Origin of the sequence: Actinomyces sp. S4-C9, from assembly GCF_000758775.1 — a bacterium.
Lineage (GTDB): Bacteria > Actinomycetota > Actinomycetes > Actinomycetales > Actinomycetaceae > Gleimia > Gleimia europaea.
On record NZ_JRMU01000001.1, the window covers coordinates 1 to 57671 of the forward strand.

Genomic DNA, 57671 nt, shown 5'->3' on the forward strand with positions numbered 1-57671 from the left:
AAACGTGCCCGAGAAGGGACTTGAACCCCCACGTCGCTAGGACACCAGAACCTAAATCTGGCGCGTCTACCAATTCCGCCACTCGGGCAACAGGAAAAAGCATACCAGGCGTGAGGCCAGACTCGTCAAATCAAGCCAACGTGATCTACACCCCGCAGCTTGCTCTTCCCACCGCGTCGTTCAAAGCGCGGCATTTCAGCCGCGCGAAGTCCGCGTTAACCCGCTGCCACAGCGGGTCTATCCAGGCGCTGCGTTCCATCAATAATCGACTGCGCAAGCACCCGATTACCGCGATAGAGCACCAGCGTCTGTCCCGGCGCAATACCGCGCACAGACTCCGCGAGCGTCACCCGCAACTCGTCTTCGAAACGCTCCAACCTCTGAACTGGAGCAGGCCTGCCATGCGCGCGCATCTGCGCGTAAAGACACTCGTCATTATCCGTACCGAGGGGCTGCGCTTGAGTTGTGCGCACGTCACCCTCATCGTCGCTAGCATCCCACGTCAAATCGGTAGTGATAACAACGTCTACACTTAGCAACTCAGACGGGCCCACCACTACCTGATTCACGTTCGGACGCGTTCCCAAAACGTAACGAGGACGTCCATCCACAGCCGGCCGATCAATACCAAGCCCCTTACGCTGGCCAACCGTGTACTCAAAGTAGCCACGGTGCTCACCGAGCACATTCCCGTCCGTATCCACAATCTCGCCCGTAGATTCACCAAGGCGACGGCGCAAAAATCCCTGCGTATCACCATCGGGAATGAAACAAATATCAAACGAGTCCGGCTTATTAGACACTCCCAGGCCGCGTGCCTGCGCTTCCGCCCTCACTGCCACCTTGGAAGGCATCTCCCCCAAGGGAAAGATGACGCGCGAGATCTCTTCTTCTCCCATCACTGCAAGAACGTAAGACTGATCCTTTGACACGTCCCGAGCCCGCAACAATTCATAGTGATCACCGCGCTTCTCCGCACGCGCATAGTGACCCGTCACAACCGCGTCGTAACCCCGCTCGCGGGCGCGGACCGTGAGCTCACGGAACTTCACAAACTCGTTGCAACGCACGCACGGGTTAGGTGTGCGGCCAATGCGGTATTGCTCTACGAAATCTGAAATCACGTTCTCTTCAAACTCGTCGGCCAGGTCCCAAACCTCGAACGGGATCCCCAGCAACTCGCACGTCCTTGCCGCATCCGCACGATCTTGCGGGTTAGCGCAACCACGCGAGCCAGCGCAGCTATCCCCCTCGGTTTTCAAAGCCATATGCACGCCGGTGACGTCATAGCCCGCTTCTACCGCACGCGCGGCAGCAACAGCCGAATCAACACCGCCAGAAAGCGCTGCAATAACCTTCATACGCGCCTACAAACCCTTCTGCCTCAGCGCAGCAAGCGCCTCGGGCACAACCTCATTAATGTCACCCACAACACCGAAATCGGCAATCTCGAAAATCGGAGCATCCGGATCATCACAGACCGCCACGATATGACGGGATGCCTGGATACCGCACGCGTGGTGCACCGCACCGGAAACACCAAGGCCGATGTACAAGTTAGGAGCAACGCTCACGCCTGTTTGACCAATCTGCGTGGAGCGATCGATCCACCCTTCATCCGCCGCCACGCGGGTGGAACCCACCGCCGCGTCAAGTGCATCCGCAAGCTCATTCACCAGCGAGAAATCACCGTCTGTGCCGCGACCGCCACAAACCACAATCGGGGCCTCTGTCAAAGACACGCGTCCCTGGCCGCCCTCTTCAATCGAATCCACGACCTTAACGCCAACAGCAGGCTGTGAGTACGCGACCTTGATAGGAACAATTTCAGGTTCAGTGGCAGTGCCAACTTCCTGGGCCTCCACCGCGGACGGGCGCAAACCGATAACAGGAGTGCCTCGCGTAACCTTGAACTTCGTAGACCACGTGCCGGCCAGGACGCTCTTTTGCGCCTCAATCTGACCATCCACAATGCCGCAAGATGTCACGTCTACAACCGCGCCCGATCCCAAGCGAACCGCTAGAGCTGCCGCTACTTCCCGGCCGCGATAATTCGAAACGTTGAGCACCGCAGCGTACTGGGCCTCCTGGCGCGCCACCTCAAACGCTGCATCCGTCACAACTGCTGCTACGCGCGGCGAAAAGCCCTCCAAATCAGGGGTAAAGACGCGCGCCACGCCATACTTACCAAGCTCGGACAGCTGCGGAGCAGGATTGAGCGCAATCGCGTCAATACGACCAGAAGTGAGCGAACCCGCCAACGTAAGCAACTGCTTAGACGGTTCCGTCAGTACAAAACCCTCATCGATGTTCCCCGTATGATCCGTGATCACCAGGATCGGAGCTGAAATCTTCTCCACTACTTCAACACCTTCTCAATGTACTCAGCCAGCTTTAGGCCGCCACCTACGCCAGACACAACCTCGCCGGCCGCGCGCTCTGACTGTTCACTAGCCTCCAGCACCATCGTGCCCGCACCCTGCTTGCCGATCACCATCGCATCCGGATCAGCTACATCCTCAATATCATCAAGCGACCACACGTCCAGCGGCTTCTTCCGCGCCGCGCGCATGTCCTTGAAATTCGGGAAACGCGGCTCATTTACCTGGTCCGTCACCGAAACCACAGCGGGCAAAGCACAGCGCAACGTGTCCGTGAAACCATCCGCGTGGCGAACAGCCTGCACGGCCCCTTCTTCAATCGAAAGCTCAGACGCAAGCGAAATATAGGGCCAACCTAAACCAGCAGCCACAGCCGCTGGAACCATCGACGTCATACCGTCCAAGCTAGCCATACCCGTAATAAAGAGGTCAATCGGTTCCTCCTGTGCGAGCTTGCGGGCTACAGCCGCAAGAACCTGCGCAGTACCAATCGCATCAGAACCAGCCAAACGGTCATCAGTTACAACAATCGCGCGATCCGCACCTTTTTGTAGTGCGAGCATCGCCGAATCCTCGGCATCCTCTGGTCCCATAGTCACAGCAATGACCTCGCCACCAAGCTCTTCTACAGCAGCTACGGCCGCCTCGATCGCATTTTCATCAAGCTCATTTAGAGTGTCATCCTCGCCACGAACCAGACGCCCATTTTCAATTCGGCGCTCAGACATGACATCGGGAACATGCTTAATACTGACCAAAACTCTCATACCCAATACAGTGCCACAATTTTCCCTACGTTGCCGTATCCAAAATGCACTTGTGACCAACCTTAAGGGCATGCAAACACTACAAAAGAGCAGGTTTATCCGCGAGCGGGTATCATCTTTGCGGTATATGAAATAGGTGGCAACTAAGCTAAGAGCCACTCACAAGGAGACGTTGGATCACAATGGCGCAGCAACAAACGCACGCAGCCCGAGAAAACTGTGGGCGCAGGGGCGACCTCACCCCCTCAACTCAGCACCCCACCAACCTCGGAGCCACGCCCGTGGCTGGCGGCGTCGATTTCGCCGTAGCCGCTCCCGATGCGAAGAACGTTGAGCTATGCATTTTTGCTGACGCCTCCCGCCACAGCAAAGAAACCCGCTACGACATGACGCCCCACGAAGGTGGCATCTGGTCCGCGCACCTACCGGGCGCCGGCGTTGGCACTGTGTACGGATACCGCGTTGACGGCAAGTGGGATCCGGAAAGCGGCTCTACTTTCAACCCCAACAAGCTTTTGTTGGACCCATACGGCAAAGGCATCGAAGGCGAGGTTGTGCGCAGCCCCGCCATCCATGCGCACGAGGTAGATGACAACATGCTTCCGTCCTCTACTCCCTTCAAGCAGTCGAAAACCGACTCGGCTGCCTACATGGCGCGCTCTATAGTGGTGCAAACCAACGAATTTGCGGTATCTGCAAAACCGCGCACACCGTGGAATGAATCCGTCATCTACGAGCTACACGTCAAAGGCTTCACGAAGCAAATGCAGGCCGTCCCCGCCGAACTTCGCGGCACCTACGCCGGCCTTGCCCACCCCGCTGCCATTGCGCACCTCAAAGCGCTCGGTGTCACCGCAGTTGAACTACTTCCCATCCATGCCTCCTGGAACGAGCCGTTCCTCCAAGGCAAGGGGCTTTCCAACTATTGGGGATACAACACTCTCTCCTATTTTTCCCCCGAACCTAGCTATGCCACCAAGCAAGCGCGCCAGCTTGGCGCCCAAGCCGTACTAGATGAAGTGCGCGGCATGGTCTCAATCCTGCATGAACACGGCATCGAAGTGCTCCTGGACGTGGTCTACAACCACACCTGCGAGGGCGGGCTTCCCGGCCAGATGATCTCCTGGCGCGGGTTCGGCCAACAACTGTACTACCGCCACACCAACCAACGCCCCGCGCAGATGATTGATGACACGGGCTGTGGCAACACCGTGAACTTCGACGAATCCATCGTCATCCAACACACCCTCGACTCCCTGCGCTACTGGTCCGAAGAAGTAGGAGTTGACGGGTTCCGCTTCGACCTTGCTCCAACGCTCGGCAGGCACGCACACGGATTTGCATCCAACCACCCGTTCTTCATGGCCCTTGCAGCTGACCCCGTCCTCAATAAGCAAAAGATTATTGCCGAACCGTGGGACATTGGCCCGGGAGGCTGGCAAACCGGCAACTTCCCCCTACCCTGGTCCGAATGGAACGACCGCTACCGCGACACCATCCGCTCATTCTGGCTAGCCGACTTTGCAAACCTCGAAGCCGGCCGCCAAAGCCAAGGCCCCAACGAGCTTGCAACCCGCATCTCCGGTTCGGCCGACCTGTTTGGCGAAACGCTCGGCAGGCTGCGCCCCGTTCGCTCCTCCGTAAACTTCATTACCGCGCACGACGGTTTCACCCTGGCTGACCTCACCGCATACAACCACAAGAACAACTTCGACAACCTCGAAGGCAACATGGACGGCACGTCCCAAAACCTCTCGTGGAACCACGGGGTTGAAGGCCACATGAACCGCATTCCGCGTCCCTCTGACGTGGAACAAGACACTCCCCTGGGCATGCTGGATTCCGTGTTCTACGCCCGCGAGCGCTCCATGCGTAACCTCATGGCTACGCTCCTTATTTCGGCCGGCACCCCCATGATCACGGCCGGAGACGAGATTGGGCGCACCCAGCAGGGCAACAACAACGCCTACTGCCAGGACAACGCCATCTCGTGGGTCAACTGGGACATGGATTCTTGGCAGCACGACCTCTTTGAATCAGTGCGTTACCTGATTGCCCTGCGCGCTAATCATCCGGTTATGCGACCAAACTCGTTTGCCTCCGGGGGCACGAGGTGCGGCGACGAAATCGCCGACCTGTCTTGGTACACGGCTAATGATCGCAAGTTCAAGCCGGAAGACTGGCATAAGGTTAAGCACCGCACTTTGCAAATGTTGCGCTCAGGCGCGCCCTGTAACGATTCTGACATGCTCGTGGTTTTCAATGCGACGCTGAACTCAAAAACGGTCATGCTTGCCAAGGGCCGGGGACACAACTACCGTCTTGTTTTTGATTCGTCTTGGACCAACCCGAGCGAGGGCGGGGTTATTACCGCTTCTGACCACAGTGGCTGCGATATTGCAAAGCCCGGGTCCATGGTGCACATAGAGCCGCAATCCCTGCAGATTTATCTGTCCGAGTAGTGCGATAGGATGAGGCGCGTGAGCAACAAAGCTGAAGAAACCTTAAGTAAGAGTACAGATTCCGCTTCTTTGGCCCGCGCTGTGGAGCGTTCCGCCGAACTCAACAAAGAGATCGACAAGGACCCAAGCCGATTCCGCATGCTAACCGGTGACCGTCCAACCGGCCACCTGCACCTCGGCCACTACTTTGGGACCATTAAGAACCGCATTGAGCAGCAGCAGCGCGGCATTGAAACCTGGCAGCTAATTGCTGACTACCAGGTGATTACCGACCGCGACGGCGTTGGCCCGCTACGCGAACGCGTGCTGTCGTTACTTACCGACTACATTGCAGCTGGAATGGACCCCGAGCGCGCAACTATCTTCACGCACTCCGCTGTACCTGCCCTGAACCAGCTGATGCTCCCATTCCTATCTTTAGTTACCGAGTCCGAACTACACCGCAACCCCACCGTCAAAGCTGAGCTTGACGCAACGGACGGGCGGGCAATGTCAGGGCTCCTCCTCACCTACCCGGTTCACCAGGCAGCTGACATTCTCTTCTGCCGCGCAAACATCGTTCCCGTTGGGCAAGACCAGTTGCCCCACCTCGAACAAGCGCGCGTCATTGCGAACCGCTTTGACCGCCGCTACGGCCGCGCAGACAAGAACAAGCCCGTCTTTAGGCGTCCCGAAGCTCTACTGTCCAATGCTTCGCACGTCCTCGGCCTCGACGGCGAAAAGATGTCCAAGTCTCGCGGCAACACCATTGAGCTACGAATGAGTGCCGACGAAACCGCAAAACGTCTCAAGAAGGCAAAAACGGACGCCGATCGTGTCATCACCTATGACCCGGAAAACCGGCCCGAAGTTTCCAACCTTCTGCTGATGGCATCCATGGCCTGCGGAGAAAGTCCCGAAGCCATTGCCGATCAGATCGGAGACGGCGGTGGTGGCGCCCTCAAGGCCCGCGTAACCGAAGACCTCAATACCATGCTCGCCCCCATCAGGGCGCGTCGCGCTGAGCTTTCTGAAAACGAGGACTACCTGCTTGAAGTCCTGCGAAAAGGCAACGAACGTGCAAACGAAGTTGCAAACGAGACACTAAGTGACGTCCTAACCGCTATGAATATGAAGTACTACTAAAACAATTCACAAAGCCTTCGACGAGTCTAAGGAGCCGGACCGATGTCAGTAGCCAAAGCGAAGAACACCACTTCGACCATGAAGACTCCAGTTCCCCCTCGAGCGCGGATAACGCGCATCCCTGCAACCGAGGTGTTCCCGGTAATCGAACAGGGACTTTGGCCGGCAAAAGCAACGGAAGGTGAATCCTTCCCCGTGCGCGCAACCGTGTTCCGTGAAGGACACGACGCGCTCGGTGTAGAAGCCGTTCTGATAGACCCGGAAGGCAACGAGCACATGCGTGCCTACATGCATGACATCGCTCCGGGCCTTGACCGCTATGAGGCGTGGCTCATGCCTGACCGCCCCGGCGCGTGGCAGTTCCGCATCGACACCTGGTCCGACCCATACACCTCCTGGGCACATGACGCCGCCATCAAAGTAGCGGCCGACACGGACGTTGAGCTCATGCTTGAAGAAGGCGCCCGCCTTATGGAACGCGCCGCCGACGGACGCCCCCGCCCCAAGGGCAGTCGCAAACAAAAAGGACCGGACAAGGCCGGCAAAGCAGTGCTACTAGAGGCAGCCGAGTTACTACGCGACGAAAGCGCCTCGCCCCAAACACGGCTATCCGCAGGCCTATCGTCGAGAGTGCGTAACGTGTTCCGCTACTTCCCACTGCGGGAGCTGTGGACGCGCACACGCACCTACCCGTTGAAGGTAGACCGCAAGGCCGCGCTGTTTTCCTCCTGGTATGAGATCTTCCCTCGCTCCTACGGCGCACACCGCGACGAGAATGGCGACTGGGTGTCCGGCACGCTAGCAGGAGCAGCCCAGCAGATTCCCCGCATTGCGAACATGGGCTTCAGCGTAATCTACCTGACCCCTATCCACCCCATCGGCACCACCTTTAGGAAGGGACGCAACAACACCCTCGAAGCCGGTCCGATGGACCCGGGATCGCCATACGGAATTGGTGCTCCAGAAGGCGGACATGATGCCATCCATCCCGACCTTGGCACGTTTGAAGACTTCGACAAATTTGTTGCCAAAGCGCGCGAACACGGTATGGAGGTAGCGCTTGACCTTGCTCTGCAATGCTCGCCTGACCACCCGTGGGTTAAGGAACACCCCGAATGGTTTAGCGAACGTGCAGATGGCTCTATTGCCTACGCGGAAAACCCGCCCAAGAAGTACCAGGACATTTACCCACTGAACTTCGACAACGATCCAGAAGGTATCTACCGGGCGGTTCGCGACGTTGTTCAAAAGTGGATCGACCACGGAGTAACCCTGTTCCGCGTAGACAACCCCCACACCAAGCCACTGAGCTTCTGGCAACGTTTCCTAGCCGAATTTAACGAAAAGCACCCCGAGGTGATCTTCCTTGCCGAAGCCTTCACGCGGCCTGCCATGATGCGCACGCTTGGAGCCCTCGGCTACCACCAGTCCTACACATACTTCACTTGGAGAACCACCAAGAAGGAGTTGCTGGAATACTTTGAAGAGGTTTCCAAGGACACCGCCCACGTGATGCGCCCGAACTTCTGGCCCACCACGCACGACATTCTCACCCCGCAGATGACCACCGGAGGCGCCGCAATCTTCGCCCTACGCGCAGTTCTTGCAGCCACAGCATCCCCCTCGTGGGGCATCTACTCCGGATACGAGTTCTTAGAGAACGTGCAGCGGCCCGGGTTTGAAGAGCAAATCGACAACGAGAAGTACGAATACCGCCCCCGCGACTGGGAAGATGCAAACAAGTACGGCATCGAAAACCTACTCACTTTGCTAAACACCGCACGAGGCCGCCACCCGGCCCTCCAGCAGTTGCACCGCATCCAGGTGCATGAGACCTCGGATGACCGGCTGCTGTGCTTCTCAAAGCACGTGCCCGCAAAGTTCAGCCCCAACGGTGAAGAAGACACCGTCATCGTTGTTGTAAACCTCGATCCGCACAACGCGGTTGAAGGTTCTGTCGACATCGACCTGTCAAAACTCGGTGCCACTATCAACTACGGGCCGAACGGCCCCGTGCTGAATGTTGTAGACGAGCTCGATGGCGTTGAATACCAGTGGGGCGAGCACAACTACGTTCGCCTTGAGCCATCAATCCGTACCGCACACGTCCTCGCAGTGCGCCCTGCGAGCAACTAAACACCGCGGGGGCGCGGCGTTCCGCGCCCCCGTCGCATAAAGACTTCTTAAGGACAACCATGACCCTATCGCCGCGAGACAGTGCCCCAACCGGTGCTATCCCCTTGATTCCTCGGGGTGGCGACGATGCCACCACGCGTGAAGTTCCCGAAGAACGCGTGGTAGCCACGTTGCCTACGCCAGCCGAAGATCCGCAGTGGTACCGCACCGCCGTGTTTTACGAAGTGCTCACCCACTCATTCTTTGACTCCAACAACGACGGAACGGGCGACTTCAAGGGTCTCACGGAAAAGCTCGATTATCTGGCGTGGCTGGGCATCGACGCGATCTGGATTCCCCCGTTCTACCCGTCCCCCATGGGCGACGGCGGATACGATATCTCGGATTACACCAACGTGGATCCTCGCTACGGCACGATGGATGACTTCCGCACGCTTATGGAGGAGGCTCACAAGCGCCGCATCCGCGTGGTAATCGACATGGTCATGAACCACACTTCCTCCGCCCATCCCTGGTTCCAAGCATCGCGGCAGGATCCAGCCGGTCCGTACGGAGACTTCTACGTATGGCGAGACCGCCCCGCCGAGTACCTGGACGCGCGCATCATCTTCATCGACACCGAAGATTCCAACTGGACTTACGACGAAGTTCGCGGCCAGTATTTCTGGCACCGCTTCTTCAGCCATCAGCCCGACCTCAACTTCGAGAACCCGGCCGTGCGCGAAGCTATCAAGAACATAATCCGCTTTTGGGCTGACACGGGCGTGGATGGATTCCGCCTAGACGCCATCCCCTACCTCTACGAGGAAGACGGCACCAACTGCGAGAACCTGCCGCGCACCCACGACTTCATTGCCGAACTACGCGACATGGTCGACGAGGAATACCCCGGCACCCTTCTGATTGCAGAAGCAAACCAGCCCCCACACGAAGTGGTTGCATACTTCGGATCCGATTCCAGGCCCGAATGCCACGTATGCTTCCACTTCCCAATCATGCCCAAGATCTTCGCAGCGCTACGCGAAGAAACCTCCAAGGGAGTGCGCGAAGCTTTTGCCGCAACCCCGCCCCTTCCCAAGGGCGGACAGTGGGGTACTTTCTTGCGTAATCATGACGAGCTCACCCTCGAAATGGTCACCGACGAGGAGCGCCAAGCCATGTACGGCTGGTACGCACCCGAACCGCGCATGCGGGCCAACGTGGGTATCCGACGCCGCCTCGCCCCACTATTGCGCGGCTCCAGACGCGAAGTTGAACTGGCGCATGCCATGCTCCTTTCATTCCCCGGCTCCCCGTTCCTCTACTACGGTGACGAGATCGGAATGGGAGACAACATTTGGCTCAAAGACCGCGATGGCGTGCGCACCCCCATGCAGTGGGATTCCACTCCTGGAGCAGGCTACTCTAAGGGCGACCCCGACACGTTCTACCTGCCCCTCATCGAAGACGGACCGTACGCACCGGCCGCTGTCAACGTGGCAGAACACCGATCCCGGCCCACCTCAATGCTCAACTGGCTACGCGGCATGTTGGAAGTACGCAAACGCTACCCCGTGTTCGGCATCGGATCGCTCACGCTACTGTCCACGTCAGACGACGCCGTCCTCGCCTATCTGCGTCGCGACGAACGTCAAACCGTGCTGTGCGTAAACAACCTGTCTACCACTTCTCGCTCAGCCACCATCCAACTACCCGGCATGGGCGGCTGGCACCTGTATGACACCGCCTCTGGCAATCGATTCCCTGACGTTCGCGAAGACGAAACTATCGACATCACGCTTGGACGCCACGGCTTCTACTGGCTCGAAGCCACATTCCTAAACGAAGAAGACGAAGAGGAGTAACCATGGGCGCTTCATGGCCAGCAGACGTAAACCTACTAGACCAAATCGACACCTGGCTGTACAAACAACGCTGGTTCCCCGGAAGCACCGGCGAATCGGTTCGCCTGGTTGCCAACGTTGACCTCTCAAGCTACTCAGCTGACCCAGCCTGCGGTGAAAGCGAGGACGCGCTCGAGCCGGTCTGGATCTCCATCATTCAAGTGGGCGAAACCTTCATTTCCATACCGCTTGCATACACCGAGACCAAACCCGACTTCGGCCTTATTACCGAACTTCAAGGCGCCTACCTGATCGACGGAGCGTACTCCCCCGCATTCCTTAGGGCATGGCTACGCAAAGCTCACGAAAACGGCACGCTCAGCCCCATCGAGCCGCAACGCGCCGACGAAGCGCTAGCAAGTCTGGTCGAAGAAGCCGCAAGAGCGTTTGTACTGACCGGAGAGCAATCCAACACCTCCGTGCGCTTTGGTGGCCCATTTGCCTGCGTGTTGAAACTGCTTCGCGTACTTCACCCAGGTCTCCATCCCGAAGTGGAAGTCACGCTAGAACTTGCGAAACTGGGCTGGACGCATGTGCCAAAGCCCATCGCCTACCTCGAAGAAGAGTTCCAGTTGGAGGGACTGCGCGGCAACGTTGTACTTGGTTTCGCCGGATCGCTGGTTAACAACGGCCGCGATGGCTTTGAACTCTTCGTTGAAATCGCAGGCAAGAACGAGGATCCCGCACCGCTTGCCCGCGACCTCGGGACTGTAACCGCGGGCCTACACGAACACATGGCAAAAGCCTTCGGCGAGTTTGCACCCGCACAAGCTGAGCAGCTCAAGGACCGCCTGCGCGTCAACCTGGCTGCGGCCGCAGCTGAAGTTCCAAGGCTCCGCGAAAGTGACCTCATTGAACCCCTCGAAGCCAAAATCGAAGGCATCGGGAATATCGAAGATTTGCCGCCCATGATTCGCATTCACGGCGATTACCACCTAGGCCAAACCCTCCTGGGTGAGGACGGGTGGGTAATCCTTGATTTCGAAGGCGAACCACTACGTCCACTGGAAGAACGCCGCGAACCTGACTTCGCACTGCGCGACGTTGCCGGCATGCTCAGGTCTTTTGACTACGCCGCTGCCAAGGGAGGCGCAAACCAGGCCTGGCTACATGCAGCGCGCGAAGCCTTCATCGACGGCTACACCGGTGGCGGAGGCCTTGGCAAAACTGAGAGCGAGCTCAGCGCCGTTCTCGAAATCGAAAAAGCGGCCTACGAAGCCGTCTACGAATACCGGATGCGGCCCGACTGGATCTGGATTCCTGAAAAGGCGCTTACTCGACTTGCAAAATAAGACACTCTCATAAGCGCAAAAACTGGGCTCATACATGGAAGAATTGCAACTATGAACGCGACACCATACCCCGTAGATTCAGCAACCCTTTCAGCTGTTGCTAACGCAACCCATCATTCACCTCACTCGGTGCTCGGTGGCCACATCCACGACGGTGCGGTAACCATCCGCACGGTCAGGCACCTGGCAGATTCCGTCACCATTGTCACCAAAACTGGTGAGTATAAAGCCACCCACGAGCAAGACGGCATCTGGACAGCAGTTCTGCCCTACGAAACCGTTCCCGACTACCGCCTGCGCGTCACCTACGGGGATCAAATCGTTGACTCCGACGACCCCTACCGCTTCTTACCCACTATCGGCGAAATGGACCTCTATCTCATCGGAGAAGGGCGCCACGAGAACCTCTGGGAAGCCCTGGGCGCACACGTTCGCACCTTCGATAGCGAACTGGGTGAAGTACACGGAGTGTCGTTCACCGTCTGGGCTCCCAACGCTCGCGCGGTCCGTGTAGTTGGTGACTTCAACTACTGGGACGGCACCGGTAGCGCCATGCGCACTCTGGGTGCCTCGGGTGTGTGGGAGCTGTTCGTTCCGGGCGTTGAGGTTGGTGCCCGCTACAAGTTCGAAATCTGCGGGCCGGACGGCAACTGGATGCAAAAAGCGGATCCCATGGCTCGCGCCACCGAGATTCCGCCCGCAACCGCCTCTGTTGTTACCGACAAGTTCCACGAGTGGTCCGACCACGAGTGGATGGAAACTAGGGCCGCCAAAGACCCGCACACCAGCCCCATGTCCGTCTACGAGGTACACATTGGATCATGGCGCCAAGGACTGGGATACCGTACCCTGGCCGACGAACTGGTCCCCTACCTCAAGCGCATGGGATACACGCACGTTGAGTTCATGCCCGTCGCAGAACACCCATTCGGTGGTTCATGGGGCTACCAGGTGACGTCCTACTACGCGCCGACCTCTCGGTTTGGCACGCCGGATGACTTCCGCTACCTGGTAGACAAGCTGCACCAGGCCGGCATCGGCGTCATCCTCGACTGGGTGCCCGCCCACTTCCCCAAGGACAGCTGGGCACTTGCCAGGTTTGACGGCACCGCCCTGTACGAGGACCCGGACCCAATGCGCGGCGAACATCCAGACTGGGGCACGCTTGTGTTTAACTTTGGACGCCGCGAGGTGCGCAACTTCCTGGTGGCCAACGCCTTGTACTGGCTCGAAGAGTTCCACATCGACGGCCTGCGCGTCGATGCCGTGGCGTCCATGCTCTACCTCGATTACTCGCGAAACGACGGCGAATGGCGTCCCAACCAGTACGGTGGCCGCGAGCACCTCGAAGCCATCGAGTTCATTCAAGAAGCCAACGCCACCGCCTACCGGCGCAACCCCGGCATTGTTATGATCGCCGAAGAATCCACGGCATGGCCCGGCGTTACCGCCCCCACCTCCGGTGGCGGCCTAGGCTTTGGCCTCAAATGGAACATGGGTTGGATGAACGACACCCTGCGCTACATGCAGGAAGACCCGGTAAACCGACGCTGGCACCACGGTGAGCTCACGTTCTCCCTCGTATACGCATTCTCTGAGAACTACGTCCTGCCGCTCTCACACGACGAAGTTGTGCACGGCAAAGGCTCCCTCATTTCGAAGATGCCCGGCGACAAGTGGCGCCGCCTCGCCGGCCTGCGCTCGCTACTGGCCTACCAGTGGTCACACCCGGGCAAGCAGCTACTGTTCATGGGCCAAGACTTCGGTCAAGAATCCGAATGGTCCGAAGCGTACTCGCTTGACTGGTGGCTTATGGATGACCCCGGCCACCGCGGCGTAAACCGCCTTGTTGCCAGCTTGAACAACATCTACAAGAACTCCCCTGCCCTGTGGGATGACAACTACACGGGATACGAGTGGATTGAAGCCGGCGACGCCGACCACAACGTCATCTCCTTCATCCGCAAGGGCAAGGACGAGGCAGGCGACACCGACATTTTGGTATGCATCTCCAACTTCGCTGGTAACCCTCACGAGGGCTACCGTGTAGGCCTGCCGTTCTTAGGCAAGTGGGAAGAAGTTCTCAATACCGACGCTGAAATCTTTGGCGGTTCCGGTGTTTGCAACATGGGCCCGATCATTGCCGAGGATGTTCCCTGGAACGGGCGCCCTGCCTCTGTTGAGCTACGCGTGCCGCCACTAGGCGCTGTTTGGCTCCGTCCAGTACGCGACTAAACGCAAAACAATAAAGTGGCGGTGGGATCGTTTTGAACCGATCCCACCGCCACTTTTGTTCTTAGCGGCCCTGCCGTTAGAACAGCAAGCTTGAAAGACGCGCGCGAGCCGCCTTCACCCGCGGGTCAACCCCCAAAACCGTGAACATCTCAAGCAAACGCTCACGAGCGGCCTCGAACGCCGCATCATCACTGCCCTTCGAGCGGGCAATGATATCGAGCAACGTATCAAATGCGGCCTCTACATTGCCCTCAACAAACGCCGCATCCACAAGTGAAAGCTCCGAGCCGTCAGAATCTTCACGCACGCGCTTCGCCAGTTGCAAACGCGCAATGGACTCCTTAGCCACCTGGTCTTTAGGCGCCTGGGCCAAAACCTTTGCCCATCGCTCGATAGCGCCTTCCAAGTCACCCGCATCCTCAGCGGCCAACACAGCCTCATGCAACGGATTCGTTTTTGGACCAGCCGGGACGTCAACCATGCGCCCCGTCAAACCAGCGTTGACAGCAACTTTGAGCAGCTCATTGAACACGGCAACTATCTGGTCCTTCGGCTGCGCTCCCTGGAACAGTGGCACCGGACGGCCACCAATCAAAGCAACAACCGTAGGGATGGACTGCACCCCGAACATTTGCGACAGCTGCTGGTTGGCCTCCGTATCGATCTTCGCAAGCACCACGCGACCATCGAGTTCGCGGATCACGTCCTCCAAAATCGGAGTTAGCTGTTTACACGGCTGACACCAATCGGCCCAAAAGTCGATCACAACAGGCAGAGTCTGTGACAGCTCAACAAGCTCTTGCAAACCCGCCTCGTCCACGTCACGAATAATCGGACCCGTAAGGCCTGTCTCAGAAGGAGCCTGCGTAGCCGCAGCCGATGCAGAATTTGCGCTCACGCCCTCCAATGAAACGGCACCAAAGGTATCAGCAGGCAAAGACTCGCCAGACATCACAAACCTCTTTCAATCGCCAAACTACTCAACGACGCGATACGAACCGAGAATGCGCTCCGCGCCAATCGCATGAATCAACTCGCTGGAACCCTTGGGAGGCACAATCAGCGCAACTGAAGCCAGGTACGTGACCTCCACGGGCTTGTCATGAACCTCGGGATCTTCCATCAGATCCGCAATGGCGCCGCCAAGCTTGATCTTCGCATTCTCTTTAGCGCGCTCATACGTGACCGTGAACGAAATATTCCCCGCCACAAGCGCCGAACCGTCAACCAAAGCAACCGCTGTTAGCGGCTTTTCTGCAGGAGTTGCAGCAATCGTTACCTTACCGTTCTCGCCCAATGAATCGTTCAGCTTCAGCTGATCCTTATACGCCTTGGTGAAATCATCATCAGCAAACAGGTCAGGCTGATTCGCCTTATCGTCAAGCCGCGCCGTCCACTCGGTCAGAGCCTCCTGTGGAGACAACACAAAACTATCCGCATCAGCAGCCACCACTGGGGACCCCTCGGAAACCGCAATAGTTTGTAGCGATTCACCCGGGAACATACGCACCCAACTGGTCAGCTTGTAATCATCACGGGCGTTTTCCTGCGTGATGAAGCCAATCTGTGGCAACTCACCTTCGGTCGTCTTTGTGGGCGCAATAATGGCGCGCGGCCAAGTATGCGACTGAGTCACCGTGGCTGCCGTCTCATCAAGATCAAGACTCGCAACCGCCTCTTCACGCGCCTTCGCAAGCCTATACATCGCTGCCCGCATAGCGAGAGCCGGATCCTTCACCCGCGGCCCAAGCAGGCTTTCATCCAGGGCCTCGTCCCCTGCGGCCAACGCGGACTCAACCTCGGAAATCAGCGTCGTAACCTGCACTTCGTCCAGGTTCGGTTGCTCTGATTCATTGGTATTCGCCTCTGTTGAAGGAAGCTGGGGAACCTCGCTTGAACACGCGGCCAGCCCCGTGGTGGACAACGCCAAAATCAGTAGCGCTGAAGGTATCGTTTTCCTCATTCGTCCTCCCCCTTCTTATCCGATTCTGCATCGTCTGACCGCGGAATAACCGGGATGAGGCCCGTAGCGAAGCTCTGGCCGCCCATTGATACTTCGGCCTCGCCGCGAGCGCGTGCCTCACGAATTGCGCGCCTGGACGGGAGCACGTGCGTCTTTCCGCCGATGGTGGTGGTGATCTCTGTGCGCTCCTCAGCTACAGGGCGTGCCTGACGCTCAAGCAGCGAAACTCGCCGCTGGTGGTCTTCCTCTGCCTTCACACTGTTTTGAGCAGACGGTTTGGAGTTCTCCTCGCTCTTCTCGCTATCACGCGCGGATTTCGACGCCGCGTCCTTGCTGAAGGAGGACTTCAAATCACTGAACTTATGCAAAGCGCGCTGTCTGCGCTCGCGAGCTTCTTCAGTGCGCGCATGCTCCTTGCGAGTGCGTTGAAGCGCCAGGAATGGCACGAGGCCAAGCAGTAGCAAGATTAAGCCGATAACCGTAAGAGCGATGATCCACGCGCTAGAAGCATCACGCTGCCAAGTCAAAGAAATCTTCGGCGCCGGATCCACTCCATTTGTGGCCGCTAAAATGACCAATCCGGAACCATCCATCGTAATATCCCACGACAGCGAATCCTTGCCGGTTTTCACATCCAGCCACATATCCGACTGCGCCAGAGCCTTATCAAACTCGTCAGCAGCGAACTCGTCTGCATTAACCTCGGGCATATCCCCATCGTGCTTGGTGCTATTAATGACCTGCCACGATGACAAGCCAGTGAGCTGCGTATTAGGAAGCTCGCCAATCCACGCCTGCGCATCAGCATCACGGCTGAGCGCCAACACGATCGGCTGGCCGGGCGCCTCCGCATGTACCGTTACCTTGGTGTCAACCAGCCCAAGCAGGCCAGAAACCGTGGTCTCATACGGCGTTTCTGGACGCTCCGCCTGTGCGGTGACCGTCGAATCAGGACGCAATACCGTCGCAAACAGCAGACCGGCAATCACCATAATTAGGCCGAGTGCCGAAAGCGCAATCGGGATACCCTGCCTCTTAGTAGGTGTGTTCACCACTAATCCTCCGCGAAAATGGATGTACTTACCATCCAGATTAGGGGCAATCGCGGCCACAGACCATTTAGATCGTAAAGTAGCGACCAAAACCACGAATTATAAGCTCTTTGCCCTACCCTGCCGTTCACACTGAGCGCCACGTTTGTTTTACACTAGTAACAGTGTGATTTTTTGGGGCACTTTTATTTCGAGGAGATTTCGTGAGCGAAGAGCAAACAGATTTTCCAGTTGTCATGCGAGGCTACGACCGCATCCAGGTTGATGAACAACTGCAGACTCTCATGACCGCGCTATCCGAGGCGCGCAGGCGAACAGAAGTTGCGGAGAACCGGGCCAAGAGCCTCGAAAGTGACCTGGAAGAATCACGTAGCCGGTTGGAGGAGCAAGAACGCGCCTCTTTCTCCGGCATTGGCGCACGTGTTGAACAGCTGCTGCGCTCCGCTGAAGAGCAAGCAATGGCTGTCACCACTAAGGCGCAAGCAGAATCCGACGCCCTCATGGAACGCACCCGCACAGAAACCCAGCGGCTTGCCTCGAGGGCAGAAGCAGAGGCCGAAGCCCTTCTATCCGAAGCACGCCGCGAAGCCGCCGAACGCGCCTCCCGCGCCCAAACCGAAGCGGAAACCCTCCTCACCAACGCACAACACCGTGCCGACGAAATGGTTGCGTCCGCACAGCGCGACTCGGCTGCGCTGCGCTCCGAAACTAACACCTACGTAAACGACGCACGCGCAAGCGTTGAACGCGAAGTTGAAGTATTGCGGGCCCGCGCACAAAAAGACACGGTTGAGATGCGCGTTGCCTCTGAACAAGAAGCCGCTCAAATGCGTGCCGACGCCGGTGCGGATGCCCAAGCAGTACGTGAAAATGCTAACGCGGAAGCCAAGCAGACCCTCGAATCTGCACGAACCGCTGCTGAATCCTCCCTTGCCGCTGCTCGCGACGAATCCGACAAGATCACGCGAGAGGCACGCGCCATCCTCGAAGACGCGAAAGCCAAAGCTAACGTTGCACGCCAAGAAGCCGAACAGGAAATCGCCGACCAGCGCGCCAGTGCACGCGAAGCCGATGCTGCCGCGCACGAGCAAGCACGCGAAGAAACCACCGCGATGGTTACCGCCGCACGCACCCAAGTCAGCGAGGCTGAAAAGCACCTGGCAGAAACTCTGCAGCGTGCGGAACGTCTGCTTACCGACACCGATGCCGTTGTTCGCAGGCGTCAAGAGGATGCTCGCCGTAGCGCCGAAGCGATCATTGCTGCTGCCGAAGCCGAAGCCGACCAGCTCCGCGAAACCGCGCGTCAAGAAGCTCTTAGCGAGCGAGCGGCCGCCCAGCGTACAGTTGAAAAGCTAACTCGCCAGCGTGAATCCGTTGCCGCATACCTTGACGAAATGCGCGGCCTTCTTAGTTCCTCCGCCGCGCGCAGCATTGCCGGGCTGGCTGAATCAGAAGAAGGCACGGACACTGCCTCCCCCGCCCTCTTCGACGATCCGGAGAAGAAGTAGACAAACCGGCGGCAAGCCGATAACAATAACGCACTACATTGGGTTGGTGCCCGGCACTTCCGCGCCGGGCACCAACCCAATTTTGACTCTAGTAAAAGTTTGATACCCCACTATCCCAGCAGTGTGGATGCCAATGACGGCGCGCATCAACCCCGACTTCAAGGCCGAACGCGCCCTCCTCACGCCACGCAACCACGTGGGGCGACCCAACAGTGATAGCCCGATGGCAGCCGGGGCACGTGTATTCCTTCGATGCTCGAGACAGGCGCTGGACACTAAAAGTGCCCGAACTGCGCTCCACCTGGCGTGGCATTGACGCCAGCCTATCCATATTTAACGGACGATGCGGTTGATTGTACGGACGTTTACCGCTGCGACGAGCCATAGAACCTCCCCCAAAAGTAAAGCGCCCCGGCAAGAGCCAGGGCGCCACTACCCACGCATTAAACTGCCACACCGCGACGATACACGGTGACCGGCTCCAGGCTATCACTGACAACCACAACATCAGCCTTCATGCCCTCACGCAAACAACCGATTGTCTGATCGCCAATGATCTTCGCGCCTTGAACCGACGCCATGTAAACCGCATCCACCAGTGGCACGTAATCACCCTGGACGAGCAGGCGAACCTGGTCGAGCAGGTGCGATGTGCCTCCCGCGATCGCGTCACCGCCGGTAAGACGAGCAATACCATCCTTCACGGTCACAGCCTGCGGGCCCAACTGGTAAGAACCGTCGGGCATACCGGCGGCAGCCATCGCATCCGTTACCAGTACCAGGCACTCACGGCCAAGCGTCTCATACACCGTGCGAACTATATCCGCAGACAGGTGTACACCATCACCAATCAACTCCAAAATTGCGCCGTCGCGCGCCGCATCAGAAATAAACTCCGGCACCGGACCCGGATCACGATGGTGAATTGGCCTCATTCCGTTGAACAAATGCGTAGCGGTGGCCTTCGGTGAACGCGGAGCAACCTGGGCCAGCTTTTCCCGCGAGTACTCCAATGCCTTACGAACTGCCTCCGGACCAGCATCCGTATGCCCCCAGGACGGAAGCGCGCCGCCCTCGATCAACGCTTCGGCAACCGACCCCTCGCCGAATGCACCCTTCTTCTCCGGAGCCAGCGTCATCGTCACGCAATACCCCTTAGAAAGCTCAATCAGTTCTTTGGTGAGCTCCACGTCCGGCTCAATGATGTAAGTAGGATCCTGCGCGCCCTTGCGCTCAACCGAAACGAATGGGCCCTCAAAATGAATGCCGGCCAGCTCATCCTTCTCACACAAGTTAGCCAGCGTAACCGCACGCGAGCGGAGCACATCCGCAGCCGCCGTCACCCCTGAAGCCACCAGTGAAGTTGTGCCATGCCTGCGATGTTCCATCACCGCAACCATCGCCTGCTCTTCGGTATGCGCATTTGGGAAAGACTCGCCCCCACCACCGTGGCAGTGCACATCCACCAAACCGGGCAGAATATAGCCGTCAATCCGTTCCGCGCGAGCGGCCTCCCCCTCGGTCAAAATCTTCGATGCCACGCCGCATTTTCGGATAACTTCGTCAAAAACCACCGCGCCGTCGGAGATCACTTCCGATTCCATTACCACTCGCCCGCGCAAAATCCGAGGCTCGCTCATTCTCAAGCGCTCCTTTGCATATGTTCAAACCAGAAAACTAACCACTTCCAGTTTAATAACACATCACTTGTCTGACGAGCTAATGATTAAAAGAGTCTCGAATCAGCGTCATCCATTCCGCGCATCGCATCATAGTCGAGGATCACGCACCTAATCCCCCGGTCCTCAGCAAGCGTGCGAGCCTGGCGGGTGATCTCCTGCGCGGCAAAAATACCTGTAATCCCCTTCAACAGCGGATCACGTGAAAGTAGCTCGAGGTAGCGGGTGAGCTGCTCCACGCCATCAATACCGCCGCGGCGCTTGATCTCAACCGCAACCGGATCGCCCTCATCTGTGCGCACCAAAATATCTACCGGACCGATTGCAGTTGGATACTCGCGGCGAACGGTCCACCACCCCTTGCCCAGTAGCTCCGGCTGATCGGCCAGTAGCTCCTGCAAGTGTGCCTCCACACCATCCTTCGTGAGGCCTGGATCAACACCAAGATTCTCCTCGTGATCCAAAAACACCTCGCCCACACGGATCACCAGCGTGTCATCCGTCTTCTTAGCTTCCACCACCCACACTTCGCTCACGCCAGCCTGGGCCTCAGTTTCGGTTGGTTCCTGCACGCGGACATTACAAGGCGCCGTCATCCAATTGAGCGGCTTATACGAGCCGCCATCCGAATGGACCAATACAGAGCCATCGCCTTTGAACATGAGCACGCGCTTAGCCATAGGCAAATGCGCATCCAGGCGGCCAGAATAATCAACAGCACACTCAGCAATAACAATTCGCACCCACCCACCCTAACAGCGCTACCGGGTGCAGGCACAAAAAAGCGCACCCTACGGTGCGCTACATCAGTACGCTAGTACTCTTCCCGAGGCCGAGGCGGGCCCGACTCAATCCAAGAAACAAGGCCGTTATACCACTCTTCACGCATGGCCAGATGTCGAACACTGTCACCGTAGGTGAGCACAACCTCAACCACGCCCTCCTGACGGTGAATAGGGGCAGATACACTCATTCCCTTGCGCGGCATTCGCAACTGCGGCCCAACGAGAAAACCAACCAGCCGAAACCACTGCAAATCTCGCTGGCCAAAACGAGCCATTCCCGAAATCCAACCCGCGGACGCATCCGGCCGGTACCAGCACTCAAAAGTGCCCACAATCCGCCCAATTCGACGCACGCGAATCAACAGCACCAACAGCGCGATTAGAGCGACCGCTAGAAGAACAACAAGGAGGGCAACCAAGATGCCACCTAGAACATTCATGATTGCCCTCCTTCTGTTTTCAAATCCTACTGCGCGAAGTTGCCCTCTTCGACAACAATCGTCACAAAGTCGGAGTCAACCGAGGCGAAGCCGCCCGATACTTCCACAATCTTACGTCCTTCGGACTCAGTTTCAATTGCAACCGAACCGGGACGAAGCACTGCGAGAAGCGGAGCGCGGCCAACCAACACGCCCAGGTCACCTTCAACAGATGGCACCACCACGGAAGAAGCCAGGCCGTGCCATAGCCTTTCCGTGCGGCTCACCACCTCGACTTGGAGCATCTTAGACTTCGCCATCTACTTACGCCTTCTGCAGCTTCGCCCAAGCGCGCTCAAGATCATCGATACCACCGATGTTGAAGAACGCCTGCTCGGGGATGTGGTCGTACTTACCCTCAACGATGCGCTTGAATGCCTCAATCGTTTCATCAAGCGGAACCGTGGAGCCCTCAACACCCGTGAACTTCTCAGCCATGTAAGTGTTTTGGGACAGGAACTGCTCAATGCGGCGTGCACGGGCAACCGTCACCTTGTCTTGCTCCGAAAGCTCATCCACGCCAAGGATTGCAATGATGTCCTGCAGTTCCTTGTTCTTCTGCAGAATCTGCTGCACCTGCGTGGCCACGTCATAGTGCTCCTGACCAACGTAGGCCGGGTCAAGAATACGAGAGGTGGAAGCTAGCGGATCCACAGCCGGGTACAGACCGCGCGAAGCGATGTCACGCGAAAGCTCAGTGGTTGCATCCAAGTGCGCGAACGTGGTTGCAGGAGCCGGGTCCGTGTAGTCATCCGCGGGAACGTAAATGGCCTGCAACGAGGTAATCGAGTTACCACCAGCAGAGGTAATACGCTCCTGGAGCTGACCCATCTCATCGGCCAGGTTCGGCTGATAGCCCACTGCCGAAGGCATACGGCCAAGAAGTGTGGAAACCTCCGAGCCTGCCTGCGTAAAGCGGAAGATGTTATCAATGAACAGCAGCACGTCCTGGTTCTGCACGTCGCGGAAGTACTCCGCCATCGTCAGACCGGTGAGCGCAATGCGCAGACGCGTGCCCGGCGGCTCATCCATCTGGCCGAAGACAAGTGCGGTCTTGTCAAACACACCCGCCTCATCCATCTCATGAATGAGGTCGTTACCTTCACGGGTACGCTCACCCACACCGGCAAACACCGACACACCGCCGTGGTCTTGCGCCACACGCTGAATCATTTCCTGAATCAGAACGGTCTTGCCAACACCAGCACCACCAAACAGGCCGATCTTGCCACCCTGTACGTACGGGGTAAGAAGGTCAATAACCTTAATGCCCGTCTCGAACATCTTGGTCTTTGGCTCGAGCTGGTCAAATGCCGGAGGCTGGCGGTGAATCGGCCAGCGCTCCTTCACCTCAACCTGATCGGCCGGGTAGTTCAAACATTCGCCGACGACGTTGAACACCTTGCCGCGAGTCACGTCGCCAACCGGAACAGAGATCGGGCCGCCCGTGTCGCGAACTTTCGCTCCACGAACCAGGCCATCGGTGGGCTTCAAAGCGATAGCGCGAATGAGGTTGTCGCCAATAAACTGAGCAACCTCAAGCGTCATCGTGAACTTCTGACCGCCCTCACCAGTCGAGGACAGGTCAACATCCACCTCTAGTGCGTTGTACATTGCGGGCATCTGATCCGGTGGGAACTCAACGTCCACAACCGGGCCAATCACGCGGGCAATGCGCCCAACACTCGTAGTGTTAATAGATTCTGCAGTCATGTTTATTCCTTGTCCCTGCCTCAGCCATTCGATAGAGCGTCGGCACCGGAAACTATCTCGCTGATTTCTTGCGTGATCTCCGCCTGGCGGGCCGAATTCGCCAAGCGAGTGTAGTCTGTGATGAGGTCTTGTGCATTGTCCGTAGCGGTATGCATCGCGCGCTGGCGAGATGCAAGCTCCGAAGCAGCAGCTTGAAGAAGCGCGTTCCGAATACGGTTCTCAACGTAGAGAGGCAGAAGCGCATTCAGCACCGCTTCCTCACTCGGCTCAAACTCGTACTCGGGGAAAGCCAACTCAGGATGATCCTCAAACCCGAGTTCCCTCTCCCTCTCCACGTCGTTTTGTGGAGTATCAACAACCGTTAGAGGAAGCATCTGGCGCACCTCGGGAACCTGCGTCACCATGTTCTTAAACCTGGTGAACACGAGGTATACCTCAGAAACACCCTCCTTCGGATCCTCTTCCAGGAAGGCCCTTAGAAGTTCCTTACCAATGGAGTGAATGATCTCCTCCGTCGGAGCATCAGACTCGCCCTCCCACGCCTTTGCCGCGTTAATACCGCGGAAGCGGAAGTACGAGCCCGCACGCCTGCCAGCCGTGTAGAGCACCGGCTCCTTACCCTGCTCACGAAGCTCCTCAAAAAGCTTCTCAGTTTCGCGAAGAATCGTCGCGGAGTAAGCGCCCGCCATACCGCGGTCAGACGTCACCGCCAGAACCGCCACGCGATTCGTGTCCTCACGCTGGTGCGTGAGCGGATGGTCCATTCCTCCGTGAATCGCTACAGCGGCAACAGCCTGCGTCAAAGCCTTATCATAGGGCCCCGCCTGCGTTGCCTTAGCGCGCGCCGCGCCAATTCGAGAAGCAGCGATAAGCTCCATCGCGTGAAAAACCTTCTTCAGCTTTTCCGTTGAAGCTATGCGCTGTTTAATCTCTCTTAGACCTGCCATTGATCAGGCCTTCTTACCGCGAACGATCTGCTCTTGCGTGCGCTCGGCTTCTGCCTCGCCGTCTGCGGCTTCGGGTGCCAGACCCTCCGCGGAAACGAACGAGCTGTGGTAGGCCTCAACGCCTTCCTTCAACGCTGCCAGAGTGTCATCCTCCAGCAGGCCCGTCTCCTTGATGGTCTTCAAAACACCAGTACGCGAACGCAGGTAATCAAGCAGGCCCTTCTCGAAACGAGCAACGTCAGCAACCGGAATATCATCCAAGTAGCCGTTGGTGCCCATCCAGATCGAAGCAACCTGATCCTCAATCGGATACGGGTTAGCCTGCGACTGCTTCAGCAACTCCATGAGGCGTTCACCGCGGGTCAGCTGCGCCCTGGTGGTCGCATCAAGGTCCGACGCGAACATCGCGAAGGCGGCCATCGAGCGATACTGCGCAAGCGTGATCTTCAGCGTGCCCGAAACCTTCTTCATGGCCTTAATCTGCGCGTCGCCACCAACACGCGACACGGAAATACCAACATCCACTGCCGGACGCTGGTTGGCGTTAAAGAGGTCCGACTGCAGGAAGATCTGGCCGTCCGTAATCGAAATAACGTTCGTTGGAATGTAAGCGGAAACGTCGTTCGCCTTCGTCTCGATGATCGGCAGACCCGTCATGGAGCCACCACCGAGTTCATCGGAAAGCTTCGCGCAACGTTCAAGGAGGCGCGAGTGCAAGTAGAAGACGTCACCGGGGTAAGCTTCACGGCCCGGCGGACGACGGAGAAGGAGCGATACCGCGCGGTATGCTTCCGCCTGCTTCGAAAGATCGTCAAAAACAATGAGGACGTGCTTGCCGTCGTACATCCAGTGCTGGCCAATAGCCGAGCCCGTGTACGGAGCCAAATACTTAAAGCCTGCCGGGTCCGATGCTGGGGAAGCCACGATCGTCGTGTACTCCATCGCGCCGGCCTCTTCGAGGGCACCGCGAACAGCTGCGATCGTTGAGCCCTTCTGGCCAATAGCCACGTAAATGCAACGAACCTGCTTCTTCGGGTCACCCGACTCCCAGTTAGCGCGCTGATTCATGATCGCGTCAAGAGCAATCTGCGTCTTACCCGTCTGACGGTCACCAATGATCAACTGACGCTGACCACGGCCAATCGGAATCATCGAGTCAATAGCCTTAAGGCCAGTCTCAAGCGGTTCGTGCACTGACTTACGCATCATCACGCCAGGAGCCTGCAACTCCAGTGCGCGCATGCCCTCAAGATCCGTGATCTCACCAAGACCGTCAATCGGGTTACCCAGCGGATCAACCACGCGACCGAGGTAGCCATCACCTACCGGAACCGAGAGGACCTCGCCGGTGCGACGAACCTGCTGGCCCTCCTCAATGTTCGTGTAATCGCCGAGGACGATGACGCCGATTTCGCGAATATCGAGGTTCGATGCAAGTCCGAGAGTTCCATCTTCAAAGCGGAGGAGCTCATTGGCCATAACGCCAGGTAGGCCTTCGACGTGTGCAATACCGTCAGCAGCTAGGGTGACGTGGCCGATTTCCTCCACAGCGGATTCCGACGGCTCGTAGGATTCTACGAAGCTGTCCAGAGCCGCCCGGATTTGTTCGGGCCGGATAGAAAGTTCAGCCATTGAGCTTTTCCTTACCGTTTAGAAATGTTGAAAACATGGGGTTCAGCGCACCAACTCTCGTTTAGCTTTAGCCAAGTTGGATTTCACTGTTGCATTAATGCCGTCACCATCTACCTCGATGTGAAGACCGCCAAGGAGCGACGGATCCACTTCGGTATTAACTGCAACGGCGCTTTGATACCTAGCCTCGAGAATCTTTTGGAGACGCTCGACCTGGGTTTGAGATAGCGGGGATGCCGATGTGACCGTGGCGAACAAGCGACCGCGACGAGAAGCCGCCTGGTGCGTGATTTCGCGGATCAATGACAGCAACCTGCCATGAATTGAGAGGCGAACCTGACGTCGCAAAAGGCGCGACGAGAACGGAGTGAGCACATCTGCGAAGAAACGTGCAGCAAAATGAGCACGGTCATGAGCAGAACCAACACCCAGATCAGACAGATTAATGCGAAGCTCGCGATTATCCGCAAGGAAGTTATGCACCGCGAAAAGCTCTTCTTCAACCTGCTTCAGCTGACCGGCCTGCGCAGCAGCACTAAACACCGCTTCATTACCAAGCTGTTCAGCCGCAACCTCAAGGTCACGGGAGCTCGACCAGCGCTTGCTGGCCAGAGTCTGCATGATCTCGATAGTTTGGGGCTCAACTCCATTGGCCAGAAGATCATGCGCAAGCTGGCGCTTGTCCGCCTCGGTTCTGCCCGGATCGGTAAGCGCGTGAGCCACGCGCCCTGATTCACGCAACAGGTCCGAAATCCCATAAAGATTTTCGGCAACCGCCATTGCATCAGCGTCCGAGCGCAAGGCATCAGTTAGCACCTTGAGTCCAGCCTGGTAGCTGTTCTCACTCGCTGCACGCATTTAAGACTCCTGTACTGTAGTTTCAGATTCGAGATCGTCGAGGAACCTATCAACAATACGAGCCGTAAGCTCGCTGTCCTTCAGGTGTTCACCAACAATCTTCTCTGCAAGTTCGGTGGCAAGAATCCCAATCTCAGACTTGAGTGAGATTTCAGCCGCCTGGCGCTCCGCCTGAATCTGACGCTGTGCGTTCGACAAGATGCGCTCAGCCTCAGCTTCGGCCTCCTTGCGCGCTGCCGCCACAATCGACTTAGCGTCTTCACTAGCGTCGGAACGGATGCGACCTGCATCAGCATTCGCAACCTGGATCAGCTCTTCAGCCTCACGCTTTGCCAGCGCCTCGGCTTCCTTCGCCCGATCAGCTGCGTTCAGCCCTTCTTCAATCTTTTGTGCACGCTCATCTAGGATCGCGTTGAACTTAGGAAGTGCGTACTTGTAAAGAACAAGTCCGATGATGATCAACACAATCAGCTGCCATACGATGTCGTATAGCGGCGGCAACAAAATGTTGGGCTCTTCTGCCGCCTGAGCTGTTGCGGGTAGGATCGTCATGCTAGAAGATCAATCCCGGAACAAGACCGATGAGGCCCAGCGCCTCAATAAGAGCTAGACCAATGTACATGTTCGTCGAGAGCTTGGATGCGACCTCCGGCTGGCGGGCGGTAGCTTCCTGCGTCTTGCCAATCATGTAGCCCAGGCCAATACCCGGACCAAGCGTTGCGATGCCGTAGCCTACTGCTGCGATCGAACCAGTCATGTTTGCTTTCCTTCTCTATGTTGCCAAGGCGCTTTTGCGCCAAGGAGTCTGTTTTTGGCTTACTGCCTAGTGGGTCTCAATAGAAGTCTTGATGTAAACGGCCGTCAGGATCGAGAAAATGAATGCCTGCAAACCGGCCACGAAAATCTCAAACGCGGTAATACCAATCGCGCCTGCGAACGTTAGAACCGCAACGCCCTTCAGCGCGCCCGCGGCCTCGAAGAACAAGAAGTGAGTTCCAAAAAATGTCAGAGCGAGCATCAGGTGCCCCGCCAGCATGTTTGCCAACAAACGGATGGTCAGCGTTGCCGGACGAATAATGAACGTTGACAGGAACTCAATGGGCGTTAGCAAAATGTACAGAGGCCAGGGCACGCCCGGGGGAAATAGCTGATTCTTAAAGAACTGTCCAGCGCCCAGGTGCTTAATCCCCGCGCCCACGAACACCACGTAGGAAATCAGTGCGAAACCAAGCGGTACAGCCACCACGGACGAAGCCGCGATGTTCAAGCCCGGAATAACACCCGTAATGTTCATGAACAGCACGCCAAGGAAGATCACCGTGAGGATCGGCGCGTACTTACGCCCGTTCTTCTCTCCGAGAGTCTCAATCGCAACCTTGTCGCGAATGAACACAATCAAACCTTCGAGAATCGACTGTCCCTTAGTGGGGATCAGCTTCGCCCTCGATGCCCCAATCGAAAATACGAGCACCAGAAGCACCGTAGCGATAAGACGAACGAGAACCAAACGGTTCATTTCGAAGATCGTGCCCTCAAAGGCAAACGCTGGAGGGAAGAAGTCCCCAATTCCCGGCATCGCTGAAACTGGTCCTTGACTAGCCATTGTCAAAGCGGACAACACTGTTGCGGAGAACAGGATGCACCCCCTGGTAGAAGTGTTACGGCCCTACACCGTACATGAGGAATATACCCCATACTGTATACGGTCTGAGCTCGCCTAATGCCAAAACCTAGATAATGCTATCAGGATCACTTTCGCCCGAACGCACATTTTACTATTCTTTTTCATCCTTAGGCAGATCTATGGTTGGCACTTTAGAGCTTGCTAACGTCCACGTCTGCACGGCTGCCTGCGCAATCACCGAAAGGATGAGGGCGAGGCCCAGCGCCGTATGGTTGAGCCCCGTCAGATTCTTCACAATCAACACGGTTGCAATGACCACCACGACCTTGAATAGGTAGTCGCCCACCATAAGAGCAGCCTGCGAATCCAGATTCTTCATCGCCAGTGACATGGTGAACCAAGTAACCAGGGCGAGCAAAATACCGACCACTCCCCCAATAAGGCCAGAAACACCCGCCAAGGCGCCTCCGGAGAAATAAGCGACAGCGCCCGCCAGGACCGCGACAACCACGGAAACTTTCAAAACGTTCTTCACAGTTTTTGAAACCGCGGCGCGAAGCGCATCGGTGGGTACTAGCGGTGTAGACATTCGCGTCACTTCCTTTGCATCTTCTGCCGCAAGCCCGGCAAGAATCGAACCGTAAACACAATACTAATGATCACCGCAGGAATCGCCACGGTGGCTACCTGCTTGGGGCTGAACACGATAAGCGCGACCGCAGAGAACGTAATCACAGCGGTCCACAGATACATGATCATCACGACCCCCACCTGACTGTGCCCCAGGTTGAGTAGGCGGTGATGAAGGTGCATTCGATCCGCTTGGAACGGTGATTTACCGGCCCGTAAACGCCGGAAAACAGCCAGAGTCATGTCTACCAGCGGAATGACTATCACCAGCAGGGGCAAAACTATAGGGAGCAAACCGGTAATGACCTGCTCTGTGCCCAGCACACTCGGATCAATCTGGCCGGTAACGATAATGCCCGCGGCTGCAACGATCGTACCCAACGTAAGAGCGCCGGAATCTCCCATAAAGATTGAGGCCGGGTGAAAGTTGTGCGGCAAGAATCCAACGCAAATGCCAACCAGTACCGCAACAATCAGCGACGATGTCGTAGCGTAGGTCAGCGCCCCGGTAACGCGGGTAAGCATGTAGGAATACACGAAGAAAGAAAACGCGCCAATCCCTACAACACCTGCAGCCAGACCATCCAACCCATCTACGAAATTCACCGCATTCATGATGGCCACGAACATGAAGATAGTTACGAACAGTGACAGATTAGAAGAACCGATAGTAATACCGAATATCGGAAACGAAATCAGCTGTACGCCAAAGTAGGCCATGAACACAGCAACCAAAATCTGGCCTGCCAACTTGGCCAGCCAGTCTAGCTCCCAAATATCATCCACGAGGCCCAGCAATGCGATTGCGAGCACCCCAATCATCACTGCCCAGGGTGTGCCCGTTTGAAACACGGGATCGAAATAGTCGAGCCGAGACGCGAACAGCATGGCAACGATAAACCCTATTGCCATTCCTACACCGCCGAGACGAGGTGTTGGCACGGTGTGCACGTCCCTTTCTCGAACTGGCGTAAGCACGCGCCACTCCAGCGATAGGCGTCGCATTATCGCGGTCATCACAAACGTGATTCCCGCCGCTAGCACCATCACTAGAATGTAGAGCTTCACTTGTTAATAAGCACTTTCTGACCGCAGGCCGCCTCGATGTCTGCAACCGAAATCATGCCGGCTCGAAGCAGAACCGGAACGTCATCCGTAACGTCGATAATTGTCGAGGGTACAGGGCCTGGAGTTGGCCCCGAGTCGATGTAGCAATCAACGCCCTCGCCAAAATATTCTATTGCCTCTTCAACACTTGTTGCCGCAGGTTGTCCGGTCAGGTTCGCAGAAGTCACCGCTAGAGGACCAACCGCGCGCAAAACTCCCAGCGTTGTCTCGTGGTTAGGCATTCGGATCGCAACCGTATCTTTAATATCGCCCAGATCAAAGCGGATCCCCTCCGCTGCCTTCACGATCAGCGTGAGGGCGCCCGGCCAGAACGCACCTATCAGGCGATGCGCGACCTCATTCAGCTGCGAACTCACCCTGGCGGCATCCTCCGGATCCGCGATGAGCACCGGCGGGGGCATCTGCCGCCCCCTCCCCTTCGCAGCTAACACTGCATTTACCGCGCTAGTTGAATACGGGTCTGCCCCAATGCCATACACTGTGTCGGTAGGCAAAACCAACAATCCACCGGCCTCAACAATCTTCTTCACGGCCTGCGCATCAGACGGCGAAATTCCCTCGTGCGCATCCACTTTCATGCTTTCCATTATCTACATTCACCTAACGGTTTTTGAGCTACAACAAACCGGGGGCGCTCATTCAAATCCGCGATCGTGGAGACGTTCGCAAATCCGGCGTCTCTCGCAATCTCGCGAATGGCCTCCCACTGCGTGTCATCATGTTCCATGCCGAATCGTCCGCCCGGTTTCAAATACCGGTAGATCAGCGGAACTAGACCGCGCACAAAGTCCAGGCCATCATCTCCCCCACCCCACAGGGCCTGCGGCGGATCAAAATCGAGCTCCGGAGCCAGCGCTCTGGGCGGCACATAGGGAGGATTCGATACAACCAGATCAAACTTGGCCTCCCACTGCGGGTTGAATACCAGCGCGTCGCCTTGAATCACCGGCACCTTTAGGCCGAGGGACTCGGCATTAGCGCGAGCGGCCGCACAGGCCTCCTGCGACTTCTCCAATGCAACCACATCCGCGCCGCGCGTATTTGCCGCAACTGCTAACGCAAGTGCTCCCGAACCGGTGCACAGATCCAATACCGCGGCCGGCTGGCTCCCAATAGCGTCAATTGCCCATTTCGCCAGGACCTCTGTTTCGGGCCGCACACAAAACACGCCGGGACCAGCCCCAAGTTCGAGGCCATAAAACCACATTTTCCCGAGCACGTGCTGTAGCGGCTCGCGAGACGCCCGACGCGCAATCATCGCCTCTATTTCCCACACATCATCCGGCTCGATCTCGCGCGGCCACATATACATCGGTTCGCTGAGTGTGGCCTCAAAAATCGCACGTGTATCAGCCTCGGCGCTATCGACACCGGCACGGGCAAGGGCTTGCACCTGCTCGCGAAATAGGCTCAGCGGGTTCACTACTACTCTTTTGACTGACCCGCCGCGTCCATGCGTTCCTGCTCATCCATGACGATGGCAGAATCAATCACCGGACCCAGGTCGCCATCGAGCACGTTCGACAAGTTATACGCCTTGTACCCCGTGCGGTGGTCAGCAATGCGGTTTTCAGGGAAGTTGTAAGTGCGAATACGCTCCGAACGGTCCATCGAACGTACCTGCGACTGGCGTACCGCAGCTTCCTCCGCCTCGCGCTCCTCACGCTGCTTTTGAATCAAACGCGCCTTCAACACGCGCATAGCAGCCTCACGGTTTTGAATCTGCGACTTCTCGTTCTGCATCGACACCACGATGCCCGACGGAATATGCGTAATACGCACCGCCGAGTCCGTTGTGTTCACCGACTGCCCACCCGGACCCGACGAGCGATACACGTCGATGCGCAGATCATTTTGATCAATCTCGATCTCTTCATCGTCGTCCTCGACTTCAGGAACCACAATCACGCCCGCAGCGGAAGTGTGCACACGTCCCTGCGATTCCGTAACCGGCACTCGCTGCACGCGGTGCACGCCGCCTTCGAACTTCAAGTTCGCCCATACGCCGTCCTCCGGCGCCACATTACCTTTCGAAGCAATAGACAGCGAGATTTCCTTCAAACCACCCAGGCCCGTAGGCGTTGAAGACAACTCCTTTACCTTCCAGCCCTTCGTCTCCGCGTAACGCGTGTACATGCGAGCAAGATCAGCCGCAAACAGCGCCGACTCCTCGCCGCCCTCACCGGCCTTCACTTCCAAAATCACATCATCAGCATCAGAGGGATCACGCGGGACCAACGTGCGCACCAGTTTGTCGTGAGCCTGCTCCAGAGCTTGCTCCATACCGGGCAACTCCGCCGCGAACTCATCATCGAGCTCCGCCATCTCCTGCGCCGCCTCAAAATCTCCCAGCGCCTGCGTGAACCGATCGGCAACCGCCTTCACTGCGCCCAGCTCTGAAAAGCGCTTCGCAAGCTTGCGCGAACGCGCCCTATCGCCCAACACCTGCGTATCAGCAAGTTGAAGCTCAACCTCCCGATACTCCTGAAGCAAAGGCTCAACCGCCTGCAACTCGTGGCTGTAATCTTGACCCACTTGGTCCTCGCTTTTCATCAAACTGGCCGGCTTAGCGGCTCCCTACGTCCAAAATACAGTAGCGGCGCCACGCCCCAAACCTGGGCGCGGCGCCGCCAAAAAATAACTAGCGCTTACGCTTACCGTAGCGAGCCTCGAAGCGAGCCACGCGACCACCGGTATCAAGAATCTTCTGCTTGCCGGTGTAGAACGGGTGGCAGTTCGAGCAAACATCAACGCGGAGCTCATTTTCGCCCAAGGTCGATGCCGTATCAAACTCATTGCCGCAGGTGCACGTCACGTGCACTGCCTTGTAATCGGGGTGTACACCCTGCTTCATGGTTTTCTCCTTAAGGAATTCGAGGATGCCGGGTCCAGACGCTTAATTCGCTGGTGAACCGGAACCGCCGTTTAGTTTGCCAGGTTTGGCCACTAATTTCCAGGTGGCCGGCCGTACAATAGATCACTATTTACGGCCGGCCCCCTCATTACTCTTTTGGCGTTGTCTTCGCGATTGCCATGAGGAACTCCGCGTTGTTTTGCGTGTCCTTCAACTTGTCAAGCATAAGCTCAAGCGCCTGCTGTTGATCGAGCTGGCCAAGCACACGACGCAGACGCCACATGATGGCAAGCTCTTCCTTCTTAAACAGCATCTCTTCACGCCTCGTACCCGACGCGTTGACATCAACCGCCGGGTAGATGCGACGCTCAGACAGCTGGCGCGACAAGCGCAGCTCCATGTTGCCCGTGCCCTTGAACTCTTCGAAGATAACCTCATCCATCTTCGAACCAGTCTCCACAAGAGCCGAAGCGATAATCGTAAGCGAACCGCCCTCTTCGACATTACGCGCAGCACCAAAGAACTTCTTTGGCGGGTACAGTGCCGAAGCATCCACACCACCGGACAGGATGCGGCCAGACGCCGGCGCTGCCAAGTTGTATGCGCGGCCGAGGCGCGTGATCGAATCGAGTAGAACAACCACGTCGTGACCCAGTTCAACCAGACGCTTAGCGCGCTCAATTGCGAGCTCTGCAACAATCGTGTGGTCCGAAGCGGGACGGTCAAACGTCGAGGCAATGACCTCACCCTTAACCGTGCGACGCATATCGGTGACCTCTTCAGGACGCTCATCCACGAGGACAACCATCAGATGCACATCCGGGTTGTTCTGCGAAATCGCGTTAGCCATCTGCTGCATGATGATCGTCTTACCGGCCTTAGGAGGCGAAACGATCAAGCCACGCTGCCCCTTACCAATCGGAGCCACGAGATCAATGATGCGCGGCGTAATTGCCTTCGGCGTGGTCTCAAGACGCAGGTGCTCATCCGGGTAAAGCGGGGTTAGCTTCGAAAATTCGGGGCGTTCGCCAGCCTGCTCGACCGAAATGCCATTGATCGAATCAACCGCAACAAGGGCGTTGTACTTCTGACGCTGCCGCTCGTTCTGACGCGGCTCACGGATAGAACCAACAATCGCGTCACCCGGACGCAGGTTCCAACGACGCACGTTGCCAAGGGTTACGTAAACGTCATTCGGGCCAGGTAAGTACCCGGAAGTACGAACAAACGCGTGGTTATTCTGTACGTCCAAAATGCCGGCAACCGGAATCAACACGTCATCTTCTTGCAACTGCGGCTCTTCATCATCGCGACGACGCTTCGTGCGATCCCGACCACGGCGCCTACGACCACGGTCATCGCGGTCCCTGCCATCGCGGTTGTTATCGCGGTTGTTGCGCTTGTTTCGCCTGCGGTTTGAGCCGTGGTCGCTATCCGCTCCATCATCGGAATGCGAATCCTCTGCCGAAGGTAGCTTGATCTCATCAAGCAGGTTCGTAGTGCCAGCTCCGTCGTGCGAATCTTGCGGCTCACCCAGCTCCGCCTTCACATCCAACTGGATGGCTGCCGGGGTTCCCCCATTGCTCTCCGCACGGCGGCGCCTACGACGAGGCTCAGCGGAGTCCTCTTTGCCGGTTGACTCACTCTTGGAGGCAGGAGTCGAATCCTCACGCTTCTTCTCTGTGCGCTTCTGCCCAGATTTAGCCTGCGAGTTTTCTTCCGACTGCGGTTTCGATCCCTGCGCGCCTCGAATCGCTGCCAGAAGTTCAGCTTTACGCATCTTCGCCGTGTCCTGAAGTCCCATTTCAGTGGCAACTTCACGCAGTTCAGCAAGACGCATCTGCGACAGTGGGCGCTTTTTAGTAGTTGGGTTTTCGCTCAACGAATTTCCTTACTTTTACCGGCCATAGGCCATGAAAGACTGCTATTAAAGCAGGAGCGTTTCCATCATTGATACAGGAAGAAAGAGACACAAAAGATGAGAATGCATTCTTCCCGGCGCTAAACGCAAGATGGAAGATTTAGATAGCTAACAGTAGTTAGCAGTGGCTCAACGAGCCGCTCCCAATGCTATCAGCAAAACACTCGTTTTGAAAATATACACAAGCCGCGAGGACCTACAGGCCCGCAATTGGGCTCTCCCCACCCTCACGAGAAGCCTCCATAGACGCGCCAGCCGCCGTAATACCAGGATTCTTCACCGTCCAGCCGGCAGCCTTCGCCTCGTCCACAAGTTGCGGATCAAGCGTTCCAAACACAAGCACCGACGGGCCCGCGCCGGAAACTACAGCGGGTAGGCCCTCGCCTCGTAAATACTGCACCAGATCGTAAGTTGATGGCATCGCCTTAGCGCGCTGTGCCTGGTGAAGGCGATCCTCAGTCGCATCCATCAGATGTTCGAGCGGCGCCTGACCCGAAAGAATCAAAGCGAGAAGCGACGCCCTCGAGAGATTAAACGTGGCATCTTCGAGCGGAACCTGCTTTGGGAGCGCTGCCCGGGCCTGCTTGGTTGAAACCTCGAACTTTGGCGTTAAAACCCAAGCGTCAAGGTCTTCGCGCGGCGGCCGCACAACCGTTTTCGCTTGCTTCCCCATCCAAGAGAACGTTACTCCGCCAAAAATAGCTGGGGCAGCATTATCCGGGTGGCCCTCAATCTGCGTAGCCAGCTGGAACACCTCGCCCAACGACATCGATTCTTCGCCCACCAGGCCGCGTGCCAACATCAAACCAGCCACTGCGGCAGCCGCTGACGAGCCCATACCCGCGCCATGCGGAATCCGATTACGCGCCACCATCCGCAACCCGACCTGCGGCATATCCAAGTATTCGAGCCCCTTGCGCACCGAACGGACAATCAGGTTGTCTTCACCCTCGGGAACCTTCCCCGCGCCGTGACCCATCACCTGCACGAACGTCTCGCCCACAACCGCGCGTAGCTCGACCTCGTCAAAAATACCGAGCGCCAAACCCGCGTGGTCAAAACCTGGCCCCAAGTTTGCCGACGTTGCCGGCACCTTCACCCGAACAAAATCATTTGTGAGGCGCATTATGCCTCACCCTCAATTCGAAACACCGATGCGACCTCAACCACTACGGGCAAATCGCGTAGCTTAGCGAGAACATCATCCATGCTCTTCCCGGACGTGGCGCTAGTAGACAGGGTTACCCGCGTGGCCTCCCCCGGCTTCGTCATCTCTTGCGAGACAGTGATCAGCGAAATGCCGCTTTGCCCAAACACGCCCGCAACTTCGGCAAGCACGCCCGGCCTATCTGCAACCAGCAGAGAAACCTGGAAGCGAGAAGATGCCGTGCCCGGACTCAAAATCGGTAGTTTCGCGTACCGCGATTCGCGCGGCGCATGGCCCCCCAAAACACGATGTGAAGCGCCCGCCACCAGGTCAGACAGTACCGCCGAGGCCGTGGGCGCGCCTCCCGCACCCTGACCATAGAACATAAGGCGGCCAGCAGACTCGTTGTCCAATAAGATCGCGTTAAATGCACCAGAAACCGTGGCCAGAGGGTGCGAAACCGGGATCAAAGCGGGATAGACCGCCGCAGTAATGCCTTCTTCACCAGTCGCGCTAGAATGCTCCGCCACCGCGATCAGCTTAATTACCATGTCCGACTTCGCAGCCTGCGCGATGTCCTCCGCAGTAATGCTACTAATTCCCTGCGCCTTAACATCTGCCATCGAAACGCGCGTATGGAATGCGAGCGAAGCCATGATCGAACACTTCGCAGCCGCATCAAGCCCCTCAACGTCGGCCGTGGGGTCCGCCTCGGCAAAACCGAGTTCCTGTGCCCTTGCCAGCGCATCCTCGTACGTTGCACCCGTTGTGGTCATCTGGTCAAGGATAAAGTTAGTAGTACCATTCACGATTCCAACCAGGCGATTCACCCGGTCACCCGCGATCGACTCACGTAAGCCATACACAATCGGAATTGCGCCGGCCACGGCAGCCTCGTAATAAAGATCCGTGTCGTTTTGTTCCGCAAGCTCGTAAAGCTCCGCTCCGTGCTGGGCCAGTAGAGCCTTATTGCCAGTAATCACCGTTGAACCATTACCGAGGGCGCGCTTCACGTACGTGAACGCAGGCTCAATACTGCCGATCAGTTCGATCACAATGTCGGCCCCGTCGATCGCCTCATTCGCATCCGTAGTGAGCAGAGCAGGATCAACCTCAAAATCACGCTTCGCGTTCACATCGCGCACCAGCACCGACTGAACCTGCAAGCGCGCTCCAGCCCGTGCGGCCAAATCCGCCTGGTGCTCTTCAATCAGACGAATAACCTGCGAACCAACCGTACCCGCACCTAGAACGGCAATCTTTTGAACACTACTCACTTTTCCTCCACAAGTTCAGCGGTGTTTAACGCGGCGTCACGCGCAAACAAATCCTCGAGCTTTTCTGGATAAATCAACCAATGCGGCTCTCCCATGCCCACGCCGAGCGTGCCCGGACGAGTCAGCATGTTGTAATTCGACGACATCGAATGCCCGTACGCGCCCGTTGCGGGCACAGCAAGCACATCACCCTCGTGAATATCACCAGGCAATGCCACATCAGAAACCACCACGTCGCCGGACTCGCAGTGCTTACCCACCACGCGGGCCAAACACAGCGGCGCATCCGAAACTCTGTTAGCCAGCAGCGCCGTGTACTTCGCTTCATAAAGAGCGGGACGGATGTTATCCGACATACCCCCATCGACAGAGACGTATAGGCGTGAGCCTCCCTCAATCGGCACATCTTTAACCGTGCCCATCCGGTACAGCGTCACCACAGCCGGGCCAATCACCGACCGCCCCGGCTCCACCGACACATGCGGCACTTTAAGATCAAACTTCTCGCACGCCTCGCGCACAGCGCCCGCGAGCGTGCGAGCAATATCCTTTGGCGCGAGGGGCTGAGGGTCCGCACCCGTGTACGTGATCGCGTAGCCGCCACCCAAATCAAGTTCGTGGCAAACCACGCCCTCATCAGCCAACTGCTTTGCCAACGACAACAGGCGCGAGGCGGACTCGGCAAACGCCTCGAGGTCACGAATCTGGGAGCCAATATGGGCATGCAATCCCATGAACTCAAGCGAATCATGTGCCGCAATTTTGCGGGCAGCCTCCAGAGCCATACCCGACGCCAACGACAAACCAAACTTTTGGTCTTCATGCGCGGTTGCGATGAACTCATGACCGCCAGCATGCACGCCTGTAGTCACCCGTATCATCACGCGGGCGCGGCGGCCCAACTCACTGGCAATGCGAGCAACCCGTTCCACCTCGCCTATTGAATCAACCACAATTCGCGCAATGCCACGGGTTCCAGCGCTGACCGCCAAACGTAGTTCTTCATCCGACTTGTTGTTGCCGTGCAACCCCACCAGATCGGGATCCGCGCCCGCACGAAGCGCGAGTGTGAGTTCACCCAAGCTCGCCGTATCCACGCCCATGCCGGCGCTGGTGACCAGTTCAATCACGCGCCCGCTCATCAGCGCCTTAGCCGCGTAGTACGCCGAGCCCCCGCCCATGCCATAGCCGTCCCAGAATTCCTCGGCCATAACGGTTGCCCACACGTTCGCGCGGCCATGCAGGTCGGCTTCGTCCAGCACGTACAGCGGCGAACCGTACGACTGCACCAGTTGCGTAGCGCTGACTTTACCGAGCGAAAGCTCAGTTCCGTCATGCCTTGCACTCCACGGCCACAGATCGGGCCGCTCGCTTGGCCGCGGCGCCAAAAGATTATTGAGGTCGTGGCTCATCCCGATAGTCCCTACATACGCTCTGGGGCGGACACCCCAAGGAGGTCCAAACCGTTACGCAGAACCTGCGCCACCGCATCGTTCAACCAGCGGCGAGCCACGTGACCAGCATCAACCTCTTCGTCCGCACGCGGCGTCACGCGGCACTGCGCATACCAAGTGTGGTAAGCACCAGCAAGAGTTTCGAGGTAGCGTGCCACGCGATGCGGCTCCAAAAACTCCGCAGCCTGAGCAACCACCGTTGGGTACTGCGCGAGCACGCCCAATAGTTGCCCGTCTGCCGGGTGCGAAAGCGCCGCCGGATCAAACTCGCCGCTACGCGTAACGCCGTGTTCCTCCGCGTTGCGCGCCACATTAGCCGTACGGGCATGCGCGTACTGCACGTAGTAAACCGGGTTGTCATTCGTATTCTGCGACAGCAAGTCAAGATCGATGTCAAGGTTTTGATCCATCGACGCGCGAGTAAGCGAATAACGAGCCGCATCCACACCGACCGCATCCAGCAGATCATCCAGCGTCACGATCGTGCCCGCACGCTTCGACATGCGCACCGGCTTGCCGGAGCGGACCAGGTTAACCATCTGACCGATCAGAATCTCCAGGTTCTCATGCGGCACATCGCCAAACGCCGCGCACATCGCCATCATGCGGCCGATGTAACCGTGGTGATCCGCACCCAGCAGATACACGGCCTTATCAGCTCCGCGCGCCCTCTTATCCAAGTAGTACGCCAGATCGCCCGCAAAATAAGCCGCGTCGCCATCCGACTTCACCAGCACACGGTCCTTATCATCACCAAAGTCGGTGGTGCGAAGCCACAGTGCGCCATCCTTTTCGAAAATGTGGCCGCGCTCACGCAAAATCCGAATCGCCTCATCCACTGCGCCGGACTCATGTAAAGAATCCTCATGGAAGAACACGTCAAACTCAGATCTGAACTCCTTTAGCTTCACCTTAATCTCGGTGAACATGAGCTCCACGCCGCGAGCGCGGAACGCTTCCACGGCCTCGCTTTCGCTCAAGTCCAGCGGATTTGGCTCGCCAGCCGCAAGCGAGTCAGCGATCACCTGCTTAGCGATGTCCTCAATATACTGGCCGCCATAACCGTCCTCGGGCGCTGGCTGCCCCTTTGCACGCGCATACAGCGAACGGGCAAAACGATCAATTTGCGCACCGTGATCATTGAAGTAGTACTCGCGAGTAACGTCCGCGCCAGCTACCTTCAACAGACGTGCCATCGAATCGCCAACCGCCGCCCAACGCGCGCCGCCAAGATGAATAGGGCCGGTTGGATTAGCCGACACGTATTCCAGATTTACATGCTTGCCAGCCTGCGACTCGTTTCGGCCGTAATCCTCGCCCGCCTCCAAAATCGTGCGTGCGAGCTCGCCGGCCGACGCCGCATCCAAACGGACGTTAATAAAGCCCGGGCCCGCTACCTCAGCCTGCGCAATACCGGCCTGGGAAGCCAAACGATCCGCAATAATCTGAGCGAACTCGCGCGGATTCATCCCCGCCTTCTTCGCCAGACGCATCGCGATATTCGTCGCCCAGTCACCGTGCTCTCGGTTACGCGGACGCTCCACCGTTACATCCTGCTCGATGTCCTCGACGTCCAAATTAATCGCACCGTCGCTAACGGAGCCGGTCAGAACCTCATGAATAAGCTTTTCTAGATCTTTAGGAGTCACGCCCCCAATCTTAAAGGCAAACCTCCGCCCCGCGTAACCAGAGCCCACCGAGCGAACAAAGCCACCCGAAGTAGAGGCACGCAAAAGGGCAGGCTCGCAACCGAACCTGCCCTCAAGCTCACATAAATCAGTGCTTATTCTCGTACTCGCTCATCAAACCAATCCGGTAAGCGTGACGAGAATCGCCCGAAAACTCCGTTGCAAGGAACACGTTCACAAAGTGAGCAGCCTCTTCCATCGTGTGCTGACGGGCACCAATTGCAATAACATTCGCATCATTATGCTCGCGAGCCAACACCGCAGTGGCCTCATTCCACACCAGTGCGGCGCGAACACCCTTCACGAGGTTCGCGGCCATCTGTTCACCGTTGCCACTACCACCGATCACGATGCCAAGTGAACCCGGTTCAGCCGCCACGGCCTCACCACAGGGAATACACATCGTTGGGTATGCGTCGAGCGCATCGTACTGCGTTGCACCATGGTCAACGACGTCGTGGCCCGCCTCCTTCAACATTTCAATCAGGTAGTTCCGAAGCTCAAATCCAGCATGATCAGCTGCGATGTGTACGCGCATTGCGACCTCCAAAGAAAGATTGTTTACCTAATTATTACACGAAGCCGCGGAACATAGTTGAAAAGCAAAATATGGCCCATCAAAAGGGCCTTTACCCGCTCACGCCACAAAACGAAAAGCGCCCCGAACAGGACTCGAACCTGCGACCTTCTGCTCCGGAGGCAGACGCTCTATCCGCTGAGCTATCGGGGCCTGGCTATCTGAAAAGCCGTTGTAATCGTACCAGGGAGGCTAAGAAACCGTTAAATGAGACCGGTGATCACAAGGATTTGCGGGCGCGAATAATCTCACGGACCAAAACCGGATCGTCCGAGATGATCGCATCAACACCAGCATCTAGCGCTTGAACAATCTCTTCTGGCTCATTCAGCGTCCACACATGCACCCCAATCCCAAAGGAATGCGCAAAACTAACAAAACGTTTAGACACCAGCCGGATAGGACCGATCTTTAACGGAATTTGTGCGGCCACCACTCCGAAGCGCGGCCAATTCTGTCGTGTAACCAGACGCCTCGTGTTCGTCTGCGCGGCAAGAAACAGGCGCGCAACCTCCACTTGTCCCAAGGAAGTGCTAATCTCCGGCGCAACCTCGCGGATACGCTGCAGGCGGCCCGAATCAAATGAGGCTAAACACACTCTATCCATCGCACCGTGAGCGCGGATAACCTCAATCATTGGACGCCAAACGTCCTCTTCTTTCGCATCGATATTTAGCTCTAGATGAGGGAAAGCCTGCAAAACCTCAGCAAGCAGAACCGGGCCGCGCGCAGAACCGTTGATCGTCACATTTTGCAACTCTTCCAACGTGTGAGCCGAGACAAGACCAAAACCGTCCGAAACTCGATCCAGAATCGGGTCGTGTATCAACACCACGTGGCCATCAGCCGTCAAATGAGCGTCCGTTTCCACGAAGTGAAAACCGAGCCTATCGCAATTCTCGAATGCTTCCCACGAGTTTTCCGGAGCCAAATTAGCGCCGCCACGGTGCGCTACAACCAGCGGGGCTCCTCTACGAGGAACGTCATACATAAACTAGTCACAACCTTGGCCTGGCTGGCGAGCATTATTTTGTTGCAACCACACCATTGGATCCACCAGCTGATCGTCTTTATCATGCACCTCAAAGTGCAGGTGCGGGCCGGTAGAAGTTCCCGTATTACCCACCGAAGCGATCCGCTGTCCCGCGCTTACCTGATCCCCAGCCTTCACCAGGACATCCTCGGCGTACATGTGCGCGTAACCGGTGTAAAACACCTCTCCATCGGACTTAGTGTGCTTGATCAAAATCCAATAACCGTAGCCCTCCATGGGCTCCGATGCCTGCACCACGCCATCTGATGCAGCAAAAATAGGAGTTCCATTCGGGCTGGCCATATCCAGCCCCTCATGCAACTTGGAATACCCCAGAACCGGGTGGAACCTATATCCGAACGGGGACGCAATGTTAAACGTTCCCTCAAGTAGCGGCCAAACAATAGGCGCGGATTCTGACACCGAACGGTTACCGTTAGCGGGCATCACCTGTAGGCACTGCGAAATCTCAAGGGGGGTGCGAAGCTTTGCCCTGGAGGCCGCGCCTGCAACCTCACGCAATCCCTCTGCCTCTGCAACAACGACATCAGCGCTTTTAGCCCACGAGGATTGTGCGACCGGTGAAGCTACCACCTTTGAAGGTAGCGCAATTGAAGTATCTGGCCCAACGAAACCAGTTAGTGGAACCGCCACGGTGGCTGCCGCAACCACGGCTACAAGACCACCCTTCAAAAGACTCAACCAACTAGGTTTTTGGATCTTGCGCTTCGAAGACGCTTCTGCCTGCTCACGAAGCTGACGACGCGTAGGGAAAGGCGAGCCATTTGGAGAATCATTCACAGGCAAAATAACTCTTCCCTTCCCGAAAGCATGTAATAACAGGGTGACTCACACGAACTCACGCGGTGAATACATAACGAACTTATAACGCTGGGCCGCGCGGATCAACCCGTTTGAAAAAGCTGTGTACAGACTCACGCCCATCACTTCAAACCGGCACCAATGAGCTACAGACCCAAGTTCGACTCACGCATCCAAGTTGCGCTCGATGAAAACATCCTCACGCTGTAGCGAGTCTCTAACCTCGCCAACCAACTCTTCAATAACGTCCTCTAAGAAAAGCACGCCAACCGTCTGACCATCCTTTACAACCTCTGCCAGATGCGTACCCGAGCGTTGCATGATGCGCAACGCATCCTCGACCTCGTCACCTGCTTGAACAACCGGCATCTCCCTAAAACGCCACTCGTCCAATGGCAAGTCCCGTTGATCCGGGCCCGCAAACAAGATGTCCTTCAAGTGGATGTAGCACACCGGCATGCCCTCTTCATCCACCACCGGGTAGCGCGAAAAACCAGTTTTTGCTACCTCGCGCTCCAGGTGAGCAGGCGTCACGTCACGTGGCACACTCACCAACTCTTCTACCGGCACCATCACGTCACCAGCTCGCTCCTCCGAGAACTCAAGCGTTCCGCTCAGCAGACCGATCTCATCATGGATCGTCCCTTCCTGCTGAGATAGCTCGACGATCGAAGCAACCTCCTCGGCAGTGAACGACGCGGCCACCTCGTGGCGGGGTTCCAAACCGAACAAGCGCACGAACCAGTTCGCAATATGATCAAGACCCACAACAATAGGACGGAACACGTGCCCTATCGCAACCAGTGGCGGGGCCAAAACCAGTAGCGCCTTATCAGGAGCCGAAACCGACATGTTTTTCGGCACCATCTCCCCAAAAACCACGTGCAGGTACAGCACCAGCAGTAAGGCCAATATAAACGCAACCGCATGTGCAGATGCGGCTGGAAGCCCCACGGCTTGCAAAGGGCGCTCTACAAGCCGGGCAATGGCAGGCTCTGCAACCGCGCCCAACGAGGTTGAAGCGACCGTAATGCCCAGCTGGGAGATCGAGAGCATCAGCGAGACATTTTCAATGGCGTAAAGGGCCGTCTTGGCGCCTCGTTTTCCCTCCTCGGCGAGCGGCTCTATCTGCGCCCGACGCGAAGATGTGACAGCGAACTCGGCGGCCACAAAAAACGCATTCAGAAGTAACAAAAAAACTGTGATTAGAAGGCCGGCGGTGATACTCATTTGGTAGCCTCCTGGCCCTCATCCGCTTGTTCTGGCTCAGCTGCGCGCACCAGGATCTGATCGATGCGGCGCTCGTCCATGCGCAAGATCTCTAAAGTTGTGTTTTCAACCTGCACCTTGTCATGAAGTTCTCCGATACGACCGAGCTTGAACATCATGAACCCGCCCAGGGTTTCGTACGGACCATCCTCAGGAACGAAAATGCCGGTACGTTCTAGTAGCTCATCGGGGCGGAGAGTGCCGGGCACCTTCCACGAGCCGTCATTCTGGCGTCTAATACCGTGACGACGGCGGTCATGCTCATCGGCAACTTCACCAACGATTTCTTCCACCACATCTTCTAAAGTGACGATTCCGGAAGTGCCACCATACTCATCCACAACCACCGCGATTTGAAGACCTTCCGCGCGGAGCATGAGCAGCAACGGTGCAAGCGCAAGGGTTTCCGGCACACGGAGCACTTCAGAAGTGAGCGAAGAAGAGAGCACGGACACCTCGCCTCGCTTATCCCAAGGAACCGCGATTGCGCGGCGAAGTGACACGAAGGCCACAATATCGTCCGAGTCATCGCCCACGATCGGGAAGCGCGAGTGGCCCGTAGTACGCGCAAGTTCAACCACATCAGCCGCTGAGGCGGACTCACTCAAATAGACCATGCGACCGCGATCCGTCATTACGTCGATCGCAGTTAGCTCGCCGATACCGATCGACTTAGTTAGTAGCGTCGCAGTTGAGGTATCCAGCGTGCCTTCCTGCGCGGAGTGGCGCACCAATGCGGCAAGCTCTGACGCGGACCTGGCGGAAGAAATCTCTTCCATCGGCGTGATGCCCATAGCGTGCAACACCGCGTTGGCAGTATCGTTCAATACCTTAATCAGTGGGTGGAGCAGCTTTGTGAATACCGCTTGAACCGGCGTAACAAGGCTCGCGGTGTGGAAAGGATCGGCAAGAGCCATGTTTTTTGGAACCAGCTCGCCAAACAGCATCGAAAACGCGTTGATGAAGATGACGGACAGTGCCACCGCGATTGTGGTGGAAAGCGTGAGAGCGAGGCCGAAGCTTGTAAACATCTTCGTGAATAGGTTCAGCAAAGCCACCTGCGTGGTGTAACCCAACAAAATGGTTGTTAGCGTAATACCCACCTGCGCACCCGAAAGCTGGGTGGATAGGATACGCAGTGCTTTAACAACCTGCTTCGCTTTTTTATCGCCTTCATTTGCCCGTCGTTCCACCGACGCAACATCTAGAGCCACATATGAAAACTCTGCGGCAACAAAAACTGCCGTGCCCAGCGTGAGAACAACTCCAAGCAGGAGCATGAGGACGTCATATATCACCGGCTCATCACCGGCCTGGAACTTCGAGGAGGTTCATCTTTATGCATCTATCCCAGCTTAACCGCATTTGCACACTCTCGCTCAAATAGGTGTTTAGAGCCTCATTTGCCCGAGGTCAGATCACCCCGAGAAGACGCTTCTCGAGGCCGCTAATTCCTTTCAACTTTTAAGGTCCAAGCCATAGGCGATTATCAGTTGGGCAAATAACCGTAAAATCTCTCTATATCAAGAGAAAACGGGGATTATTCGTCTTAAACTGATTGAAGTTGCAACGCCCGATCACCATCGAAGCGATCAACTGGAATCGTTGACAATATCGCGAGCCCAAGGAAACAGGAGCGATGACAGAATACACACCCGGCCCGATTCAAGCAGCACCCCGACCTCCGGCCCCGCCTGCCCCTCATGATCCGTCGAGGATTTCCGCAGACTCCGCTCCCGTAGAAGCCTCTGCTCCAGTCGCCGCGTCCGCGTCGCGTTTCAATCCGAACGCTATAGACGAGACTCGCGCAGATCTCCCTCCCATTCCCAAGTCCAAGATCGCCGAGGCAACGTCGCCCTACACCCGCCTTGCAAAGGCTCGTGCCGCGTCCATACTCAACAGTGAAGCTCGTTCCGAGGATGAGACCGAAACTCTAAAGGGAGCGTTCCGCGCCGTTGCGAAGAACATGGAAAGCTCCCTCGAGGTGCCCACTGCAACCTCGGCCCGTCAGATTCCCGCCAAACTCTTGATTGAAAACCGTGCGGTTATTAACGGCCACCTCGCCCGCACTCGCGGCGGCAAAGTTTCTTTTACCCACCTCATCGGCTACGCGCTTGTTGAAGCCCTAGTAGAGATGCCGTCCATGAACGTGCGCTACACGTTTGACGAAAAGGGTAAGCCTGCCGTTGAGCACCTCGCGCACGTTGGCTTCGGCCTCGCAATCGATATTCCTTTGAAAGATAGGAACCGCATGCTCATGGTTCCCGTCATCAAAGAAGCCGACACGCTAACGTTTTCCGAGTTCGTTGCCGCCTACGAGGACATCGTTAAGCGGGCTCGCGAAGGCAAGTTGGGCGCCGGCGACTTCCAGGGTGGCACCGTTACACTTACCAACCCGGGAACAATCGGAACTACGCACTCCGTGCCCCGCCTTATGAAGGGCCAGGGATCGATCATTGGTGTAGGTGCAACGGACTACCCTGCCGAGTGGGCGGGAGCCTCACCGCAACGCCTTGCAAAAATGGGTGTTGGCAAGATCATGACGATGACGTCCACCTACGATCATCGCATCATCCAGGGCGCGGCTTCCGGAGAGCTTCTGCGAATGGTGTCGCGCAAGCTTGCCGGTCAAGACGGATTCTACGACCGCGTGTTTGACTCCATGCAGGTTCCCTACGTTCCCTACCGCTGGGAGCGTGACAAGGAATACAACGAGGAGCGCGAGAAGGGCAAGCCCGCACGCATTGTGGAGCTGATTCACGCTTACCGCGTTGCCGGTCACCTCGCCGCCAACACCGACCCACTGGATTACAAGGTTCGCCGTCACCCCGACCTCAATCTGTCGACGTACGGGTTAAACGTTTGGGACCTGGACCGCTCGTTCCCAACCGGCGGTTTTGGCGGCCGCGATCACATGACTCTACGCGAAATCCTCGAACAGCTTCGCGACACCTACACTCGCTCCACTGGCATCGAATACATGCACATGGTTGATCCGGCCCAGCGCGAGTGGATCCAGGAGCACGTTGAAAGGCCTTGGGAGAAGCCCACGCTTGAAACTCAGCGTCACATCATGACGATGCTGAATAAGGCCGAGGCCTTCGAGCACTTCTTGCAAACCAAGTACATCGGTCAAAAGAGATTCTCGCTGGAAGGCTCTGAGTCGCTGATTCCGCTTCTGGACCGCGTACTTTGGGTGGCCGCTCACGACGGGATCGCTGAGGTTGCCATCGGAATGGCACACCGCGGCCGTCTGAACGTGCTGGCCAACATTGCTGGCAAATCCTACGGCCAGATCTTCTCTGAGTTTGAAGGCAACCAGGATCCTCGCTCAGTCCTTGGATCCGGTGACGTTAAGTACCACCTTGGCACCGAAGGTATTTTCACTGCGGACGACGGCGCGGCAACGAAGGTTTACCTCGCCGCTAACCCGTCCCACCTCGAAGCTGCCGACGGCGTACTGCAGGGCGTTGCGCGCGCAAAGCATGACAAACTGAACGAGCCCGGCTGGCCAATTCTGCCAATTCTGATCCACGGTGACGCCGCATTCGCCGGTCAGGGTGTGGTTTACGAGACCCTGAATATGAGCAGGGTCCCCGCCTACCGCAACGGCGGCACGCTTCACGTGATCATCAACAACCAGATTGGCTTCACCACGCCGAACACGGTGGCGCGCTCCACTAAGTACGCAACCGACATGGCTAAGGGCCTGCAGATTCCAATCTTCCACGTAAATGGTGATGATCCGGAAATGGTTGTGCGTGTTGCAAAACTCGCCTTCGCGTTCCGCCAAAAGTTCAACAAGGACGTCATCATCGACCTGGTCACCTACCGCCGCCGCGGACACAACGAGGGCGACGACCCGTCGATGACCCAACCGGTCATGTACTCCCTGATTGACCGCACGCTCACCACGCGTGACCGCTACACCAAAGACCTCATCGGCCGCGGCGACATCACCGAGGAAGAGGCCGACAAGGCGCTGGCCGAATACAATGCGCTACTGGACGAGATCCTAGAGGAGACGAGGAGCACAGACAAGGCCGCGGTGTCAGGCGAAACCGTTGCAGGCCTGGAACGCCCCGAAGCGCAACGCGCGGGCGAGGGCATGATGATCGGTTGGGAATCGGCAGTAACTCGCGAAGTTATTGAACGCATCGGTGATGCACACCTGGCCATCCCAGAAGGGTTTACGCCACATCCTAAGCTTGCGAAGCTACTCGAAAAGCGTCACAAGATGTCGCGCGAGGGCAAGATTGATTGGGGCTTTGGTGAACTGATCGCGTTCGGCTCGTTGCTGATGGAAGGCACTCCGGTTCGCATGTCCGGCCAGGACGCGCGCCGCGCTACCTTCGTGCAGCGCCACGCGGTCCTCCATGATCACAACGATGGTCGAGAGTGGACGCCGCTGAACTTCCTGGTGGATGAGCAGCCTAAGCTCGACATTAACGATTCAACTCTTTCCGAGTACGCACCAATGGCTTTCGAGTACGGCTACTCGCTGGAGCGCCCCGAAGCACTAGTCCTTTGGGAAGCTCAGTTTGGCGACTTCGCTAACGGCGCGCAGACCGTCGTTGACGAGTTCATTTCATCCGCGGAACAGAAATGGGATCAGCGCTCTTCCGTGACGTTACTGCTCCCCCACGGATATGAAGGCCAGGGGCCGGACCACTCCTCGGCACGCATCGAGCGCTACCTGCAACTGGCTGCGGAAGAAAACATGTGGATTGCCCAGCCGTCCACTCCGGCAAACTACTTCCACCTGCTTCGAACGCAGGCGTACAAGCGTCCGCGCAAGCCGCTCATCGTGTTCACGCCCAAGCAGTTGCTCCGCCTTTCCGCAGCATCTTCCGCAGTTGAGGATTTCACCTCCGGCCACTTCCAGCCGGTAATCGGCGAAGCGAACGAGGCCATCACCGCAGGCGCGCAAGAAGTTGATCGAGTGATTATGTGCTCGGGCCGCGTCTACTACGACCTCGTGAAGGAACGCCAGCGTCGCGGTGACAGCAGGACAGCGATCGTGCGAGTGGAGCAGTACTACCCGCTTCCGCTCGACGAGCTGAAAGTAGCGATTGCGCCGTTTGGCGACGCCGAACTTGTCTGGGTACAAGACGAGCCGCAAAACCAGGGCGCTTGGCCGTTCGTAGCACTGAACCTGTTCACCAACATCGACCGCAAGGTTAATGTAGTGTCTCGCCCGGCGGCCGCATCTCCGGCAGCTGGCACCATGGCACTACACAAGTACCAGCACGAGATTTTGATGGACGGCGCGTTCGAACGCTAACACACCACGGGGCGGGGCTGGCGTTAGCCGGCCCCGCTTTGCGTGTATTGTGAAGGGCTGAAGGAGACGATTGTGAACGACATCAGGCTTTGCGTGATCGGTGACGAACTCGTAGCGGGAACGGGTGATCCCCGTGCCCTCGGGTGGATTGGAAGGGTGCTTGCACGCACCAACGTCCCAGAAACCATGAATGTGTTTCCCCTTGCCATGCCGGGAGAATCCACCACCGAAATGTCACAGCGCTGGGAAAACGAATGCATGCCGCGATTCAAAGACGGGGCCGACAACCGCCTCATCATCGCCGTCGGCAAACAAGATGTGGAGACCGGGCTCTCCACACCCCGAACCCGCCTCAATCTTGCCAACATGGTGGATGTTTCTACCCAACTTGGTATCAAGGTAATGATCGTAGGCCCTCCCCCACTTCAAACCTCCGATTCGCGTCAGCTGTCAGAGGTTGTACGTGCTTGCCGCGAGGTTGCTGAACGCAGATCCATCCCATTTGTGGACACGTTCTCGCCCCTCTTAACGCACGACCAGTGGCATGACGATATCGCGATGTCACAGACCGGCCTGCCAAACCAAGCTGGCTATGGGCTACTGGCATGGATCGTGCTACACAACAACTGGTTCGAGTGGATAGGCCTCCCTCCTCGTGCATAGAATCGGTTAGTCTAGTTTTCCGTATGAAGATATGTGAGTGATATGCAGTCAAATACGCAGTTAGGGGTTCTAACTGACAGGTTTGGTCGTGTTGCTAGCGATCTGCGAGTCTCTTTGACAGACCGATGCAACCTGCGCTGCGAATACTGCATGCCCGCCGAAGGGCTTGAGTGGCTTCCAACGGAAAACACTTTGAGCGATGAAGAAATCCTGCGTCTGATCCGCATCGGCATTGAACTTCTCGGCATCGAGCAGGTGCGCTTTACCGGAGGGGAGCCGCTACTGCGCCGCTCCCTTGAACAAATCGTTTCGCAGACCAAAGCCATGACTACCCATTTGGGCGCGCCGCCACAGATTTCGATTACTTCAAACGGACTCGGCCTCGATAAGCGCGCCGAAGCGCTTTTTAAAGCCGGCGTGTCACGGGCCAACATCTCGCTCGACTCGCTTGACCAGCAACGGTACGCAGCTATCGCTCGGCGGGACAGACTGGCTGACGCGTTGCGGGGCATCGAAGCGGCAGACCGGGCCGGAATGAGCCCAATTAAAATCAACGCCGTTGCGATGAAGGGCATCAATGAAGACGATATTGTCAAACTTCTAGCCTTCTGTCTTGACCACGGTTACCACCTGCGTTTCATTGAGCACATGCCGCTTGGCCCCGCTCATTCATGGAAACGCGACCAGCTACTAACACAGGCCGACATATTGGAGTGGATTTCAAAAAAGTTTGAACTAACTCCTTCCTCAAAGCCGCGCGGTTCAGCGCCGGCAGAGCTTTGGAACGTAGCCGCGAGCGCAGACCACCCCGCCGGGGATGTGGGTGTCATCGCATCTGTAACGAACCCGTTTTGCGACGACTGTGACCGCACGCGGATCACAGCTGATGGGCAGATTCGCACCTGCCTGTTTGCAACCACGGAAACAGACCTACGTGGCCCGCTAAGAGCCGGAGCCAGCGACGAAGAGCTGGCAAACATTTGGATGGGTGCCACCGAGCAGAAGCAAGCCGGGCACGGCATGGGCAGGCCCGATTTTCAACCCCCGAAACGCACGATGTCAAGGATTGGTGGATAGTGGCTACGATCCGTTTCTTTGCCGGCGCGGCCGAAGCCGCCGGCCGTTCAACCGTTAGCGTCGAATCTGCACCAACCGTTGCGAGGCTACTCCAACAGGTTAGTGAAGGAAACGACGTGCTCGAAAAAGTTATCTCCCGCTCGCTACTACTGGCTGAAGGCAAGAAGGTTCTTCCGACCGATTCCGCCGAATCGATCGATACGCTCGACGTGCTTCCTCCATTCGCCGGAGGATAATTGCAACCTCACTAGTAGGCGTTACTCGAAACTCGAGTAACGCCATTTTTCTTGAGACAAGCCTTTAGGCGAGTCAATCGACACCGTAGTTCGCTCATCTTAAGGACGAGTTTACTAACACGATCGTTTTTAATTTCAACATGGTTTTCTATTTGCGAAAACGTTGAATGCCACTTTCTGGCGGAAACATAGGGATCTGAGTCACACCATATTAGGCGGCCATAGTATTTAGGAAAAGTTGCAGATTTGAGGAGGAAATCGTGTCCTTGGCCGACGTCAAACCACGAGAGGGTACACAGGGCCCCTCCCGTCGTTCATTCTTAAAATGGAGCGCCGTCGCCGGAACCGCGACCGCGCTAGCCGCATCACCAGCCGTATTCTCAGGAAAACCCGGCGTGGGTGAAGCCAACCAAGCCTTCGCCGTTGAAGGCGCAGAGGGAGCGGATACCTTCTGGTCCGCATGTACCGTGAACTGTGGTTCGAGGTGCCCGCTGAAGCTACAGGTTAAAAACGGCCAAATCATCCGCGTTCTACCCGAAGATACCGGTGACGATGAGCTAGGCACGCAGCAGATTCGCGCGTGCGTGCGCGGACGCTCCATCCGCCACCGCATCTACAATCCGGACCGACTAAAAACCCCACTGAAACGCAAAGAAGGCACCAAGCGTGGTGATGGCGAGTGGGAAGAAATCTCTTGGGACCAGGCACTCGATGAGATTGCCGACAAGATGAAAGAACTGCTCGATGAGTACGGCAACGAGTCAATCTACCTCAATTACGGTACGGGCACGCTCGGTGGCACGGTTGCGCGCTCATGGCCACCAGCGCAGACGCCGGTTGCACGCCTCATGAACCTGCTCGGTGGCTACCTAAACCACTACGCTGATTACTCAACCGCCCAGATCACTGCCGCCTACCCGTTCCATTACGGTGGCTGGGTGGCTACAAACTCCCTGGACGATGTCAAGAACTCCAAGCTTCAGGTGATGTTTGGCAACAACCCACTCGAAACCCGCATGTCTGGCGGAGGTGAGCTGTTTGTCACCCAAAAGACACGCAAAGACCATGACGTGAGGACAATCGTCATTGACCCGCGCTATTCAGACACCGCGGTGGGCCTGGCTGATGAATGGGTTGCACTTCGCCCCGGTACCGATGCGGCACTAGTTGCCGGGATTGCACATGTCCTTATCTTCGAAAACCTGCATGATCAAGCGTTCTTGGACAAGTACACGGTTGGTTTCGATGAGGACCACATGCCGGAAGGGGCTCCAAAGAACGCCTCTTATCGCTCCTATATTGAAGGCAAGGGGGAAGACGGCATCGAGAAGACCCCCGAATGGGCTGCAAAGATCACCGGCGTACCGGCTGACGTGATAAAACGCCTCGCCCGAGAAATGGGCACTACGAAGCCTGTAGCCATCTCGCAAGGTTGGGGCCCGCAGCGCCACGCCAATGGTGAAAACCAAGCCCGCGCAGTATTCACGCTAGCCGCACTGCTTGGCCAAATTGGTATTCCCGGCGGAGGTACGGGCGGGCGCGAAGCCTCCTACAACCTTCCCATGGCCTACCCGTTCAACTCCACTGAAAACCCTGTAGAAACGTCAATTTCTGTCTACTCGTGGACCGATGCAGTTGAGCGCGGCGCAGAGATGACTGCAACCCGCGACGGCGTGCGAGGCAAGGATAAACTCGACGTCCCAATCAAAATGATCTGGCAGTACGCAGGTAATGCCCTCACAAACCAGCATGGCGATCTCAACCGCACGGCAGAACTGTTACGCGACGATTCGAAATGCGAACTGATTGTGGTCTCTGATATCCAGATGACCGTATCCGCTCGCTACGCCGACTACATCCTCCCAGACCTATCAACAGCGGAGCAGGAGGATGTAATACAAGAAGGTTCCTCCGGCGATCTGGGTTACACGATCCTCGCATCCAAAGCTATCGAACCGCTCTATGACTGCAGGTCGATCTACTGGGTGTGCTCCGAACTAGCCCGCCGTTTCGGAGTCGAACACAAATTCACGGAAGGTCGCACACAGGAAGAATGGTGCGAATACACGATCGATAGCAGCCGTGAAGAAATCCCTGAACTGCCTTCATATGCCGAGCTAAAGCAAATCGGCATCTGGAAAAAGAAAGGCACGTCAGTTATCCCACTCGCTGACTTCCGGGAGGATCCTGTGGCGAATCCGCTAGAGACGCCGTCGGGCAAGATAGAGATTTACTCGACTCAGCTGGCAGAAATGGCAAAGACGTGGGAATTCCCTGAAGGAATGGCCGGAGACAAACTCACGGCCCTACCCGAACATGTAGACACGTGGGAAGGCGCGATCGAAGCCCGCACCAATACGGATTATCCGCTGCAGTGTATTGGTCACCACTACAAGGGACGCACACATTCCTCTTACGGAAACGTCGATTGGCTCCGCGATGACGCTCACCCACAAATCGCGTGGATCAATACCCTCGACGCGACGGAACGCGGCATCAAGAACGATGATGTTGTCATCATTCGAAATGATCGAGGCCGCATCAGAATTAAAGCTCGCGTAACTAGTCGTATCGCTCCCGGCGTCGTCTCCGTTCCGCAAGGCGCGTGGTACAACCCTGATAAGTCTGGGCTTGACATTGGAGGTTCCGTAAACACGCTCACATCATGGCACCCCTCCCCATTGGCAAAGGGTAATGCTCAGCACACCATTCTGGTTCAGGTAGAGAAGGCTTAGGAGGTTTATTGTGGCTGCGAAGCTTGGTTTTTATTTTGATCAGACCGCTTGCAATGGATGCAAGGCCTGCCAGATCGCATGTAAGGATAAGCATGATACGCCCCTTGGCGTGAACTGGAGGCGCGTAGTTGAGTACACGGGAGGCTCTTGGCAACAAGACGGTGACACCTTCACCCCGAACGTGTTCTCTTACTACACTTCTATCTCTTGTAACCACTGCGAAAACCCGATCTGCGTGCAGGTGTGTCCCACCACCGCAATGAGCCAAGACGAAGACGGCGTGGTTACCGTCGATCCGGGCAAATGTGTTGGTTGCCGTTACTGCGAATGGGCGTGCCCTTACTCGGCCCCGCAGTTCAACGCGGATCTCGGTTACATGACCAAATGTGACCTCTGCTCTGACTACCGTGCTACGGGTCAAAACCCCGCTTGTGTAGATGCCTGCCCCTCCCGCGCACTGGACTGGGGGCCAATAGATGAGCTACGCGAAAAGTACGGCGACGTCCAAGCCGTAGCACCGCTACCAGATCCATCTATTACCAACCCGAACCTAGTAGTTACACCCCACCGCGACGCTCAACCGTGGAACAACCCCTCCGGTGAGATCGCTAACCGAGAAGAGGTCTAGAAAGTGAACGTTCATGAATGGCCATTAACGGCTTTCACCATTCTTGCGCAAATGGCGGTGGGAGCTTTTGTCACGCTAGGTCTAGTAAACCTATTCGCCCAGACCAAGTACTCATCCAAGACCGTAGACCGCTTGGCCAAGCCTGCCCTCTACGCAATCGGACCGGTCATGGTTCTAGCATTGCTTGCTTCCATGTTCCACCTTGGCAACCCCCTGAATGCGCCTAACGCGATCCGTCACATCGCCACTTCGTGGTTAGCGCGTGAAATTCTGTTTGGCGCTGGCTTTGCCGGACTCGGATTCATCTTCGCGGCCGCCACCTGGTTTGGCTGGTTCAACGCGAAAATCCGTAACGCGCTAGCTATCTTCACCGCCATCTGGGGCCTGGGTTTCATCTGGGTTATGGCCCACGTATACATGCTTCCAACCGTTCCTGCATGGAACCACTGGACTACCCCTGCAACCTTCTACATCAGCGCGGCCCTAACCGGTAGCCTTGCAATCGCTCTGGCCTTCAGTGCCTGGCCGATCGTCTCAACAAAATGGCCCAAACTGGACCACGTCCTAACCGGGGCTAACAAGAGCGCGAACGATCCGGCGCAGGCACGCGCAGATATTCAAACTGAACGCGAAACCATCAGCCTGACCAACCAGGCAACCAAATGGATCGCAATTACCACCATCGCGATGCTCGCACTCCAACTAGTGGTTGGCACCTACGCCGCTGCTAAACCGGCCGGGCCCAACCCCGCCGAAGTTGATCCATCGCCAACCTGGTACGCCATTCGCCTCGTCCTGCTTATCATCGGCGCTGGCATCATTGGCCTCTACCTGACCCTAACCACCCACAAAAACCTCGAGGGCGGCCAGCACAAGCCGCTGCTAGCCCTCACCCTCACCAGCTTTGCCCTCGTGACTATCAGCGAGATCATCGCCAGGTTCCTCTTCTACGGAGAGATGAACAGGATCGGAATATAAGCCGGTAAGGACACACACTTGAGGGCCACAAACACTTCGTTTGTGGCCCTCAAACTATTATCTGCATCAACTCTAGCTTTGGATGTCAGCTATACCCGTCCACTCGTGGTTACCATCTGGAAAATTCTGTTTCTTCCAAACCGGAACGCGAGCCTTAATCTCATCTACAAAATCACTGGTGGCACTGAACGCCATTGACCGGTGCGAGGCAGCAACGACAACAACCATCGCAGTCTCCCCCACTCGGACATGCCCAACGCGGTGAACCGCTGACACAGCATGTACCCCCTCGCGGCCAGCAATCTCCTCAGCAATCTCACGCAAAATCTTCTGTGCAATCTCGTGCGAGGAGTACTCGATCGACTCCACGTCCCTACCCTGGTCATGGTTACGAACCACACCGTTAAACGTGATAACTGCGCCAGCCTTGTCATCCGTGGTGGCAGCTACGATCTCGGCCTCATTAAAAGGTTCCGGGCTAATCTCAACGCGAACAACGCGGCCACCGCTCACTTAGATTCCTCCACAAAATTCTTCTCAATATCAGCAATCAAAGAAGCGATTTTAGCGCGTGCCGTTGTCACCGTGGCCTCATTGTCACCGCCAGCCGCTCCGGCCGCCAGACCAACCAAGAAAGCGGTAAGCGGAGTACCCGGACGCGAAGTGTTATGCGCAGTCATCTGCGCAAGCTTCAACAAATCGACTTCTAGATCCAGAACGACATCCTTATCCACCTCGATTATCTGCGCGGCGCGCGTAAGCCACTCACGCATTCGTTCCATTTTCTGCGGATCATCTTTGCGCTCCATGTGCCCTCCCAAATCTCAGTGAGCTTTATGCTCTTTCAACACTATAGCTAGGCAATTCTAAGCCGTACGGCGAACAAATCGCTCACCGAGTACGACAGGCACCGGCCATACACGGTTAGATAAACTAAGAGAAAGTAAACATTGCAACTAATGTGAGGAATGGCAGGCATGATCGTTTCAGCTGTGGAACAGGCCGAACGCATCTCGGCAGCTGGCAAAGTACTATCCCAGCTTTATCTAAGCGCTCCCGCAGAGCAGCTACGCGAAGCGATGTATTCCCCCCAAATGCTGAACGACTGGCCCCTCACTGACTCAAATTCTATTCAAGGAGTGCGCACCCTTCTTAGCTCGCGCCCCGAAAGCGAAGAAGAAATCAAACGCGACCACCTCTACCTGTTCGTTGGCGCCGGCCGAGCCCTCGCACAACCGTACGAATCCGTGCGTACCTCTGAAGAGGGTCTCGTTTTTGAAGAAGAAACGTTTGCCGTGCGCGCCGCCTACGCGAGGTTCGGGCTTCGCGCCCCCAACTTTAACCGCGAACCCGATGATCACATTGGCCTCGAAATTGCGTTCTTGAGCGACCTCGCGGAACGTGCCGCCGAGCGGTTAGAAGCTGGCGAGGACGTGGAGGAGATCCGCCTGGCAATGCGCGACTTCCTATTTGACCACCTCGATCGGTTTGCGGGAGGAGTTGTGGAGGACGTTCGTAAGCACGCAAAAACCGCCCTGTACAAGGCCGTTGCTGAGTTCACGCTAGGTTTCATTGCCAGCGTTCGCGCGTTCGTTGAAACAGAAGGCGCAAATGCAACCAAATAGTCTTGTTAACACAGCAATATCGCGAATAGAGCTCCACGCATGAACGCGAGTCTGCTTAGATGGATCAGCGATGAGGAGCCCGCCATAACCCTCATCTGCGGCTCCGCTATCCGAACGTACAACA

Annotated in this window: 52 protein-coding genes and 2 tRNA genes (1 of these 54 running past the window's edge); 16 read left to right on the forward strand and 38 right to left on the reverse strand. The window is 56.9% G+C overall.

Annotation, left to right across the window (positions count from 1 at the left end; all coding sequences use genetic code 11):
- Window positions 1-5: 5 nt before the first annotated feature.
- The 4 genes from HMPREF1628_RS00005 to HMPREF1628_RS00020 form a co-directional block, all read right to left on the reverse strand.
- Window positions 6-88 (reverse strand) — tRNA-Leu (locus tag HMPREF1628_RS00005).
- 127 nt (window positions 89-215) lie between these two features.
- The gene (mnmA, locus tag HMPREF1628_RS00010) at window positions 216-1361 is read right to left on the reverse strand and encodes a tRNA 2-thiouridine(34) synthase MnmA (protein WP_034506198.1); all 1146 of its coding nucleotides are present in this window, start codon (window positions 1359-1361) and stop codon (window positions 216-218) included.
- Window positions 1362-1367: 6 nt separating this feature from the next.
- A complete protein-coding gene (locus tag HMPREF1628_RS00015) occupies window positions 1368-2360 on the reverse strand; it encodes an electron transfer flavoprotein subunit alpha/FixB family protein (RefSeq protein WP_034506200.1) in 993 nt (330 codons plus the stop codon).
- Window positions 2360-3148: an electron transfer flavoprotein subunit beta/FixA family protein gene (locus HMPREF1628_RS00020; protein WP_034506202.1), complete on the reverse strand. Its 789-nt coding sequence runs from the start codon at window positions 3146-3148 to the stop codon at window positions 2360-2362. Before HMPREF1628_RS00020 ends, HMPREF1628_RS00015 begins: the two co-directional genes overlap by 1 nt.
- A gap of 182 nt (window positions 3149-3330) precedes the next feature.
- Between HMPREF1628_RS00020 and glgX the strand changes: the two genes are divergently transcribed.
- The 6 genes from glgX (at window position 3331) to glgB (ending at window position 14281) form a co-directional block, all read left to right on the forward strand.
- Window positions 3331-5610, forward strand: a complete 2280-nt coding sequence (gene glgX, locus HMPREF1628_RS00025) for a glycogen debranching protein GlgX (RefSeq protein WP_034506205.1) — start codon at window positions 3331-3333, stop codon at window positions 5608-5610.
- Between the two features lie 9 nt (window positions 5611-5619).
- Window positions 5620-6735 (forward strand): tryptophan--tRNA ligase, encoded by a 1116-nt coding sequence (gene trpS / locus HMPREF1628_RS00030; protein ID WP_034506208.1) that lies wholly within the window; start codon window positions 5620-5622, stop codon window positions 6733-6735.
- Window positions 6736-6813: 78 nt separating this feature from the next.
- Window positions 6814-8871 (forward strand): alpha-1,4-glucan--maltose-1-phosphate maltosyltransferase, encoded by a 2058-nt coding sequence (locus tag HMPREF1628_RS00035; protein ID WP_034506658.1) that lies wholly within the window; start codon window positions 6814-6816, stop codon window positions 8869-8871.
- A gap of 59 nt (window positions 8872-8930) precedes the next feature.
- Complete coding sequence (gene treS / locus HMPREF1628_RS00040; RefSeq protein WP_034506211.1) at window positions 8931-10715, forward strand: maltose alpha-D-glucosyltransferase; 1785 nt, start codon at window positions 8931-8933, stop codon at window positions 10713-10715.
- 2 nt (window positions 10716-10717) lie between these two features.
- Window positions 10718-12046, forward strand: coding sequence for a phosphotransferase (locus HMPREF1628_RS00045; protein ID WP_052038710.1), 1329 nt, complete (start codon window positions 10718-10720; stop codon window positions 12044-12046).
- Between the two features lie 51 nt (window positions 12047-12097).
- Entirely contained in the window at window positions 12098-14281 is a 2184-nt protein-coding gene (gene glgB / locus HMPREF1628_RS00050) for a 1,4-alpha-glucan branching protein GlgB (protein WP_034506214.1), read from the forward strand.
- A gap of 76 nt (window positions 14282-14357) precedes the next feature.
- Here glgB and HMPREF1628_RS00055 read toward each other — a convergent pair whose 3' ends face one another.
- The 3 genes from HMPREF1628_RS00055 to HMPREF1628_RS00065 form a co-directional block, all read right to left on the reverse strand.
- Window positions 14358-15179, reverse strand: a complete 822-nt coding sequence (locus tag HMPREF1628_RS00055; protein ID WP_198030369.1) for a tetratricopeptide repeat protein — start codon at window positions 15177-15179, stop codon at window positions 14358-14360.
- Between the two features lie 78 nt (window positions 15180-15257).
- Complete coding sequence (locus HMPREF1628_RS08545) at window positions 15258-16244, reverse strand: hypothetical protein (protein WP_052038711.1); 987 nt, start codon at window positions 16242-16244, stop codon at window positions 15258-15260.
- Window positions 16241-17296, reverse strand: a complete 1056-nt coding sequence (locus HMPREF1628_RS00065) for a hypothetical protein (protein ID WP_156956787.1) — start codon at window positions 17294-17296, stop codon at window positions 16241-16243. The genes HMPREF1628_RS08545 and HMPREF1628_RS00065 overlap by 4 nt, the downstream gene beginning before the upstream one ends.
- Window positions 17297-17499: 203 nt before the next feature.
- Here HMPREF1628_RS00065 and HMPREF1628_RS00070 point away from each other — a divergent pair, with 203 nt between their 5' ends.
- The gene (locus HMPREF1628_RS00070) at window positions 17500-18804 is read left to right on the forward strand and encodes a cellulose-binding protein (RefSeq protein ID WP_034506223.1); all 1305 of its coding nucleotides are present in this window, start codon (window positions 17500-17502) and stop codon (window positions 18802-18804) included.
- Window positions 18805-18892: 88 nt separating this feature from the next.
- On the opposite strand, the gene HMPREF1628_RS08785 is transcribed toward HMPREF1628_RS00070, so the two are convergent.
- From HMPREF1628_RS08785 to HMPREF1628_RS00210, 29 genes are all read right to left on the reverse strand, one after another.
- On the reverse strand, window positions 18893-19189 hold the full coding sequence (locus HMPREF1628_RS08785) for an ATP/GTP-binding protein (protein ID WP_083309464.1): 297 nt from the start codon (window positions 19187-19189) through the stop codon (window positions 18893-18895).
- A 58-nt stretch (window positions 19190-19247) separates the two neighbouring features.
- The gene (locus HMPREF1628_RS00075) at window positions 19248-20444 is read right to left on the reverse strand and encodes an N-acetylglucosamine-6-phosphate deacetylase (protein ID WP_034506227.1); all 1197 of its coding nucleotides are present in this window, start codon (window positions 20442-20444) and stop codon (window positions 19248-19250) included.
- 86 nt (window positions 20445-20530) lie between these two features.
- On the reverse strand, window positions 20531-21226 hold the full coding sequence (gene nucS / locus HMPREF1628_RS00080) for an endonuclease NucS (protein WP_034506233.1): 696 nt from the start codon (window positions 21224-21226) through the stop codon (window positions 20531-20533).
- Between the two features lie 71 nt (window positions 21227-21297).
- Window positions 21298-21708 (reverse strand): DUF2550 family protein, encoded by a 411-nt coding sequence (locus HMPREF1628_RS00085; protein WP_034506235.1) that lies wholly within the window; start codon window positions 21706-21708, stop codon window positions 21298-21300.
- A gap of 26 nt (window positions 21709-21734) precedes the next feature.
- On the reverse strand, window positions 21735-22007 hold the full coding sequence (locus HMPREF1628_RS00090) for a F0F1 ATP synthase subunit epsilon (protein WP_034506238.1): 273 nt from the start codon (window positions 22005-22007) through the stop codon (window positions 21735-21737).
- 4 nt (window positions 22008-22011) lie between these two features.
- A complete protein-coding gene (gene atpD / locus HMPREF1628_RS00095) occupies window positions 22012-23460 on the reverse strand; it encodes a F0F1 ATP synthase subunit beta (protein ID WP_034506253.1) in 1449 nt (482 codons plus the stop codon).
- A gap of 20 nt (window positions 23461-23480) precedes the next feature.
- Window positions 23481-24407: a F0F1 ATP synthase subunit gamma gene (locus HMPREF1628_RS00100; RefSeq protein ID WP_034506255.1), complete on the reverse strand. Its 927-nt coding sequence runs from the start codon at window positions 24405-24407 to the stop codon at window positions 23481-23483.
- A gap of 3 nt (window positions 24408-24410) precedes the next feature.
- A complete protein-coding gene (atpA, locus tag HMPREF1628_RS00105; protein ID WP_034506257.1) occupies window positions 24411-26039 on the reverse strand; it encodes a F0F1 ATP synthase subunit alpha in 1629 nt (542 codons plus the stop codon).
- 42 nt (window positions 26040-26081) lie between these two features.
- Window positions 26082-26897 (reverse strand): F0F1 ATP synthase subunit delta, encoded by an 816-nt coding sequence (locus HMPREF1628_RS00110; RefSeq protein WP_034506263.1) that lies wholly within the window; start codon window positions 26895-26897, stop codon window positions 26082-26084.
- Window positions 26898-27449, reverse strand: coding sequence for a F0F1 ATP synthase subunit B (locus HMPREF1628_RS00115; RefSeq protein ID WP_034506265.1), 552 nt, complete (start codon window positions 27447-27449; stop codon window positions 26898-26900).
- A 1-nt stretch (window position 27450) separates the two neighbouring features.
- A complete protein-coding gene (atpE, locus tag HMPREF1628_RS00120) occupies window positions 27451-27654 on the reverse strand; it encodes an ATP synthase F0 subunit C (RefSeq protein WP_016443864.1) in 204 nt (67 codons plus the stop codon).
- Window positions 27655-27720: 66 nt separating this feature from the next.
- A complete protein-coding gene (gene atpB / locus HMPREF1628_RS00125; protein WP_052038739.1) occupies window positions 27721-28500 on the reverse strand; it encodes a F0F1 ATP synthase subunit A in 780 nt (259 codons plus the stop codon).
- A gap of 172 nt (window positions 28501-28672) precedes the next feature.
- Window positions 28673-29110 (reverse strand): hypothetical protein, encoded by a 438-nt coding sequence (locus tag HMPREF1628_RS00130; protein ID WP_034506269.1) that lies wholly within the window; start codon window positions 29108-29110, stop codon window positions 28673-28675.
- 5 nt (window positions 29111-29115) lie between these two features.
- Window positions 29116-30219 (reverse strand): MraY family glycosyltransferase, encoded by a 1104-nt coding sequence (locus tag HMPREF1628_RS00135; RefSeq protein ID WP_034506271.1) that lies wholly within the window; start codon window positions 30217-30219, stop codon window positions 29116-29118.
- Entirely contained in the window at window positions 30216-30866 is a 651-nt protein-coding gene (locus HMPREF1628_RS00140; RefSeq protein WP_034506276.1) for an L-threonylcarbamoyladenylate synthase, read from the reverse strand. The genes HMPREF1628_RS00135 and HMPREF1628_RS00140 overlap by 4 nt, the downstream gene beginning before the upstream one ends.
- Window positions 30866-31702, reverse strand: a complete 837-nt coding sequence (gene prmC / locus HMPREF1628_RS00145) for a peptide chain release factor N(5)-glutamine methyltransferase (protein ID WP_052038712.1) — start codon at window positions 31700-31702, stop codon at window positions 30866-30868. The genes HMPREF1628_RS00140 and prmC overlap by 1 nt, the downstream gene beginning before the upstream one ends.
- A gap of 2 nt (window positions 31703-31704) precedes the next feature.
- Entirely contained in the window at window positions 31705-32814 is a 1110-nt protein-coding gene (gene prfA / locus HMPREF1628_RS00150; RefSeq protein ID WP_232219336.1) for a peptide chain release factor 1, read from the reverse strand.
- 106 nt (window positions 32815-32920) lie between these two features.
- Window positions 32921-33133: a 50S ribosomal protein L31 gene (gene rpmE, locus HMPREF1628_RS00155; RefSeq protein WP_034506284.1), complete on the reverse strand. Its 213-nt coding sequence runs from the start codon at window positions 33131-33133 to the stop codon at window positions 32921-32923.
- A 148-nt stretch (window positions 33134-33281) separates the two neighbouring features.
- Window positions 33282-35015: a transcription termination factor Rho gene (gene rho / locus HMPREF1628_RS00160; protein ID WP_269493530.1), complete on the reverse strand. Its 1734-nt coding sequence runs from the start codon at window positions 35013-35015 to the stop codon at window positions 33282-33284.
- Window positions 35016-35250: 235 nt separating this feature from the next.
- Window positions 35251-36180 (reverse strand): homoserine kinase, encoded by a 930-nt coding sequence (gene thrB / locus HMPREF1628_RS00165; RefSeq protein WP_034506285.1) that lies wholly within the window; start codon window positions 36178-36180, stop codon window positions 35251-35253.
- Window positions 36180-37478 carry a homoserine dehydrogenase gene (locus HMPREF1628_RS00170; protein WP_034506287.1) on the reverse strand — a complete coding sequence of 433 codons (1299 nt, stop codon included), beginning with the start codon at window positions 37476-37478 and terminating at the stop codon, window positions 36180-36182. The genes thrB and HMPREF1628_RS00170 overlap by 1 nt, the downstream gene beginning before the upstream one ends.
- Window positions 37475-38890, reverse strand: coding sequence for a diaminopimelate decarboxylase (lysA, locus tag HMPREF1628_RS00175; RefSeq protein ID WP_034506289.1), 1416 nt, complete (start codon window positions 38888-38890; stop codon window positions 37475-37477). Before lysA ends, HMPREF1628_RS00170 begins: the two co-directional genes overlap by 4 nt.
- An 11-nt stretch (window positions 38891-38901) precedes the next feature.
- Entirely contained in the window at window positions 38902-40581 is a 1680-nt protein-coding gene (gene argS / locus HMPREF1628_RS00180; RefSeq protein ID WP_034506675.1) for an arginine--tRNA ligase, read from the reverse strand.
- Window positions 40582-40708: 127 nt separating this feature from the next.
- A complete protein-coding gene (locus tag HMPREF1628_RS00185; RefSeq protein WP_034506292.1) occupies window positions 40709-41158 on the reverse strand; it encodes a ribose-5-phosphate isomerase in 450 nt (149 codons plus the stop codon).
- A 119-nt stretch (window positions 41159-41277) separates the two neighbouring features.
- Window positions 41278-41350 (reverse strand) — tRNA-Arg (locus HMPREF1628_RS00190).
- 67 nt (window positions 41351-41417) lie between these two features.
- A complete protein-coding gene (locus HMPREF1628_RS00195; RefSeq protein WP_034506299.1) occupies window positions 41418-42188 on the reverse strand; it encodes a glycerophosphodiester phosphodiesterase family protein in 771 nt (256 codons plus the stop codon).
- A gap of 3 nt (window positions 42189-42191) precedes the next feature.
- A complete protein-coding gene (locus HMPREF1628_RS00200; protein WP_052038714.1) occupies window positions 42192-43031 on the reverse strand; it encodes a M23 family metallopeptidase in 840 nt (279 codons plus the stop codon).
- Between the two features lie 186 nt (window positions 43032-43217).
- Entirely contained in the window at window positions 43218-44282 is a 1065-nt protein-coding gene (locus HMPREF1628_RS00205; RefSeq protein WP_034506300.1) for a hemolysin family protein, read from the reverse strand.
- A complete protein-coding gene (locus HMPREF1628_RS00210) occupies window positions 44279-45616 on the reverse strand; it encodes a hemolysin family protein (RefSeq protein ID WP_232219344.1) in 1338 nt (445 codons plus the stop codon). Before HMPREF1628_RS00210 ends, HMPREF1628_RS00205 begins: the two co-directional genes overlap by 4 nt.
- 344 nt (window positions 45617-45960) lie before the next feature.
- Here HMPREF1628_RS00210 and HMPREF1628_RS00215 point away from each other — a divergent pair, with 344 nt between their 5' ends.
- The 7 genes from HMPREF1628_RS00215 (at window position 45961) to HMPREF1628_RS00245 (ending at window position 55922) form a co-directional block, all read left to right on the forward strand.
- Entirely contained in the window at window positions 45961-49605 is a 3645-nt protein-coding gene (locus HMPREF1628_RS00215; protein WP_034506306.1) for a multifunctional oxoglutarate decarboxylase/oxoglutarate dehydrogenase thiamine pyrophosphate-binding subunit/dihydrolipoyllysine-residue succinyltransferase subunit, read from the forward strand.
- An 81-nt stretch (window positions 49606-49686) separates the two neighbouring features.
- On the forward strand, window positions 49687-50268 hold the full coding sequence (locus HMPREF1628_RS00220) for a GDSL-type esterase/lipase family protein (RefSeq protein ID WP_034506680.1): 582 nt from the start codon (window positions 49687-49689) through the stop codon (window positions 50266-50268).
- A 42-nt stretch (window positions 50269-50310) separates the two neighbouring features.
- The gene (gene moaA, locus HMPREF1628_RS00225; protein WP_034506683.1) at window positions 50311-51345 is read left to right on the forward strand and encodes a GTP 3',8-cyclase MoaA; all 1035 of its coding nucleotides are present in this window, start codon (window positions 50311-50313) and stop codon (window positions 51343-51345) included.
- Window positions 51345-51581, forward strand: coding sequence for a MoaD/ThiS family protein (locus tag HMPREF1628_RS00230; RefSeq protein WP_034506309.1), 237 nt, complete (start codon window positions 51345-51347; stop codon window positions 51579-51581). The genes moaA and HMPREF1628_RS00230 overlap by 1 nt, the downstream gene beginning before the upstream one ends.
- Before the next feature lie 260 nt (window positions 51582-51841).
- Window positions 51842-54316, forward strand: a complete 2475-nt coding sequence (locus tag HMPREF1628_RS00235) for a DMSO/selenate family reductase complex A subunit (protein WP_034506316.1) — start codon at window positions 51842-51844, stop codon at window positions 54314-54316.
- A gap of 10 nt (window positions 54317-54326) precedes the next feature.
- Window positions 54327-54944, forward strand: coding sequence for a DMSO/selenate family reductase complex B subunit (locus HMPREF1628_RS00240; RefSeq protein ID WP_084703124.1), 618 nt, complete (start codon window positions 54327-54329; stop codon window positions 54942-54944).
- Window positions 54945-54947: 3 nt separating this feature from the next.
- Window positions 54948-55922 carry a dimethyl sulfoxide reductase anchor subunit family protein gene (locus HMPREF1628_RS00245; protein ID WP_034506322.1) on the forward strand — a complete coding sequence of 325 codons (975 nt, stop codon included), beginning with the start codon at window positions 54948-54950 and terminating at the stop codon, window positions 55920-55922.
- Window positions 55923-55994: 72 nt separating this feature from the next.
- On the opposite strand, the gene HMPREF1628_RS00250 is transcribed toward HMPREF1628_RS00245, so the two are convergent.
- A complete protein-coding gene (locus HMPREF1628_RS00250; protein ID WP_034506324.1) occupies window positions 55995-56435 on the reverse strand; it encodes a molybdenum cofactor biosynthesis protein MoaE in 441 nt (146 codons plus the stop codon).
- Window positions 56432-56731, reverse strand: coding sequence for a DUF6457 domain-containing protein (locus HMPREF1628_RS00255; RefSeq protein WP_034506331.1), 300 nt, complete (start codon window positions 56729-56731; stop codon window positions 56432-56434). Before HMPREF1628_RS00255 ends, HMPREF1628_RS00250 begins: the two co-directional genes overlap by 4 nt.
- A 168-nt stretch (window positions 56732-56899) precedes the next feature.
- Here HMPREF1628_RS00255 and HMPREF1628_RS00260 point away from each other — a divergent pair, with 168 nt between their 5' ends.
- Both HMPREF1628_RS00260 and HMPREF1628_RS00265 read left to right on the forward strand, forming a co-directional pair.
- The gene (locus HMPREF1628_RS00260; protein ID WP_084703133.1) at window positions 56900-57547 is read left to right on the forward strand and encodes a TorD/DmsD family molecular chaperone; all 648 of its coding nucleotides are present in this window, start codon (window positions 56900-56902) and stop codon (window positions 57545-57547) included.
- Between the two features lie 39 nt (window positions 57548-57586).
- On the forward strand, window positions 57587-57671 hold the 5' portion of the coding sequence (locus HMPREF1628_RS00265; RefSeq protein ID WP_034506335.1) for an ATP-binding protein. It continues 764 nt past the right edge of the window; only the first 85 of its 849 coding nucleotides appear in the window; its start codon is at window positions 57587-57589; its stop codon lies beyond the right edge, outside the window.

Coding starts and splice junctions, on each gene's coding strand:
- mnmA (WP_034506198.1), bottom strand. CDS start 1,361: ATGAAGGTTATTGCAGCGCTTTCTGGCGGTGTTGATTCGGCTGTTGCT.
- HMPREF1628_RS00020 (WP_034506202.1), bottom strand. CDS start 3,148: ATGAGAGTTTTGGTCAGTATTAAGCATGTTCCCGATGTCATGTCTGAG.
- glgX (WP_034506205.1), top strand. CDS start 3,331: ATGGCGCAGCAACAAACGCACGCAGCCCGAGAAAACTGTGGGCGCAGG.
- trpS (WP_034506208.1), top strand. CDS start 5,620: ATGAGGCGCGTGAGCAACAAAGCTGAAGAAACCTTAAGTAAGAGTACA.
- HMPREF1628_RS00035 (WP_034506658.1), top strand. CDS start 6,814: ATGAAGACTCCAGTTCCCCCTCGAGCGCGGATAACGCGCATCCCTGCA.
- treS (WP_034506211.1), top strand. CDS start 8,931: ATGACCCTATCGCCGCGAGACAGTGCCCCAACCGGTGCTATCCCCTTG.
- HMPREF1628_RS00045 (WP_052038710.1), top strand. CDS start 10,718: ATGGGCGCTTCATGGCCAGCAGACGTAAACCTACTAGACCAAATCGAC.
- glgB (WP_034506214.1), top strand. CDS start 12,098: ATGAACGCGACACCATACCCCGTAGATTCAGCAACCCTTTCAGCTGTT.
- HMPREF1628_RS08545 (WP_052038711.1), bottom strand. CDS start 16,244: ATGAGGAAAACGATACCTTCAGCGCTACTGATTTTGGCGTTGTCCACC.
- HMPREF1628_RS08785 (WP_083309464.1), bottom strand. CDS start 19,189: ATGGCTCGTCGCAGCGGTAAACGTCCGTACAATCAACCGCATCGTCCG.
- HMPREF1628_RS00075 (WP_034506227.1), bottom strand. CDS start 20,444: ATGAGCGAGCCTCGGATTTTGCGCGGGCGAGTGGTAATGGAATCGGAA.
- HMPREF1628_RS00085 (WP_034506235.1), bottom strand. CDS start 21,708: ATGAATGTTCTAGGTGGCATCTTGGTTGCCCTCCTTGTTGTTCTTCTA.
- HMPREF1628_RS00090 (WP_034506238.1), bottom strand. CDS start 22,007: ATGGCGAAGTCTAAGATGCTCCAAGTCGAGGTGGTGAGCCGCACGGAA.
- atpD (WP_034506253.1), bottom strand. CDS start 23,460: ATGACTGCAGAATCTATTAACACTACGAGTGTTGGGCGCATTGCCCGC.
- HMPREF1628_RS00100 (WP_034506255.1), bottom strand. CDS start 24,407: ATGGCAGGTCTAAGAGAGATTAAACAGCGCATAGCTTCAACGGAAAAG.
- atpA (WP_034506257.1), bottom strand. CDS start 26,039: ATGGCTGAACTTTCTATCCGGCCCGAACAAATCCGGGCGGCTCTGGAC.
- HMPREF1628_RS00110 (WP_034506263.1), bottom strand. CDS start 26,897: ATGCGTGCAGCGAGTGAGAACAGCTACCAGGCTGGACTCAAGGTGCTA.
- HMPREF1628_RS00115 (WP_034506265.1), bottom strand. CDS start 27,449: ATGACGATCCTACCCGCAACAGCTCAGGCGGCAGAAGAGCCCAACATT.
- atpE (WP_016443864.1), bottom strand. CDS start 27,654: ATGACTGGTTCGATCGCAGCAGTAGGCTACGGCATCGCAACGCTTGGT.
- atpB (WP_052038739.1), bottom strand. CDS start 28,500: ATGGCTAGTCAAGGACCAGTTTCAGCGATGCCGGGAATTGGGGACTTC.
- HMPREF1628_RS00130 (WP_034506269.1), bottom strand. CDS start 29,110: ATGTCTACACCGCTAGTACCCACCGATGCGCTTCGCGCCGCGGTTTCA.
- HMPREF1628_RS00140 (WP_034506276.1), bottom strand. CDS start 30,866: ATGGAAAGCATGAAAGTGGATGCGCACGAGGGAATTTCGCCGTCTGAT.
- rpmE (WP_034506284.1), bottom strand. CDS start 33,133: ATGAAGCAGGGTGTACACCCCGATTACAAGGCAGTGCACGTGACGTGC.
- thrB (WP_034506285.1), bottom strand. CDS start 36,180: ATGCGCCTCACAAATGATTTTGTTCGGGTGAAGGTGCCGGCAACGTCG.
- lysA (WP_034506289.1), bottom strand. CDS start 38,890: ATGAGCCACGACCTCAATAATCTTTTGGCGCCGCGGCCAAGCGAGCGG.
- HMPREF1628_RS00185 (WP_034506292.1), bottom strand. CDS start 41,158: ATGCGCGTACACATCGCAGCTGATCATGCTGGATTTGAGCTTCGGAAC.
- HMPREF1628_RS00195 (WP_034506299.1), bottom strand. CDS start 42,188: ATGTATGACGTTCCTCGTAGAGGAGCCCCGCTGGTTGTAGCGCACCGT.
- HMPREF1628_RS00205 (WP_034506300.1), bottom strand. CDS start 44,282: ATGAGTATCACCGCCGGCCTTCTAATCACAGTTTTTTTGTTACTTCTG.
- HMPREF1628_RS00215 (WP_034506306.1), top strand. CDS start 45,961: ATGACAGAATACACACCCGGCCCGATTCAAGCAGCACCCCGACCTCCG.
- moaA (WP_034506683.1), top strand. CDS start 50,311: ATGCAGTCAAATACGCAGTTAGGGGTTCTAACTGACAGGTTTGGTCGT.
- HMPREF1628_RS00255 (WP_034506331.1), bottom strand. CDS start 56,731: ATGGAGCGCAAAGATGATCCGCAGAAAATGGAACGAATGCGTGAGTGG.
- HMPREF1628_RS00260 (WP_084703133.1), top strand. CDS start 56,900: ATGATCGTTTCAGCTGTGGAACAGGCCGAACGCATCTCGGCAGCTGGC.